Origin of the sequence: Nonomuraea corallina, assembly GCF_027620315.1 — a bacterium.
GTDB classification, from domain to species: Bacteria; Actinomycetota; Actinomycetes; order Streptosporangiales; family Streptosporangiaceae; genus Nonomuraea; species Nonomuraea corallina.
Map to the genome: position 1 here is coordinate 1 of NZ_JAPNNL010000019.1, position 53652 is coordinate 53652.

The following is a 53652-nucleotide window of genomic DNA, read 5'->3' on the forward strand; positions in this document are numbered from 1 at the left end:
CCCGGTCAGGCCGAGCAGCACGTGGCCGAGCAGCCCGCCGAGGCTCAGCGCCAGCCCCCAGCTGCCGGCCACGATCGCGCCGTCCCACCAGCCCTGCCAGCGCCGGCCCGGCAGCCGGCCGCGCAGCCACAGGCCCGTGTCCCGCGTCACCCAGGACAGCAGCAGCGCCACCACCAGCGGGTAGTTGCCGGCCAGCAGCTCCCCCTCCAGCATCGGGAAGAAACCGGCCAGCACGCCCCCGGTGACCACCAGCCACACCTCGTTGCCCAGGAAGAACGGCGCGATCGCGGCGATCACCTCGCGCCGCTCGTCCGGCGTGCGGCCCAGGTACGGCAGGGCCATGCCGACGCCGATGTCGGCCCCGCCCAGCACCAGGTAGCCGAGCGTGAAGAAAGCCAGAATGAAGATCTCCATGGTCGCTCCTCAGAAGGCGGGGACGGGCTCGGGCTTCTCGGCGGGCCGCGCGCCCAGGGCGACGGCCGCGGGGCCGCGCCGCGCGGCCCTGGCCAGCAGCCAGGAGTTGACCGCGACCAGGACGGCGAACACCGCGGTGAAGGCGATCAGTGAGAACCGCATCATCCCGTCGGACACCGGCGACAGCGCGTCCCGCGTCGTCAGCAGCCCGTACACCGCCCACGGCTGCCGCCCGACCTCGCGGAAGACCCACCCGGCGATCATCGCCCCGAACGGCAGCGGGATCGCCGCGACCAGCAGCACGTGCCAGGCCCGGAAGCCGTGCACCACCGGCCGGAAGAGCATCAGCAGGGCGTTCAGTCCCGACAGGAAGAACATGAGCGCGAACAGGATCAGCATCACCAGCGCCCCGCCCTGCACCCACTCCACCGGTGGCAGGTAGTCGCCCGGCCCGTGCAGGGCCGTCATCTCCGCCTGGACCTCTGCGGCCAGGTCGGGGTCGCGCGTCCAGGCGGCGAGCTTGCCCGGCTGCAGCGTCTCGAACCCCACCCCGCCGAACCCGGCCGTGACCACCGTGGCGGGCAGCGCCACCCCGGCCCCGATCCGCAGCGACTTGCGGAAGAAGTCCCGCTCAGGGGTACGCCGGAACAGATGGTAGGCGCTCACCCCGGCCATGAAGAAGCCGCCGGCCATCATCGCCGCGCCCAGGACGTGCCCGAGCGCCACCGTCGCCGACGGGTTGGCCATCATGGCGCCGAAGTCGGTGACGTGCAGCGCGTGGCCGTCGAACCGGTAGCCGACCGGGTTCTGCAGGAAGCCGTTGGACACCATGATCCAGTACGCCGAGGCGTACGCGGTGAGGGCGACGATCCAGATCAGCGCCAGGTGCGCCCACCGGTTCAGCTTGTCCCAGCCGAAGATCCACAGGCCGAGGAACGTCGACTCGATGAAGAAGGCGACCATCGTCTCCAGGGCGAGCGCGGAGCCGAACGCGTTCCCCGCGTACTCGGCCAGCCCGCTCCACGCCATGCCGAGCTGGAACTCCATGACGAGTCCGGTGACGATGCCCATCGCGTAGTTGATGACGTAGAGCTGGCCCCAGAACCTGGTCATGCCCAGATGGACCGGGCTGCGGCCGATCGTGGCCCGGGTCTGGATGACGGCCACCAGTGTGACCAGCCCGAGTGTCAGGGCGACGAAGAGGAAGTGCGCGCCCGCGGTGAGGGCGAACTGCAGGCGCGCGAGGTCGAGGGTGTCCATGCGGCCAGGGTCGGCTCACGGTCACGGTCCGCGCGTCAGCCGGCGGCGGTCAACCGCCGTACGACCTGGGGGTCATCCGCCACCGGAGGGTACTCCCCGGGTGGTAGGGCGCTCACCGCTGGCCGTCGGAGAGCCAGCCGGGCGTGATGACCCCGGCTTCGTAGGCGGTCACGACGAGCTGGGCGCGGTCACGTGCCCGCAGCTTGGTCATGATCCGGCTGACGTGGGTCTTGGCGGTGGCGGGGCTGAGCACCAGCTTGGCGGCGATCTCGTCGTTGGACAGCCCGCCCGCGACCAGCGTCAGCACCTCGCGCTCCCGCTCGGTGAGCGCGTTGAGCTCCGGGGCGGGGTCGGGCCTCTTGACCCGCCCGGCGAACTCGGAGATCAGCCGCCGGGTGATGGACGGCGCGATGAGCGCGTCGCCCCTGGCCACCACGCGCACGGCGTGGATCAGCTCGGCCGGCTCGGTGTCCTTGACCAGGAACCCGCCCGCGCCCGCGCGCAGCGCGCCGTAGACGTAGTCGTCGAGGTCGAACGTGGTCAGGATGATCACCTTGACCGCGTCGAGCCGCGGGTCGCCGGCGATCCGGCGGGTGGCCTCCAGGCCGTCGAGGCCGGGCATCCGGATGTCCATGAGCACCACGTCAGGCCGCAGCTCGCGGGCCAGGGTCACGGCCGCCGCGCCGTCGCCCGCCTCGCCCACCACGTCGAGGTCGTCCTCGTCGCTGAGGATGGACCGGAACCCGGCCCGTACCAGGGTCTGGTCGTCGGCCAGCAGCACGCGGATCATCGGGCTCCGTCCAGCGGTAAGGAGGCGTTCAGCGGTAAGGAGGCGAGGACGCGGAAGCCGCCGGTGGGGCGCGGGCCGGCCTCCAGGCTGCCGCCCAGCGCGGCGGCGCGCTCGCGCATGCCGCGCAGGCCGAAGCCGCTGCCTTCGGTGAACGTGGCTCCCGGGCCGTCGTCATCCACCCTGATCATGATATGTCCGTCACGGGCGGAGACGGCGAGGGTGGCCTCACCGGCGCCGGAATGGCGGGCGACGTTGGTCAGCGCCTCGCGGATGATGCGGGTCGCGGCCAGGTCGACCTCGACGGGCACCCGGTCGAGCGGGCCGGACAGCTCGGTGCGGACCGTCAGCCCGGACGCCTCGACCAGCGACTCCAGCCGCGACAGGCTGTCGGCGGGCGCGGTCGGCGCGTCCTCGTCGACCTGGCGCAGCACGCCCAGCGTGGTGCGCAGCTCGCGCAGCGTCTCCTTGCTCGTGTCCTTGATCGTGCGCAGCGCCCGTTCGGCGTCGTCGGGACGCTTCTTCAGGCCGTGGAGCGCCGCCGCCGCCTGCACGTTGATCAGGGAGATGTTGTGACCGAGCACGTCGTGCAGCTCCCTGGCGATGCGCAGCCGCTCCTCCCCGGCCCGCCGTCTGGCCTCCTCCTCCTTGCCGTGCTCGGCCTCGCGCACCCGGCGCTCGGCCTCCTGGAGGTAGGCGCGGCGGTTGCGGGTCACGCTGCCCGCCGCGATCGCGGCCACCACCCAGCCCGCGATCATGATCATCGCGCTGTCGTCCACGTGGCGCACCGTGCCGGTCTCGCCCAGCCCCATGGCCAGCAGCGCGAGCGAGCCGGTGGTGGCGGCGGCGATGAGGTGGCCGCGCTCGGCCGCGGTGTAGAGGACCACGAGCGGCAGGAAGATGAGCGGCCCGTCGAGCGAGGAGAAGGGGAAGTAGGTCATGGTCGCGGCGACCGTGACGACCAGCGCCACGACGGGGTAGCGCTCCCGGACGAGCACGCCGGCCAGCGCGACGGCGGGCAGCACCACGTCGAGCGGCCCGGGCTGCCGGTCGGCACGGATCACCCAGGCGACGGCGAGCGCCAGCACCGTCACCGCCACGACGGCGAGCGACACGATCGTGCTCGTGGGCAGCTTGCGCATGCCGTCATTCTCCCGCCCGCGCAGCGTACGGACCATACGCCTGAGGTCGTAAGCCGACCGGAGGCGGGTACAGCCCCGGGATGAGCATCGAAGACGAACTGCGGCAGCTCGACGAGGACATCGCGCGGCTGAAGCAGGAGAACCGCGAGCAGCGCGAGCAGATCAGCACCATGGGGGCGACCGACCAGACGGAGATCGCCGCCCTGATCAACCAGGCCGACGAGCAGGCCGGGGTCATCTCCGAGCTGGAGGAGCGCCGTGAGAGCCTGCGTCGCCGGCTGGGCGACGGATGAGCGCGCGGGGTCAGCGAAGCGCGGCCCCGACCTCGTGCAGGTGCCGCAGCGCCTGCCCGTACGAGCTGAACAGCCCGGTCTCCAGGTAGCTGACGCCGATCTCCTCGCAGTACTGCCGCACGATCGGCTGCGCCTTGCGCAGGTTGGGCGCCGGCATGTTCGGGAACAGGTGGTGTTCGATCTGGTAGTTGAGCTGGCCGAGCGCGACGTCGGTGACGAGGCCGCCCCGGACGTTGCGCGAGGTGAGCACCTGCTTGCGCAGGAAGTCGAGCTTGTCCGCGGCGGTCAGGACCGGCATGCCCTTGTGGTTCGGCGCGAACGAGCAGCCCAGGTAGATGCCGAAGATCCCCTGGTGGACGATCAGGAACAGCACGGCCTTGCCGAACGGCAGCACCGCGAAGACCGCGCCGAAGTACAGCGCGAAGTGCGTCAGCAGCAGCACAGCCTCGGTGCGGCGGTGCCGCGAGCCCGGCTTGAGCAGCGCCTTGACGCTGGCCACGTGCAGGTGCCAGGCCTCCAGCGTGAGCAGCGGGAAGAACCAGAACGCCTGCCGCTTGGCGATGAACCGGGGCAGGCCGCGGCTGTTGGCCACCTGGTCCTCCGACCAGACGATCACCGCGGGGGAGACGTCCGGGTCGTGGTCCTCGTGGTTGGGGTTGGCGTGGTGCTTGTTGTGCTTGGTGTTCCACCAGCCCCAGCCGAGGCCGATGCCCAGGTTGCCGACGAGCAGCCCGACGATGTCGCTGGTCCGGCGGGACCTGAACACCTGCCGGTGGCCGAGGTCGTGCGCGAGGAAGCCGACCTGGGTGAAGACCACGGCGAGGACGGCGGCGACGAGCAGCTGCAGCCACGAGTCACCCACCCAGGCGAACAGCGCCCAGCCGCCCGCGTAGGCCGCCGCGACGAGGGCGCCGCGGACGGCGTAGTAGACGGGACGCCGGTCGAGCAGACCGGCCTCATTGATCTTGTGAGCGAGTCTGGCGAAGTCGCTGCCCCGGGGCGCCAGTCTGACGGGCTCGGCCACAGGTCTCCTCGATGTCGAGTTGGACGGACACCCACAGCCTGACGTATCGGTCGTCCCCATGAAAGATTTCCTGCCCCGGGCGAGTCCGGCGGGGCTCCTCGGCCTCAGCCGGTGGACAGCCGGTCGAACAGCGCCAGCGCGGCCTCCCTGACCTCTTCGGGCGCGAGCCCGTCCAGCGTCTCCCTGGCCTGCGCCATGTCGCGGGTCGTCGCCAGGGTGATCGCCACGGACGACGCCGCCGCCCGGTCGACCGAGCCGGCGGGCGCGGCGTCGGCCAGCTCCTGGGCGTTCGCGGCGAGGTCGAGGTTGTCTCTCAACGGGCCTCCTCAGTACGGTGGTCGGCCCATTGGACCACTTGACGACGCCCCGTTTCCATCGCACGGTGAACGACGCCCCGAACGGACCGCGACGGGGGGCCGTGGGCGCCGGTCACGCGCCGGGGGCGGTCAGCCCCGACTCGTAGGCGGCGATCACGGCCTGTACGCGGTCGCGCAGGCCGAGCTTGGCCAGCAGGTTGCTGACGTGGGTCTTCACCGTGTGCTCGCTGACCACCATCGCCTCGGCGATCTCCGCGTTCGACAGGCCGCGGGCGATCAGCAGCAGTGTCTCCCGCTCCCTGGCCGTCAGCGCGTCCACCGCCGCGCCGGCGCCCCGTTTGGCGGGCCGGGAGGTGAACGCGCGGATCAGCCGGGTCGTCACCGACGGGGCCAGCAGCGACTCGCCGGCCGCCACCACCCGCACCGCGTTCACCAGGTCGTCGCGGCGCACGTCCTTCAGCAGGAACCCGCTGGCCCCGGCGCGCAGCGCGTCGTACACGTAGTCGTCCAGGTCGAACGTGGTCAGCATGAGCACCCGGCACCCGGTCTCCGCCCCCACGATCCCGGCGGCCTCGATGCCGTCCATCACGGGCATGCGGATGTCGAGCAGCAGCACGTCCGGCCGGTGCTCCCGGACGGCGGCCACGGCCGCGAGCCCGTCACCGGCCTCGGCCACGACGTCGATGTCCGGCTGCGCGTCCAGGATCATCGCGAAGCCGCTGCGCACCAGCTCCTGGTCGTCGGCCACCACCACCCGGATCGGGGCGTCCGGTTCGCCGGCGGCCGGGCCCCGCGCGGGGCCGGTCATGAGAGCGGGAGCCGGGCGGAGACGCGGAAGCCGGGCGCGTCCTGGCGGGGGCCGGCGGTGGCCGTGCCGCCGCAGGCCGCGGCGCGTTCCCTGATGCCGATGAGCCCGTGGCCGCCCGAGGGCAGGGCGCGCCCGCCGCCGTGGCCGTCGTCCATGACGTCGATCATGAGGCTGTCGTCCTCCCAGGTGAGCCGGACGCCCGCGCGGGTGGCGCCGGCGTGCTTGACGATGTTGGTGAGAGCCTCCTGCACGATCCGGTACGCGGCCACCGCGCAGCCGGCCGGCACCGGCCTGGGCTCGCCCGTCACCGCGAACGTCACCTCAGGGCCCGCGGCCGAGACCTGCGCGGCCAGCCCTGGGAGGTCGTCGATCGTGGGCTGGGGCGCGCGCGGCGCCTCCTGCTCCTTGAGCACGCCGAGCATGCGCCGGATCTGTTCCATCGCGTCGCGCCCGGCCCCGGCGATCGCGTCGAACGCCGCCTCCGCCCGCGCCGGATCCTTCCTGACGGCCACCGGCCCGGCCTCGGCCTGCACCACCATGAGGCTGACCGCGTGGGCGAGGATGTCGTGCATGTCGCGGGCGATCCTGGCCCGCTCGCGTTCGGCGGCGCGTTCGGCCTCCAGCTCGCGCTCCCTCTCCAGCCTGGCCGCCCGCTCCTCCAGCGCCGCCGCGTGCGCGCGGGAGCCGGCCGCCGCCCTGCCTGTCGCGTACGCGGCCACCAGCAGCATGCTGCTGCGCAGCGCGGTGTCGGCCGAGCCGGGCAGGAAGAGCATCCCGACCGCGGTGCAGCCGAGCAGCAGCATTCTGGTCCGGCGGGGCGACAGGGCGGCCACGGTGTAGTAGCCGACCAGGGTGCCGTACCAGACGGGCTGCTCGGCGACGTGGTCGGCCAGGTCGTACGAGAGGCTGACGACCAGCGACACCATCAGCGTGGTCAGCGGCGCCCTGCGGCGCCAGACCAGGGGTGCCGAGGCGGTGACCGCGACCGCGTACCCCCACCAGTCCCACGGCAGGCCGTCGGCCTGCCGGGTGGTCAGCAGCGGCCAGAGCTGCGCGCCGGTGATCAGCAGGGCGAGCGCGCCGTCGACCAGCAGGGGCGGCAGCGCTCGCGCGCGCCGCCGCAGGACGGTCACGAGGGGCGGCTCGGGCACGGCTCCCCCTCCTCCAGCGCCGTACGGTGGATGCTCCAGTGGTCTCACCGTACGGGCGGCGGACCGATCAGGCATGTGCCGGGACGGGCCGGTTCCTGGCCCGCAGGGCCAGCGGCAGGAACGCGATGACCGCGAGCGCGGAGCCCACCGGGATGAGGTCGAGCGAGACCAGCGGGAGCAGGACCTGGGCCAGGACGAGCGGCGGCATCCAGAACCGGACCCGCCGGTGGACGGCGAGCTGGACCGCGAAGGCGACCAGGGCGGCGTAGAACAGGATCGGCCCGGCCTGGTAGAGCACCAGCGGCACCCCCGGCACGGCCTGCACCCGGTCGAACAGCGGCCCCATGGCCTCGTGGTCGGTGGCCAGGAAGCCCACCACCACGTCGACCGCGAACTGGGCGAACGCGCAGGCGATCCCCGCGAGACCGGCGGCGTAGGTGACGGTGGCCGCCCGGCTGCGCCCGAGCAGCTCCCGCATGTCCCGCAACATCACCGCGAACAGCACCAGGGCCGCCATGAACGCCAGGTGTCCCAGGGTCCAGGCCGCTCCCGGACCCATGTCGCCGTCGAGCCCGTCGAGGATCCTGAGCACCCCGTAGGTCAGGGCGAGCGTCGGCGCGGCTATGTACGAGAAGGCCGCGAGAGTGGTGGGCGGCGGGACGGGAGGATCAGGCCGGACGGACATGGCGGCTCCTTCGAAGCGATTCGGGGTTGCCTACCCATCCTGAGATTTCCGGCCTTCCGGCGGATCGCCGCCACGGGCGATCCTCCGGCTCACTCTCAAGAGTGAGGAGCCGCCTCAGGCCTTGCCCGCGGCGAGATCGGCGACCGCGGCGGCGACCCGCCGCTGTCTGGTCTCGGCCTTCTTCGCGCCCTCGACCAGCAGTACGACCCGCCGCTGCCGGGAGTAGGACAGGCCGTCGAAGAACGCCCGCGCCTCCGGAGCCCGGTCGAGCGCCTCGGCCAGGTCGGCCGGCACGGTGACCGTGCGCGGCTCGGTGTCGAGCTCCAAGCAGACCTCGATCTCGTCGCCCGCGGCCACGCCCGCGGCCGCGCGGTTCTCGGCGGAGAGCGACACCAGGTAGCGGCCGCCCATCGGCGCCACCGTGCTGCGGTAGACGTATCCGTTGACGGTGACCCGGACGGGCGGTCGTCTGCCCGAGCCGAGCCCGGCCACCACCTCTGACGGCACCTCGAACCCGGTGGCGGTCTTGCGCTCCAGCTCGACGGTGGTACGGAAGATCATCGGAAGAACCCCTTCAGGACGGGCGCGAGCGCGGCGGGCTTGACGATGTGGTTCTCGCCGGGGAGCGTGCGGTGCTCGGCGTTCGGCAGCACCCTGGCCAGGTCGCGGGTGCCGTTGCGGATCCAGGCGGGGCTCTTGCTCCCGTCGACGACCAGGGCCGGCATCTTGACGTCGTCCCACCGGCCCTCGGGCAGCGGCTCGCCGTGCTCGAACTCGGTCACGAACGCCAGGTCGTAGGGCAGGGTGTGGGCCACCGCCTTCATGCCGGACCAGCCGGGCATGAGGGGCATCATGGCGACCACCGGGGCGGGCAGGTGGACGCCCCGGCGCATGAAGTAGCGGATCGCCGCGCCCGGCTTGCCCTGGGCGAGCATGGTCTCGATGCTGGTGGTGTAGTCGGCGGGGATGGGCGGGCGGGTGCCGTCGACCACGAACGGCGGCTCGAACACCGCGATCTTGCTGACCGGCAGCCCGCTCGCGGCGGCGGCCAGGGCCAGCGCCGCGCCGGACGAGATCCCGTACAGGAAGACCGGCCCGCCGATCATCTCGACGAGGGCCTCGATGTCCTCGATCTCACGCTCCGGGGCGTACGGCGCGGTGTCGCCGCTCTCGCCGCGCCCGCGCCGGTCGTAGGTGTAGACGGTGTAGTCGCCGGCCAGCTCCTCGGCGAGCCCGGTGTTGGGGCCCGAGGCGCGGTGGCACATGGCGCCGTCGACCAGCAGGAGCGCGGGGCCCTGGCCGATGCGGGTGTAAGCGATGGTGGTGCCGTCGAGGGACGTCACGGTGGTCATGTCGGCCTCCTTGGGGGGATGTGAGGATCATGTCACCGACAAAAAAAGTTGTCAAGACTCTCCGGGGCCGGTCGTGAGGCGGTCCGGCCCGTCCGGCAGGCTGGGGATGACGGCCGTCCGGCCGGAGCCCGCAGGAGGAGTCACCATGGAGATCATCGCCACCCCTGAGAGGCCGTCCGGCATCCGGCGTGCCCTGTTCCGGCTGCCGATCCACCTCTACCGCCTGCGACTGGGATGGCTGATGGGCGGCCGGTTCATGCTGGTCACCCACACCGGGCGGGTGTCCGGCCGGCCCCGCCAGGTCGTCCTGGAGATCGTCAACCACGACGCGGCCGACGGCAGCCGCGTCGCGGCCGCCGGGTTCGGCCGCCGCTCCGACTGGTACCGCAACGTGCTGAAGACGCCGGAGGTGACGGTGCAGGTCGGCACCCGGGCGGTGCCGATGGTCGCCCGGCCGCTCGACCCGGAGGAGGGCGCCGAGCTCATGGCCGGGTACGCGCGCCGCAACCCCGGCCTGGCCAAGCGGATGTCGAAGGCCATGGGATTCCTGGTCGACGGCTCCGAGTCCGACTACCGGGAACTGGGGAGAAGCCTGCCGTTCGTCCGGTTCGCCCCGCGCTGACGGGTCCGGACGTCAGCGGGTCGTCGCGAGTTCTCCAGGCTGACGGGCCGACGGGACGATCGGCTGGTCTCCCGCCGCGTTCCCGGGTCCGGCATCCGGGATGACCGGGGATCACCACCAAGGGTCAGGGGTAACGGCACGGCCACGAAGGGCGATTCATCACCTTAAAGGGGTCATAATCCTGTCCAGTGTCCGGCGGGGGGCCGGAACCGGAGGCGGGACGGGAGGGCCGATCACGGTGTTCGCCGGGAAGGCCACATGGACGGGCCCGCGCGTGGCGGCCCTCGTCATGGCGGTTGCCGCGCCGCTCCTCGAACTGGCCGCGATCCTCCGATGGGCGGGGCTTCCTCCGGAGTGGACGCCTCCGGCCACCGTGACTCCGCAGTCGGCCGTGGCGTTCACCTTCCCCGCCGTCGGCGCGTACCTCATCGCGCACCGCCCCCGGCTGAACATGGCCTGGATGATGTCCGTCGGCGGGCTCGCGGCGGGACTCAGCGACTTCTTCCAGTCGCTCATGTTCCGGGCCGCCGCCGACGGCAACCTGATGCTCGCCGGCCACCTGCGCTACACGTACGCCGTCTTCTGGGCGGTGTGCGGGTTCACGCTGACCGCGCTGCTGCCGCTGTACTCGCCCGACGGACGGCTGCCGTCGCCGCGCTGGCGCCTGGTGCTCGGGCTGAGCGCGCTCTCGCTCGGCGCCGAGACGGTGCGCAACATCACCCGCCCGACCCCGTCCCCGATCGGCTACCCCTTTCCCGAGATCGTCCCCAACCCGCTGGAGATCCCGGCCCTGGCCCCGTACCAGGACGTCATCACGACGGCGGCCTGGACCGGCATCTACCTCTCGCTGGTGCTCTCCGCGTTCTCCCTGGTCCTGCGGCTGCGGTGGGCCGACCCGGTGGGCAGGCGGCAGATCGGCTGGCCGCTGTTCGCGTTCGCCGGCTACGTCGTCTTCCTGATCGCCGGGGAGGCGCTGCCGGGCCTGAAATGGCTCGGGGTGCTGTGGTCCGCGCTCATCCCGATCGCGGTGGCCTTCGCGGTCATGCGCTACCGGCTGTACGGGATCGACACCGTCATCAGCCGCGCCTTCGTCGCCGCCGGGCTGATCGGTATGGTCAGCGCCGTCTACTTCGGCGTCGGCGCCGTGGCCAGCCTGGGCGTCTCCGGGTACGACCGCGTCGCCGGCCTGGCGTCGGCCCTGTTCGCCGGGGCGTTCTTCCAGCCGCTGCGGCGCATGCTGCAGCGGACCGTCGACCGCATGCTCTACGGGAAGGTCGGCGACCCGGCGCTGCTGGCCGGCCGGCTCACCCAGGCGATCCGGCGCGGCGATCCCGCCGAGGCGCTGACCTCGGTCGTCGGCGTGCTGCGTGACGGGCTGGCGGTCGAGGGCGTGGCCGTGGAGGTGGCCGACGGAGAGCCCCGGTACGTGGAGAACGGCCGGATCGGCGACCGGCCACGCGAGGTGCCGCTGGTCTGGCACGGCGAGCAGGTCGGCCGGCTGCTGGTGGGCGCCCCCGGCCCGCGTCGCTTCCCGGCGGCGCACGACGAGCGGGTGCTCGCCACCCTCGCCCCGTACGCGGCCGACGTCGCGCATGCCGTGCGGATGGCCGCTGACCTGCAACGTTCCAGGGAGCGCATCCTGACGACCCGGGAGGAGGAACGGCGGCGGCTGCGCCGCGACCTGCACGACGGGCTGGGGCAGAGCCTGGCCGGCATGGCCATGCTCATCAACATCGCCCGCAGCCGGTTGAAGGAGGCGCCGGACTCGGCCGACGCCCTGCTGCGCGAGCTGCGCACCGGGATGGACGCCGTCGCCGGCGACATCCGCGAGCTGGTGTACGGGCTGCGCCCGCCGGCCCTCGACGAGCTGGGCCTGGTGCGGGCCGTGCGCGAACTGGCCGACCAGGCGTCACCGGAGGTGGCGGTCGAGGTCACGGTCGAGGGGGAGCTGTCGGAGCTCCCCGCGGCCGTGGAGGTCGCCGTCTACCGCATCGTGCAGGAGGCGCTGACCAACGTGCGGCGGCACGCGCGGGCCGGGAAGGCCCGCATCCACCTGCAGCGGGAACGCGAGGTGCTGCGGGTGACCGTCGCCGACGACGGCCGCGGCCTGCCGGAGGGCCGCCGCTCCGGCGTCGGCCTGAGCTCGATGCGCGAGCGCGCGGCCGAGCTGGGCGGCATCTGCGTGATCAGCGGCCCTCCCGGCGAGGGCACCCGGGTCGAGGTCATGCTCCCCCTCCTGCCGCAGCCTGAGCCGGCCTCGCGTCCCGGGCGTCCCTGACCGTCAGACGCCACGCCTCGCGGTGATCGCCGCGCCCGGTGGGTCCAGGCATGCGGGCTTGTTGTTGCATGTGCGTAAAAGCATGCACGTACAAGTAAGCTGGTGTCGACCCGAGGAGCGCCGATGACCGCCGACACCGACCTGTGGGACCAGTTGCTCACCCTGCACGCCCACGTGGAGAGCCGCCTGGCCCAGGCCCTCCAGCGCGGGCACGGCCTGGGGCTGTCGGAGTTCCGCGCCCTCGGCCACCTCGCCGCCGCCCCCGACAGCGAGCTGCGCATGCAGGACCTCGCCGGCAGGCTCGGGCTCAACCAGAGCTCCGTCACCCGCCTGGTCGGCCGCCTCGACACCGCCGGACTCGCCTACCGCGACCTGTGCCCCGACGACAAGCGCGGCGTCTACGCCGTGCTGAAGGACGACGGCCGCGACCGGCTCGAAGCCGCCCGCGGCACGTACGAGCAGGTGCTCACCGCCGCCCTCGACGAGGCCGCCGAGCAGCACCCCGGCCTGCGCGGCCTGCTCGGGGCGCTACGCGCCTGAAACCGCTCCGCTCCTGCTCCCGCTGCTTGCGCCGCCGCCCCACGAACCAGCCGATCCCGAGTGCGACGAGCCCCAGCGGGGTACGCGCGAGCCACCGCGCCAGCACAACTTTGAAGAATCCTTTCATGGTCTTTGCCTCTGCCCCGGGCGGGCCGGGCCACACCGCCGCGCGAAACCGTCCCGTTTCATGAAGGCCATCAACGGTACGCATCGTTCAGCGGACTGAAACCGTAGTGTCAGCGGAGCTGCCTAAGATCCACGGCATGAGCGGAACCATCGGGACGGCGCACTTCGTTCATGTGGACCTCCACGTCCACTACCGCCAGGCCTACCTCGTCGACGACGAGGCCACCGGGCCCCACGGCCTGCCGGAGGACCACCCGGCCCATCCGGTGGGCATCATCAGGGTCGAGGAGGGGGCCGCCTTCCTGATCACCGGGGCCGACACCGGCACGGTCGGGTTCACGGTGGCGGTGGCCGACCGCGACCCGGGGCCCGAGGAGGAGTTCGAGGACATCGTGGAGGTGGGGTTCCGCTCGGTGGGCGGCCGGGTGGCGCTGCACGAATGGGGCGGGCCGGCCTATGAGCTGCCGCCCCTGCCCGCCGGGCCGGGGTGGTACCGCCTCCGCTACCACGCCAGGGGGATGGACGGCCCGGTCGACGACTACCTGCTGCAGATCTGGCCGGCCGAGTCGGGCGAGCCGCGCGTCCTCAAGAGCAGCAGCGCCACGCTGCGCTACTGGATGCACCCCAGCTGATCCGTTCCGGCCCCCGCCGTCCGCCTCCCGGCGGACGGGTCACAGCCAGCTCGCCCGGATGCTGTCGCCGCCCTCCGGCGGGGCGGTGCCGAGCCGGCCCGCGCGGACGTCGGCCAGTGCGCCCTCCACGCACGAGATGATCTCGTGGGCGCGCTCCCGCAGCGCGACCGCGTCCTGCGGGTACGTCTCGTCCACGTTCGCCTGCTTGAGCACGCCGTCCAGGTCCGACAGCCGCTCGGCCAGCCAGCCGAGGGGGTCGGCCGACAGGTCTCTGGCGAACACCCGGGGGCCGGGGTTCCAGTCGGTGAAGACCGGGTGGTGGTGGGTCCTGTCGAAGCTGCCGGGCCGCCCGTCGACGGATTCCAACAGGTCCACCCGCCAGATCGGCCGGCCCAGGCTGATGGGGCGGGCCGCGTAGACCGTGCCCTGGAGTTCGCCCTGGTCGAGCATCCGCAGTTCGACCCGGACGCCGTGCTCGGGGCCCTCCTGGCCCTTGTTCGGTTGCGGGTCGACGAAGTACAGGTCGCTGACGGCCACGCCGATCCGCTCGAAGCCGAAGACGTACAGCACAGGATGCCCCTCTCTGTTGGTCCCTCTCCGGAGTATGAGCATGGCTCGCCCAGGAGAAAAGCGTTCGGAAAGTGTCGGTGGTCACTGATACACAAAAGGTTCGATGTCTGCCGTCGATCGGTCAGGGGGCCGTTTCCGTGAGCAGCAGTTCGGAGTTCTCCGTCTCCGGGCCGGTCTACGACCGGCGGGGCCCGGTGCGCTGGCTCTGGTCCCATGTGCGCAGTCACCCGCTCCACCTGACGGGGTTCCTCGGCGGGTCGCTGGTCATGGTGGTGCTCAACGCCATGGTCCCGCAGCTCATCGGCTCGGCCTTCGACGCGGTGCTGGGCGAGCGGTCGGCGCTCGGCGCGATCGCGCTGGTCACGCTGGCGGTGGTGCTGGCCCGCGGCCTGTTCGACGTGGCGGCGCGGCTGTCGGGTGAGGTGCTGGCCAAGCGGCTGGAGCGTGACGCCCGCGACGAGCTCTACGTGAGCCTGCTGGGCAAGAGCCAGACCTTCCACAACCGCCAGCGGATCGGCGACCTGATGGCCCGGGCCGCCAACGACATCCGGCAGCTGTCCATCATGATCTCCCCGGGCGTCGACCTGATCGTCGACTCCGGACTGTCCGGCCTGGTGCCGCTGTTCTTCATCGCCATGATCGACCCCCGGCTGCTGCTCGTGCCGGGCGTGTTCGCGGTCCTGTTCGTGCTCGCGCTCTGGCACTACATGCGCCAGCTCAACCCGGTGGCGACCCGGATGCGCGAGCAGTTCGGCGATCTCAACGCCGGGCTCAACGAGGCCGTGCGCGGCATCGAGGTCATCAAGGTCACCGCGCAGGAGGCGCAGGAGCGCCGCCGCTTCCGCGCCCGGGCCCGCCTCTACCGCGACTCGTTCGTACGCAACGGCCTGGTGCAGGCCCGCTACCTGCCGACGCTGCTCTTCGCGGCCGCGATGGCCGGGGCGCTGTGGCACGCGCTCGCGCTGCAGGCGGCGGGCCAGATCACGATCGGCGACGTGGTGGCCTTCATGGGGCTGATGGGCATGCTCGGCTTCCCCACCCAGATGTCGATCTTCACGTTCTCGCTGGTGCAGCTCGGCATCGTGGCCGCCCGCCGGATCCTGGCCATCGTCAACGCCGAGACCGAGCTGGAGCAGCCGGCCGAGGGCCACGCCGCGCCCATCACCGGTGAGATCGTCTTCGACGACGTGACGTTCGGCTACGAGGGCGGCGACCCGGTGCTGCGCGGGGTGTCGTTCACCGTGCGGCCGGGCGAGACGGTCGCCGTCGTCGGCGAGACCGGCTCCGGCAAGAGCACGCTCACCAAGCTCGTCCCGCGCATCTACGACGTCACCTCCGGCCGCGTCCTCGTCGACGGCGTCGACGTGCGGGAGTGGGACCTCGACTCGCTGCGCTCCCAGATCTCCGCCATCGAGCAGGACATCGTGCTGTTCTCCCGCTCGGTGGCCGAGAACATCGGCTTCGGCCTGGGCCAGCGGGCCGGCCGCGACGACGTGGTGCGGGCCGCCGAAGACGCGCAGGCGGCCGAGTTCATCGGCGAGCTCGACGACGGCTACGACACCGTCATCGGCGAGCGCGGCGTCACCCTCTCCGGCGGCCAGCGCCAGCGGCTGGCCATCGCGCGGGCGCTGCTGACCGACCCGGCGATCCTCGTGCTCGACGACTCCACCAGCGCCGTCGACTCCGCCACCGAAGACCTGATCCAGCAGGCGATCGGCCGCCTGCTCGACGGCCGCACCACCCTGCTGATCACCCACCGGCTGTCCCAGATCAGATGGGCCGACAAGGTCCTGCTGCTCAAACGCGGCGAGCTGGTCGACTTCGGCACCCACGACGAGCTGCTCGGCCGCAGCCCCCTCTACCGCCGGATCTTCGCCCACTACGACGAGGCCCTGCCGGGCGAGGGCGACGCGCCCGTGCTGGCGGGCGAGCAGGGGAGGGCCTCCTGATGGGCTTCCTGATGGACGGCCTGGAGGCCGAGGACTACGACCGCACCTACAACGACCGCGAGCTGCTGCGCCGGATCCTGTCCTACTTCCGGCCCAAGTTCGGGGCGATGCTGGTGGTCGCCGCCATGATCGTGCTGGGGTCGCTGGGCCAGGCGGCGGTGCCGCTCGTGGTCAGCTGGGGCGTCGACGCCGTCCAGGACGGCACGATCGGCGACGCCGCCTGGCTGCTCTCCGGGGCGCTGCTGCTGGCCGGGGCCCTCGGCTGGGTGTTCAACTTCTTCCGCCAGTGGTTCAGCGCCCGGGTGACCGGTGACGTCGTGCTCCACCTGCGTGAGGACGCCTTCGACGCGGTGCTCCAGCGCGACCTGTCGTTCTATGACGAGACGCCCTCGGGCCGGATCGTCAGCCGGGTGACGTCCGACACCGACGACTTCGCCACCGTGTCCACGCTCACCATGGACCTCGTCAGCCAGGTGCTGATGGTCGGGTTCGTCACGGTCCTGCTGTTCCTGCGCAGCGTCGAGCTGGCCCTGCTGACGCTCCTCGTGGTGCCGGTGGTGATGGGCCTGGCCCTGCTGTTCCGGCGGCTCGCCCGCGCCACCACCCGCAGGGCGCAGCGCTCGCTCAGCCGGGTCAACGCCAACCTGCAGGAGACCATGGGCGGCATCGCGGTGGCCAAGAGCTTCCGCCAGGAGCGTCAGGTCCACGACGAGTTCCTGCCGATCAACCGGCAGAGCTACCAGGTGACGCTGCGCCAGGGCTTCGTCTTCTCGGCCATCTTCCCCGTGCTGTTCCTGGTCGCCGGGCTGGCCACGGTCGCGCTCGTGCAGCTCGGCGGCACGGCCGTGCTCGACGGGCGGCTCTCGGCCGGAGACTGGTACCTGTTCCTCCAGGGCGTAGCGCTGTTCTGGTTCCCGCTGACGTCCATCGCCGCGTTCTGGTCGCAGTTCCAGCAGGGCCTGTCGGCGGCGGAGCGGGTCTTCGCGCTGATCGACGCGCCGCTGCGGGTGGTGCAGACCGGCGCGGAGCCGGTCGGCAGGCTGGCCGGCCGCATCGAGTTCCAGGGCGTCACCTTCGGCTACGACCCGGCCAGCCCGGTGCTGCGCGACTTCGACCTGCGGATCGAGTCGGGCGAGACGGTCGCGCTCGTCGGCCACACCGGCGCCGGCAAGTCCACGCTCAGCAAGCTGATCACCCGCTTCTACGAGTTCCAGGAGGGCCGCCTGCTCGTCGACGGCCGCGACATCCGCGGCCTCGACCTGGGCGACTACCGCCGGCAGATCGGCGCGGTGCCGCAGGCGCCGTTCCTGTTCAGCGGCACGGTGGCCGACAACATCCGCTACCCCAGGCCCGACGCGACCGACGACGAGGTCCGCGCGGCGGCCGAGGCGGTCGGCGGCGGCGACTGGATCGACGCCCTGCCCCAGGGCCTGGCCACCGACGTCGGGGAGCACGGCCGGGCCCTGTCGATGGGCCAGCGCCAGCTCGTCGCGCTGGCCCGCCTGCTCGTCCAGGACCCGGCGATCGTGGTGCTCGACGAGGCCACGGCCAGCGTCGACCCGCTCACCGAGGCCCAGATCCAGGAGGGCCTCGACGTGGTGCTCGCCGACCGCACCTCCATCGTCATCGCCCACCGGCTGTCCACGATCGAGCACGTCGACCGCATCATCGTGCTCGACCACGGCCGCATCGTCGAGGAGGGCGACCATCTGACGCTGCTCGCCAGGGGCGGCCGCTACTGCCAGGTCTACAACACCTACTTCCGCCACCAGTCGCCCCACTACCGGGCGGGCAGCGGGTTCGTGCCCCTCGGCTCGTCCTGACCGGCATCCCCCGGCTCGTCCGCCCCGGGCCGGGGGTCACAGCGTGGTGAGCACCTCCTGCACCCGGGTCTTGCCCGTGCCGAACCGGCCGCTGGCCCGGCGGGGCTCGCCCGCGGCCGGGCGGCCTCTCAGCGCGTCCAGCTCACGCTGCCGGGCCTCCTGGAACGCCGCGCCCAGCGCGGCCAGCTCCTCCCCGGTCTTGCCGCGGGCCAGGATCGGGAGGATCGTCGTCTCCTCGTCGCAGAAGTGCGCCATCACCGACACGACGAGCTGGTGCAGCGCCTGGGTGAGCTCGGGCGTCCCGGCGTCGGCCCGCCGCAGCGCGTCCAGGTGGACCTCGGCCTCCTTGTGCTGGGCGAAGCCGTGGTGGGCGTTCAGGAGCGGGTAGAACACGTCCTCCTCGGCGCGGAAGTGCGCGGTCAGCAGGGCGTGCAGCGCGCTGACGGCGGGCCCGGGGTCCTGCTGGTTCAGCAGCAGCCGCTTGAACAGAACCTCGATCCGGCGGTGGTCGGCCTGGACGAGGGAGATGACGTCGTTCCGCACGGTCATGGGCTCGTGGCTACCCGGGCGGCGGGCCGTCAACCGTGCCGCCCGGTGAGGGACCCTTTCACCGCCCGCCGCGGCGGAGTATGAACGAATCACCCGCACTCCCCCGATCAGCCCGCCCGGAGGTGACGGCAGATGCGCCGTCCGAGCCTGGTTCTCTCCGCCCTCGCCCTGGCCGCCGCCCTGCTCGTGCCCGGCGCGGCGGAAGCCCGCACCGGCCCGCCCGGCCCTGGGGACGCCGGTGCTTCCGAGGCGGGGCGGCCGCGGCCGGGGGTGCCCGGCGACCAGCCGCTGCCCGGCTACACCATCGACAACCCGCCGCTCGCGCCCGCGATCGTGCGCGGCGAACCGGCCCGGGTCCTGCAAGGGGTGCACGGCCACGCCGCGTACCAGATCGAGGTGCCGCCGCGCTGGAACGGCGGCCTCGCGATGTGGGCCCACGGCTTCCGCGGCGCCACCCGGGTGCTCTCCGTCGACCCGCCCGGCTACGGCCTCCGGCAGCGGCTGCTCGACCAGGGGTACGCCTGGGCGGCCTCCTCGTACTACGCCAACGACTACGACGTGCGGGCCGGGGTGCTCAGCACCCGCGCGCTGGCCGGCCACTTCGCGCGGCTGGTCGGCAAGCCGAAGCGCACGTTCATCACCGGGGCGTCGATGGGCGGGCATGTCACGGTCCGGTCGCTGGAGGAGTACCCCGGCTTCTACGACGCCGCGCTGCCGATGTGCGGGGTGCTCGGCGACCACGAGCTGTTCGACTTCTTCCTCGACTTCCACCTGGTGGCCCAGGACCTGGCGGACGTGCCTGCGTACCCGTTCCCGGCCGACTACGCGACCTCGGCCGTGCCGAAGATCCAGGAGCGCCTCGGGCTGACCGGGCAGGAGCCGGGCAACACGCTCGGCGCGCAGCTGCGGGAGATCGTGATCAACCGGAGCGGCGGCGAGCGGCCCGGCGCGGACGCCGCGTTCGCGTACTGGAAGGACTTCCTGTTCGGGCTGGCCGGGCCGGACGAGGGCGGCACGCCGGCCCAGCAGCCCGGCCGGGTGGCCACGAACCTCGGCACCCGCTACGCGCCCTCCTCACCGGTGAACGTCAACGCGACCGTGCAGCGGGTGCCGCCCGCCGACCCGGCGACCCGGTTCAGCCGCGCGCTCACCGCCGTGCCGAGCGTGTCGGGGCGGATCGACGTGCCCGTGCTGTCGCTGCACGACCTGGGGGACCTCTTCGTGCCGTTCTCGATGGAGCAGGAGTACCGCACGGACGTGGCCCGGCACGGCCGGACGAAGCACCTGGTGCAGCGGGCGATCAGGGCCGTGGGCCACTGCGAGTTCAGCGACGCCGAGGCCGGCGCCGCCTGGGACGACCTCGTCCGATGGCAGCGCGGCGGCCCCCGGCCCGCGGGCGACGACGTGATCACGCCCTCCGTCGTGGCCGATCCGGACTACGGGTGCCGGTTCACCGACCCGTCGGCCTACGCGACCGGCACCCGCTCGCTGTTCGCCCCCTGCCCCTGACGTGATCAGTCGGCGACCAGGCGGGCCCGCGGGCCTTCCCGCTCGCGCTGGCGGCGCACCACGTACGCGCCGGGCGCGCAGCCCGTCGCCCCGTGCTCCGGGTGCAGCAGGTAGGCCGGGGCCGTGGTCTCGAACATGCCGATGGCCAGCCGTTCGGAGTCGGACGTCCACGGGGTCCACCGGCAGGCGAACGGTTCGGCGACGAGGGTGTGCGGGTTGCCCCCCGCCTCGCCGCGCAGCAGCTCGACGCCGTGTGGAGGCACGTGCTCCCAGCGCTCGGGTGCGCGAGAGCGGCGGACGGACCCGGCGATCATGGCCAGCGGGATGACGATCAGGTCGCCCTGGGCCTGGAGGCCGTCGACGACGGGGATGCGGACCGACCGCTCCAGGTGGTCGAGCGCGGTCAGCCCGGTCTGCGCTTCGAGGGTGGCGAGAGTGACGTTCATGGCATTCACCTCAGGTTCGGCGGAGAAGTCCGGCGTACTGGTCGGCGGACAGCCCGTAGGTCCAGCCGGCGGCGGCGATCGGGTCGTCGAAGTACCACGGCACGGTCAGCCCGTGACGGCGGCGGGTCCCGTCGCGCTCGACGGACCCGTTGACGGCGAGCAGCACCCTGGTGCCCGTGTGCACGTCGTAGAGCCGCAGCTCGGAGCCGGGGTTGCCGGGGTCGGGGGCGGCGGCGACCAACCGGAGCCCGGCCCGGTCGAGGTAGGCGCCCCAGCCGAGGCGCTCGATCGCGCACCGCCTGACCTCGACGTTGCGCTCCCGCGAGATGCGCTCGACGGACGGGTCGGTGATCACCCAGCACGGCACCCGGGTGCCGTGCCAGGCGTACACGTCCCAGCCGTCGGCGAACCGCACGGCCGGGCCGCCGCCGTGGTGCGGCCGCACCTCGCCGCGCTCGCCGCACACCTCGGTGCGCAGCTCGGCCGGGCGTTCCGAGAGCACGCACAGGTCCCGCCGAGGCCACCACCAGCCGCACGAGCGGGCCACCGCGGCCCACAGCCGGGCCTGCCGCTCCTGCGCCCGGCTGAACACCTCGACGCCGCCCAGCCGGCGCAGCGCGTCGTGCCGCGCCTGCCACGCGACGGTCGTGACGTCCTCGTACCAGCTGACGCGCCGGAGCGGACGGCCGTGCGCCGCCTCCAGCACCGGGACGAGCCGGCGCGCCGACCAGGCGAGGGGGTCGTGCACCTCGCGGCGGACCAGTTCGTGGAGCTCCCGGTGGGCGCCCCGGACCGCGGCGTCGATCCGTCCGCCCAGCTCGGCCGCAAGCCGGGACAGGCTCGTGACCACCGGCCAGTGCGGCACCCGGTCGGGGTCCTCGCCGGGGCGCGGCCGGACGCCCGGCGGCAGCGTGGCGAGAGCGGTCAAGGGCGACGACGCCCAGTGGAAGCGCGGCCGGTCGAACCCGGCCAGGAGGTAGAGCTCGGAGATGGCGGCCTCGGCCGCCTGACGGTCGCAGGGCCGCGTCGACAACGCCAGGCCCAGCCATTCTTCGCGGATGGTCGCGGCTTCCCGCCGCGTACGTGCGCTCACCGGCTCCGGGTGGCGCGATCCTTTCTGATCATGTCCGCGATGGTGACAGGCCGGGGCGTCATCTGTCCAGTGGCCGGGAGGAGCGGGGACGGTTGCGTGTGGCGTCCGTCACGCGCTATCTGTGCATTCCTCCACAGATGATCGCCGCAGGTCCCGCCGGAGGTGTGACGATCGGAGTCGTCGGCCCTCCGAGCGATAGGCGCGAGCATGACGAACCGTAAGGCACTGGTGGTGCGCGGCGGCTGGGAGGGGCATGCCCCGGTCGCCGCCACCGAACTCTTCATCCCCTTCCTCGAACGGCACGGCTTCGAGGTGCACCGGGCCGGCTCCCCGGCGCCGTACGCGGACGCCGCCTTCATGTCCGGCGTCGACCTGGTCGTGCAGTGCTACACGATGGGCACGATCGAGCCGGACGAGCTGGCCGGCCTGCGCGCCGCGATCGAGGCGGGCACCGGGATGGCGGGCTGGCACGGCGGCATCGCCGACTCCTTCCGGGCCTCCTCCGACTACCTGCACCTGATCGGCGGGCAGTTCGCCTGCCATCCCGGCAAGGACCCCGCCGAGCCGCACGAGAGCGCCGAGGCGCACAACTTCGTCCCGTACACCGTGAACCTGCTCCCCGAGGCGGGCGCCCACCCCATCACCGAGGGCCTGACGGACTTCGACCTCGTGACCGAGCAGTACTGGGTGCTGACCGACGACTACGTCGACGTGCTGGCCACGACCACGCAGAAGGTGCGCCCGTGGGACCCCTGGCACCGGGAGGTCACCTCGCCGGCGATCTGGACCCGGCACTGGGGGACCGGCCGGATCTTCGTGACCACGCCCGGCCACAGCCTTGACGTGTTGCGGGACGACACCGTACGCACCATCATCGAACGCGGCATGCTCTGGGCGTCCCGGTAGCCCCAAAGAACCTTGGTTCTCGGAACGATGTTCCGAATTGTCCGGCAAATCTCTTCGTATGCCCAGAATGCGTGATTGGTATTCCGCTCACCGCAATGACAGTCCGCCACGCGAAACAGCGTTGAGCCAGAGGGGCCTGCGATGCTCCGGTACGTCGGACGCAGGGTCGCCGGTCTCGCACTGGTCCTGCTGATCGTCCTGACGCTCGTCTTCTTCATGCTCAGAGCCGCCCCCGGCGGTTCCGCCGAGGCCTACCTCGGCATGAACCCCACGCCGGAGAAGGTGGCGGAAGTCGAGCGCAGGCTCGGGCTCGACCAGCCGATCTGGGTGCAGTACGGCACCTTCGTCGGCAACCTGCTGACCGGTGACTTCGGCCGCTCGCTGTTCAGCGACCGCCCGGTCATCGACATCATCGCCGAGCGGCTCCCCGTGACCCTCGAACTCAGCCTGATCGCCTTCGTGTTCTGGGTCGCCGTCGGCCTCTACGTCAAGGGAGTGCTGCCCTCAAGCGGATGGGTGCACTTCGGGGACGATCCGGTGGAGAACCTGCGCACCGTGATCCTGCCCGCCTTCGCCCTCGGCCTCGGCTCGGGCGCCATCATCGCCCGTACGCTGCCCGCCTCGATGATCGACATCGCGCAGGCCGACTACGTGTCGTTCGCCCGTGCGATGGGCATGCCCGAGCGGCACATCCTGCGCCGCATCACCGCACGCAACGCGATCATCCCGACGGCCACGGTCATCGGGCTCACGGCAACGCCCTCGCGGCGGCGGACAGCAAGTTCGAGAAGCTGATCGTCGCCCAGATCCCCATCGCCGCCTACCGCGCCAGGCACCGCCAGCCGGACATCCACTGGGACATGTACCGGCAGATCTTCGAGGGCTACCAGAGCCGCTTCGCGCCCAACCTGTTCACCCCGTACCAGCCGGAGAGCCTGGAGGACGCCGGCCGCTACCTCGACGGCGAGTCCCGCTGGCGCTGAAGCCCCAGCTCCTGGCGGATCCAGTCGACGTCCATGAGGACTCCGTTCCCGGCCTGCACGCTCCGATCGTTGTGCCACTCCATGTCGTCGAGCTGAGTCTCCAGATCCGCCAGGGCCCGGCCGCCCGCGCGCGCCGCCTCCCGCGGGCTCAGGCCCGAGCCGGGGACCGCGTCGATCCAGGACTCGGCCTGGGCGCGCGGCAGCGCCTGGCCGGCATCCCTCACCACGTAACTCTCCACAATCAACTCTCTGGCCCGAGGATGGGGCCCGCCGCCGAGCCGCTCCGCCTTCCTGCGCACCTCGACGGCGTCGGGCGCCACCTCGCGGACCATTCTCTCCAGCTCCGTGAGCCGCTCCACCGAGTTCGCCCGCACCACCCAGTGGTCGCCTTCGTCGGTGACCTGGCCGGCGCTGACGACCTTCCCGCCGACCTCTCGGTGCCACTCCAGGACATCGATGTCGATTTCCACCATCCGGTCGGCCAGCCGCGCCCAGGCCCGGCCGCCCCCGGTCACCTTCAGGACCGCTTCGGCGTCGACGTACTCGTGCCCGTCGCCGTTGCGGACGTACGGCTCGGGCCGAGGTCCGAAGAACTCGGCCAGCTGCTCGGCCGAGTGCTCGCCGGCGAGCAGGCCGGCCAGCTCGGCCCGCTGGTCGCGGGGGACCAGCGTGGGCAGCGCGAGCACGCGAGGCCGCTCGCCGTCGGGCAGGAGCCGGCCGCAGAACAGGTCCAGCCGACGCACCGAGCCGGAGAACTTCCGATCGGGCAGGAACACCGGCTCCCCGTCCGGCATCGGCCGCACGGTCACGCCGGTCCCCTTACGGACCTGGACGACCTCGTAGAGCCCGATCGGCACGTCCAGCCACGACTCGGCCAGCTCACGCTCGTCGGCCCTGAGCCACCCGCCGCGGGCCCGCAGGAACCGCTCGGCGAACCCGCAGTCGGTGAGCAGCAGGTCGAGGCAGAGGAACACGCTGGCGTCGTCGGCGCCGCTGCGGCTGATGAGCAGGCTGAGCGTTTCACGGGCGGGCGCGCGCTGGACGTACGTCGCGAGCAGCGCGTAGAGCAGCTTGGCCCGCTCGGTGATCGGGTGCACGGCGTTGTTCAGGCAGCACAGCTTGTGCTTGCGGCCGGACCCGCACGGGCACGGATGGTTGCGGCCGGTCTTGGTACGGGGCGGGACGAGCAGGTTCCGCATCGCCCTGCGCAACGAGTCGGCGGGCACCAGACCGCTGCGGCGCAGGTAGTCGTCGGCGGCGTGCAACTCGCCCCGGCAGGCGGCGTACTCGCCGGCGTCCGCCAGCGCCGGAACCAGCGCGGGCTGCGCGGCCAGCGCCTCGTGCACCAGGCGCTCCGCCTCGGCCGAGTCGCCGGACCCTTCGGCCGACCTCGCCAGGAGCAGCGTCACCGCCGCCCGCTCCGCCGGCGTCTTCGCGATCGCGCCGAGCTTGGCAAGCTGCTCGCCGAAACGGGCGCCTTCCGCGGCGCGTACCTCCACCTCGTCGGCGACGTAACCGATCACGCCCGGCGTGGCCGTCAGGTAGTCGCGCAGGAGAGTCGGCGCGTGCTCGGGATCCTCCTCGGCCCAGAGCACCAGCATGCCGACGGCCATCGCCCCCGCCACGACCTCCTCCCGGCGCAGTCCGCGTACCCTGCTGAGATCCCACGGCACCCCCGGCACGCCGACGCTGCCGCCGAAGGTCTCCATGCCCGCGCCGCGCAGCATCCGCGCCAGCGGAGGCAGCGGATCGGCGAGCAGTTCCGGGTCCGACCTCAGCAGCGAGACGAGCAACTCGTCAAAGGGCGCGATCGGGCTCTCGCGATCCTCCTCAAGGTAGATCCGCATCGCTTCCGTGGCCGCGAGCAGCATGAAGTCGCGCACCTGACGCGCGCGGCCGGTCTCCTCCGGCACTTCGGCCGCGGAGATCTCCAGGCCGCCGTCGCGGAGCCGCACCGAGAGCACGTCGCCGGGGGAGAACTCCGTCAGCCAGCCGTCCGGCCCCGTCAGCACCTGCCCGATGCCGCCGCGGCCGGGCGGCAGCCCGTTGCCGAAACCGGCCGGCAGGTCGAGGAACGTGGTCGCGCCCACCTGTCCGCCGCCCGCCAGGGGCAGCCCGTCCTGGGCGAACCGCGCCCAGAGCGCGAGATCGTCATCGGCCGCGAGCACTCCGGCCGCCACCTCGGCGGCGCTCAGCTCGTGCAGGAACGCCACCCCGTCGGCGAGCCGCAGCCCGCTCACCCAGTCGCCGCCGGAGTCGGGGCACAGGTAGGGATGCTCGTCCAGGAAGGTACGGAGGACGGAACGCGACACGTTCGCGCGCTCGGCCAGCTTCTCGAAAGGCACAGGCCCTTCGGCTGTGACGAACGCCGTGATCTCGTCGGCCCAATGAGGGGAGTCGCCGGTCATACAGAGAACCGTAGCGCCGCCGTCACAGGTTGATCAGGCCGACGCCGACCAGAGCCAGGCCGATCAGGGACGCCGCGGCCCTGACCGTGTTCCACAGGGTCCACCGCGGCGAGTACTCCTTCCACGGCATCGTCCCGGCGTCGACGGCGTTGTTCATCGGCACGTTGATCACCATGGTGACCAGGAAGGAGCCGACGGCGCTGACCCCGGCCGCGGCGAAGAACCAGATCGCCGCCGGGCCGCCGGCGAACAGCCCGGCCGCCAGCGCCGCGATCGGCGCGCCGAGGAACACGAGGAAGAGCCAGGGGTTGAGGATCTTCCTGTTGATGCTCCGCATCACCTCCTCGGCCCTGGCGGGCTCGACGGCGTCGAGCGCCGGCATGACGGACATGGAGAAGGCGTAGAAGAGGCCGGCGAGCGCGCCGTGCAGCACCAGGGCGATGAGAGGGAGTACGAGCATGGTCACCATGGTGGCCGGGCCGGGGGAAACCGGTCCATGTACAGCCCTCTCAATCACATGTGCGAGCGTCTCGTTCATGGTGGGATATGGCGAATGGATCGAGCAGGACAATTAGTGGGCGAGACGCTGCTTTTCTGCTTTCTCTTCGCCCTGATCACCGGAGGCTTCCTCGCCTTCCACTTCACCCCCGGCGACGGCCTCACCGTCTACGACGGCGCCTACGAGCCGCTGCGGGGCACCCCCATGAGCGACGCCTACGCCTCCATTCTGCGGATCAGCTTCGACGTGGACGGCGGCCTGCGCATGCGCCAGCTGCACCACAAGTCGCTGTTCGTCCTCATCCTGGGGGTCTGCGTCTGGGTCGTGCTCGCCCGGCACCGGTACGCGATCGCGGCGGTGGCGCTGTGCGTGGCCGGCGGGATCGCCGGCTACGCCAGCGCCGACGACGTGCTCAGCGCCTACGTCGCGGGCACGATCTGGTGGTACGCGCTGCACCTGGTGCTGGCGCTGGCCATGATCGCCGTCCTGGTGAAGGCCTCCCTGTGGGAGGCCGCCCGACAGCCGCGGACGCTCGGCCTCATGGCGCTGGCCCTCTGCATCGCCCTGCTGATGATCTGGTGGATCTGATCGCCGTTGCAGTCGGATCCAAGATCGTTACAAGTGGGGTGCGATGGAATCCTTCCCATGAGCATCGAGAAGAAGTCCGGCGCCTTCGCGCGCGCCGGCCGCCGCATCGCCGCCCTGACGGTGATCGCCGCGGCCTCCCTGTCCCTCGTCGCCGGCGCCGCCCAGGCCCGCCCGAATGACGGCTGGTACCAGTGCTGGGTCTCCGACCACGGCTGGATGTGGTGCAAGGACGTGTAGAACGTCCACGCGGCGCCGCGTCCGGAACCGTCGTTTCCATGGGGGGAGCGTGACGTCTCCGGCGCGGGGATGACGAACAGGCACGAACCTCGTCAGCGAGGTTCGTGCCTGTCGCGTTTGCGGGGTCATCCGATGTGCAGCGCCTCCTTCGCGAGCATGCGGTAGAGGTTCGGGGTGCCTTCGGTGGTGATGACCTCGACGACGGCCCGCGGGTTGCGGTCCTCGACGGCTTCCCGGATGAGCGCGTCCGCCAGGTCGCGGCGCGAGGTGAACCGGCCGACCATCTGCGGGGGGCCGACGGTGTAGTCGGTGACGCCGTCGCGGTCGAACAGCCCCGAGGGACGGACGACGGTCCAGTCGAGGTCGCTGCGCGCCACGATCTCCTCCGCGCGCGCCGCGTCCTCGTACAGCGGACGTCCCAGCTTGACCAGCCACGGCGCGATCACCTTGCGGTAGAAGAACGTCTCGCCGGGCGGGGGTTTCATCGGCACCCCGGTCGAGGTGACCATGACCAGCCGCCGGACCCCGTGGGCGGTCATGGCTCCTACGATGGCCCCGACGGCCTCGGTGGCCATGGTGGTGTCCGCCGAGCCGTACGGGACCCCGAGTGTCGAGATCACCGCGTCGTGCCCGGCCACGACCCGGTCCACGGCCGCGCCGTCCCGCACGTCCGCCTTCACCACGGTCAGCCGGGGATCTTCCAGGGGGAACTCCTCCGGACGCCGGGCCACCGCGGTGACGTCATGCCCCTCGGCGAGCGCCTGGGCGGTGGCGATCCGGCCGGTCCGGCCGTTGGCCCCGAAGATCACAAGTCTCACGTACGCACCTCCGCTAGCTTGGCCGTCGTGGCGTCTGTGTTATGACGCCACTGATATTGATTATAAGCACCGTAAAGCGAAGTGGAGGATCATGAGTGAGGAGCAGGGGCGGCGCCGCTACGAATCGTTGCGCCGCACCACCCAGGCGCTGGAAACCCGGGCCGAGATCGCCCGAGCCGCCCGTACCCTCTTCCTCACCCGGGGATGGGCCCAGACCACGGTGCGCGACGTGGCACGCGAAGCCGGAGTCTCCGTGCCGACCGTCTACTCCACGTACGGCAACAAGACCGGCCTGGCTCGCGCCCTCGCCGACGCCGCCGACCTGAGCGGGGACGTGCCGCACCTGCTGGCCGAACTCGAAGACCCCGCCGCGGACCCGGCGCGGCAACTCGCCGCGATGGCCGGCTTCGACCGCCGGCTCTACGAGCGCTCGGGCGACATCATCATGCTCGTACGGGAAGCGGCCCGCACGGAGCCGGACCTGGCCACCCTCTACAGCGACGGCCGCCGCCGCGCCGACGAGACCCGCGTCCAGGTGTTCTCCTCCTGGCCGGACGGCGTCCTGCGGTCCGGCCTGGACGTGGCGACCGCCGTCGACGTCTACGCCGCCATCTGCAACATCGACGTCTACGCCGTGCTCACCGGCGAACGCGGCTGGTCACCCGACCGCGTCGAAAACTGGTGGGGCGACGTCCTGGCCCGCGAACTGCTGGTGAAGAGCGGGCCGTGAGTCACCCCATGTCGCGGTAACGGAGGGCGGCGGCCAGCGCGGTGCGCAGCTCGTCGGCCCCGGCGGGGGAGCCCGGGTCATCCGCGGAGATCCCGGCGCCCTGCGGCGCGTGCGCGTACGGCACCACGTACGCGGCGGTGTCCCGCTGGAACCGCCACCCCTCCGCCAGCGGCCCGACGTCGACCACGTCGAACCCGAGCGTGTCCAGCAGCTCGGTCGCGGCGGCCTTGGCGCCGGCGTCGTCCCCCGCGATCGGCAGCGCCGTCCGGTCGGCGGCGCCCGCCGGGCGGGGGAGCGAGGCCAGGTGCTTGAAGTAGATGTTGTTGAAGGCCTTGACCACCTTGGCCCCGGGCAACCGCCGCTGGAGCAGCTCGCTGGTCGTGGTCTCCTCCGCGTCGAGCTCCGGGATCTGCCCGTCGCGCTGCGGATAGTAGTTGCCGGTGTCCAGCACGACCTTCCCTGCCAGTGGCTCCGCCGGCACCTGGCCGATGCTGCGCAGCGGGATCGTCACCACCACCCAGTCGCCGGCGGCCGCGGCCTCGGCCGGCGTGGCGGCGCGGGCGCGCGGGCCGAGCTCCTCGACGAGCGAGGCCAGGGTCTCCGGGCCGCGGGAGTTGCTCAGGACGACGTCGAGCCCGGCGTCCACGGCCAGGCGGGCGAGTGTGCCGCCGATGTTGCCACTGCCGATCAATCCAAGAGTTGCCATGCCCGCGACAACCCCGCCCGCGCGAGGCCTGTTCCCTACCATGCAGGAGGGTTACTGCTCGTTTACCTATCGCGTAAGGAAGCCGGCCAGCGTGCTCCGGTTGCGCTGGAGGTCGTCGATGCGCTCGTCCATGGACGCCAGCTCCCCGTTGAGGATGTCCCACAGCTCCGCGCACCAGTCGAACTCCGGCCGCTCGCCCCGCGCGCACGGCAGCACCGTACGGATCACCTCGGTGGACAGACCCGCCTTCAACAGCGCGCGCACCTGCCGCACGGTGACGACGGCATCCTCGCCGTAACGGCGGTAGCCGTTGGCGGCGCGGCTGACGTCGAGCAGCCCCTGCTCCTCGTAGTAGCGCAGCATCCTCGGGCGCACCCCTGTCAGCCGGGACAGCTCCCCGATCAGCATGAGTTGACCTTTCCATCGGTGTGAAGCCATAACGTCGCCTCGTCGAACGGGCATTCCGGCCCGCGTCATCACCGCTGGAGCAAGCCATGTCCTCTTTCGTCGCCCACCGTGACGGCCGCCCGGCGACCGCCGCAGAACTCGCGCCGCTCGCCTTCGCGGGCTACGCCCACTTCACCGCCATGCAGGTCAGGGGAGGTCGCGTACGAGGTCTCGACCTTCACCTGGAGAGGCTGCGATCCGCCTCCATAGAGCTGTTCGGCCGGGCGCTTCCCGATGATCAGGTTCGGGCCCGGCTGCGGTCGGCCCTCCTGGCAGGCCCGGCCGACGTCTCGCTGACGGCCACCGTGTACTCCCCGGCGGGCGAGTTCACCGCGACCGACCTGGAGCCTTCGCTATTGGTACGCACCGGCCCGCCCGCGTCCGGCCCCCCGGGACCGCTTTCGCTGGCGGCGGTCGAGCACGAACGGGTCCTGCCCGCCGTGAAACACGTCGGCGAGGTGGCCAAGACGTACTTCCTGCGCCAGGCCGTCGCCCGCGGCTTCGACGACGCCGCCTTCGTCGACCGCCGGGGCCGCCTCAGCGAAGGGTCCATCTGGAACCTGGCCTTCTGGGACGGGGCGGCGGTGGTGTGGCCCGAGGCCGAGATGCTGGGCGGCACCACGATGGCCATCGTCCGCCGCCAACTGGACCGCCTCGACGTCCCCCAGCGGGTCCAGGAGATCAGGCTCACCGATCTGCCGGAGCTGGCAGGGGCCGTGGTCATGAACTCGTGGACGCCGGGGGTGCCTGTGCAGCAGATCGCCTCGACCACTCTGCCTGAAGCGCCGTTTTTCGTACGAATGCTGCACGAGGCGTACGAAGGTGAGCCGCTCAGTGCTCCTTAGGCCGTCCGCGCGTCCTTACGTTGGTCTTCCGCTTCGTCGAACAAGTCGTCGAGGGTCTGGGCAGTGACCGCGCGGATGATCCAGGTTTCGAGTCGGTCCAGGTCGGTGCAGGCGGTGATGCGGGCCCGAGTGTCGTCGGGAAGCGTGAAGCCACGGGTTTCGAGCACGAGCATCACCAACCGAGCGGCTTCTTCCACCCTGCCCTCTGCTTCGACCAGGGCTAGGCCGTCTTTGAAGCCGCGGCCGTAATGTTCGCGTGCGAAGGGACTGTAGACGGGCCAGGCGGTGGACTTCATGCCGTGGGCCTTGACCGACAGGGCCGAGAGGGCGGGCTGAGCCGACGCTTCACGCGGATCCGTGATGACCGGGATGTCGTCCAGCACCAGCACGTGGGGGTGCAGGCGGTAGCCGGGCAACCCGGAATCGACCGGCGTGGCGTAGTGGGCGGCGACCCCTCGGTCGGGGCAGATGACCAGGACGGTGACGTCGCAGCGCAGCAGCAGCCACAGGGCGACGGCATAGCGGGCGAGCTGTCTCGGGTCCTTGGACTCGTCGTGCTGGATCTCCACGACGATGGCGTGCGCGGGCTCGTCGGGTGGTCCTAGGACGACGACCACATCAGCTTCGAGATCACCTGAGGGGAGGTTGTTGAACGCGCTGTCCGCGACGCGGATCAGCGGAGTGGTGGGCATCTCCACTCCCTTGAGGTCGCGCAAGATCTCCACCGCCAGCTCGGGCCGGTCTTTGACCAGCTGGATGAGGGCGTCATGTCGGGGGGACGGCATGACACTCATTGTGACACTTCAATTACTTTAAGTGTTCATCGGGTCGCGTCCTTGACCGCCGGAGCGGGCTCCGACGCCCGCCCGTGGCTGATCGACCCGAACGAACCTCCGGCCCAACCCGTCATATCCGGATATGAAGCGATTCGCTATGGCGAGTGCGTGGCTGGCAGGGTTCCTCCTGGTCATGCCGACGGCGGGTCTGGCCGTGGCGGCCTCGTCGCTTGCACGAGCCCGCGGCTTTCCTGGGCTGGTACCTGGCGCTGCTGGCCCTGGCCTACATCCTGGGCCTGATCCTCCTCGCGCTGATCGGCCTCTCGCCCGCCTGGCTGCGGGCGCTCGTCACAGCGGTGCTGATGTACGTGATCGCGCTCGCAACGCCGCTCACCAGCGCCATGGCGAGCTTCCCGATCCACGTGATCAGGTGCGGAGGGCTGCCGCTCGTCGCCACGAACTTCGCCGCCGGCTATACCTACCGGATGCCCGGCAGCGACTTCTACGTAGTGACCCCGCTGGACAGCCGCTTCTTCTGCACCGAGGACGAGGCCCACGCCGCCAGATACCACCTATGGCCAGAGCCTTGACCGCATCCGTTGGAAAGCGGCTGTGGTCGACGCATCAGACGGGCGAGAAGTGAGCGGAACTGCCGCTTCAGGGCCAGCCAGCTACACGCAGCGTTACGATGAGCGTCGTTCAACCAGGACGGACGCGCGCTCGGCGATGCAGCCCTGGCCGCCCTCTGATCGCAGTCGGGAGTGCGAAGATGGTCGTCATGAGCATGAAACGGCAGGGCGAAGTCTTGAACGAACTGGCCGAGGCCATCAGGCGCATGCGCATTCCAGACTCTCCCCGCATCCAGCAGGCTTCGGTCGAGCCGTATCTTGACGCCGATGGCGAGGCGGCACTCAAAGCCCTCATCATTGTCGACGACTCGGGCGACGAGCAAGGATGGTCGGCCGAATTCACTCATGCGCTGCGAAGGCAAGTGAACAGACTTGCCGCCGAGCGGCACATCGATGAGCACGTGTACGTCACACTGTTCACTCGAGAAGAGTTCGAAGCCCGGGAAGACGTGGACGAGTCGGTGGAAGGCAACAGCACGAGCACCATTGACCAGACCCTGATCCGGGACCAACAGGACAGGCCGTGAGGTGAGATTTCAAGGCAGACGACTATCTCCATCTAGCCGATACCCTCGCGGGTCGTACCGCAGGGCGCGGCCGTCCTCGGACCGCCTACCTGAGGCGTGCCACCTCAACTGCCTACTACGCGCTCTTCCATGAGCTTGTCCAGCATGGCGCACGACGCGCGGCGAGGAACGGGCCGATCGAGCATCAGCAGGCCATCGGCCGCTGGTACGCCCACGGCAACTTCAAGAAAGCCGCCCGATGGGTGGAGGACATTGCGGCAGGCCGCACGCCACCCAACCCTGTCCGGCTCCTTCTGATCGATCCGCTCACCGGGAGCGTGCCAGCGGATTTGGAAGTGCTGGCCAGCGCGTTCAACGAGCTTCTGGAAGCTCGACACGGTGCGGATTACGACCCTGCCTTCGACGCAACCCGTCTGGGTACTCTCGGTCACATCAACACGGCTCGTTCCGGCATCGAGGCCATTAGGCGAATGGACAAGGCCGACCTTCATCAGTTCGACATGTTCCTCCTGCTCGCTCTCGGTGGCGACCGCATGATCAAGAACAGTTAGGCAAGCAAGATCCGGAGCCTTCGGTGTCATAAGGCGCGAAACTCCAGGGCCATAAAGATGTCAGGCTGCGACCCGGGTGAGAAAGTCTCGCAGCTCAGGGTCCACCGCGTGGATCACCGTGCCGCGACGTCGTCATCGGCGACTGGGCGCGACCGTGGAACGTCAAGAACGACCGCGCCGTGGGTGACTGCCCGCCCCGGATGTACTGGGCCAGCGACCCGAACGGGTTCGGGCAGGTGGGCTGCGTCTACACCGCCCAGGGCTTCGAGTACGACTGGAACGGCGTCATCCTGGGCCCGGACCTCACGGTCAGGGACGGGCGGCTGGTCACGGTGCGGGAAGCGAACAAGGACCCGGCGTTCAAGAGCCGCAAGCGCGAACCTCCACCAACCGCTTCACCCCCGCGGCCAAGCGCACCGGCCGCAGTCAGCTCGACGAGCTGATGTCCGCGGCGCGGGTGCCGGTCTTCCTCCTCGACGACCACCAGGTGGCCCGATGGCGTGGGACGACGAGGACTTCGAGCTGCGGCTCGCCGGCTCTCCGCACGAGCTCGAAGGGTTCCTCGGCGCGCAGCCGGGCACCGCCCGCATGACCGCCGGCTTCTGCTGGGTTGCGTGGCGGCAGCGCCGGTTCGGCCCGTGGCGCGGCCTCGTTCGTGCGCGAGCAGATCGGCGCCGCTGGCTCCGACGCCCGCCCGTGGCTGATCGACCCGAACGAACCGTCGGCCTGACCCGTCATATCCAGATATGAAGCGATTCGCTGTGGCGAGTGCGTGGCTGGCAGCGTTCCTCTTGGTCATCCCGACGGCGGGTCTGGCCGTGGCGGCCTCGTCGCTGCACGAGCCCGCGGCTTTCCTGGGCTGGTACCTGGCACTGCTGGCACTGGCCTACGTCCTGGGCCTGATCCCCCTCGCACTGATCGGGCTCTCGCCCGACTGGCTGCGGGCGCTCGTCACAGCGATGGTGATGTACGTGATCGCGCTCGTCACACCGCTCACCAGCGCCATGGCGAGCTTCCCGATCCACGTGATCAGGTGCGGCGGGCTGCCGCTCGTCGCCACGGACTTCGCCGCAGCCAAGAGCTACACCGTGCCCAGCAGCGAGTACTACCTGGTGACCCCCCTGGACAGCCGCTTCTTCTGCACCGAGGACGAGGCCCGCGCCGCCCGCTACCACCGATGGCCGGTGCCTTAGCTGCCCTGGGTGAAGATGATCTTCGACTTCGAGCACGACCCGGTGGGCTGCTTGGCGGTGCCCCGGCAGACCTGGACCTTGATCTGCAGCACGTACCCGTAGGTCCTGCGGAAAGTGCCGACGCCGGGCTTGCAGTAGTAGAAGCCGTGAGTCTTCCAGCGGCCGTTCTTCGCGCTCTGGGCGCGGAGGATCACCCAGGAACAGGCCTTGCCGGGGACGTCCCGCACGTTGCCGGAGACGACGAAACCGGACTGGCCCACCGTCACCCTGCCCCAGGCGCCGGCCTTGGCGTCAGCGGAGTACACGGTCCCCCACTTCCAGGACGTGGGGTCGGCCGCGGCCGGGGAGGCCAGAGTGAGGGGGAGGGCCAGGGCGGCGAGGAAGGCGAGCAGGCGCATGAGAGAACTCCGGGACGATACGTAACGTGATCACCTCTAGAGATAGGCTGCGCGCCTTGCGATCCGCTTGAAGCCGGCTGTGATCAGCGAACCGGACCGACGAGCAAGCCCTCTGAGGACCGGAAGATCGCCCTACACTGACGATCGTGGACTGGATCGAGCGGGTCGCCGAGATCCGGCGCTGGACCAGAGGCGGCGAGCGCGCGCCGCACAAGCCGCTCCTCCTCCTGTACGCCCTGGGCCGGTTCCAGCGTCACGGCAACCGGCCGATCCCGTTCAGCGCCGCCGAGGCCGAGCTCAAGACCCTGCTCAAGGAGTACGGCCCGCCCCGCGACACCAGCCCCGGCTACCCGTTCCACCACCTGACCAGCGACGGTCTCTGGCTGGTCGAGACCCTGCACGGCCCGGGCAGCCCCGGCCCCGAGCTGGGCCGGTTGCGCGACAGCCAGGCCACCGGCCGCCTCCACCCCGACCTGGCCCGCGCCCTGTCGGAGGAACCCGGACTGCTGGGACGGATCGCCCGCTACCTCCTCGACGCCAACTTCGCCCCGTCCCTGCACACCGACCTCTGCATGCTGGCCGGCCTGGACCTGGAGACGGCGGAGACCAGCGGCGAGGTCAGGAAGCCGCCGCCCGTCCGCCGCGGCCCGGCGTTCCGCGACCAGGTTCTGATGGCGTACGAGTACTGCTGCGCGTTCTGCTCGTACGACGGCTGGCTGGACGGCGCGGCGGTGGGCCTCGACGCGGCGCACGTCCGCTGGTGGGCCTTCGACGGCCCGGACGACCTGGCCAACGGGCTGTGCCTGTGCGCGATCCACCACAAGCTGTTCGACAAGGGCGTCCTCGGGCTGACCCAGGAACGGACCATCACCGTCTCGGCCAGGTTCGTGGGCCGGTCCCCGGCATCCCGCGACCTGGTCCTCTCCCTGGCCGGACGCCCGGCACGGGAGCCGCAACGAGGCATGGACGCGGTCGAGCCGGACCACATCGGCTGGCACGTCCGCCAGGTCTTCCGCACACCCGCCCGCAGTTGATCGTCCGAACGAACGGTCGGCTCGACCCGTCAAATCCGGAGATGAAGCGATTCGCTGTGGCAGGTGTGTGGCTGGATCGGAAACGATCACCATGTTGCCGTATTGGCGTGTCTGCAGGCTGATTGGACGACCTGGCCATGTTCGACGTGGGGTCCGTTGATCGTCAGATGTGGCCGAGTTACCGCTTTGGATGAATGAATCGTGGCTCTACTGAGAGCCCGGGTCCTCCGGATTACGAAGCGCGTAGTTTGATACTACATCTATGAAATAGGTTCAGAATGTCTGATTTCTAGTACGTATCATATAATTGAGACAGATCCGATATCTGGTCATGCGGCTGACCGGATTCCTGCTTCGCCTTCGGGCCCCCTCGCGGCTGCCTTCGTTTCTAATGCCGGATGAGATGTAGCGGCTTCCAGTGTGTCGTTTCGTCAGCCTAGGGCTGGCATGCTATGGGTGCACCCTGGTCGGCGCGTGTGTATACGCGCGAGGTTCTGGATCTGCGGAACGGGTGCGCTGCTCTGATTTTCCTTGAGGTCGAGACGTGGCAGTACTTGGAGCATGAGCGCCTTCCTCGATGATGAGTGTTGAGTGGTTCGCACCCGCTGTCGGGCCCCAGGTATCCGCTGGCACTTGAACCCCCTCGCGGCGCCAGGGGATCGATGTGCCGGTCTGCAGTTGAGGCACTGATGCCACCACTCGCCGTGCGGGGCGGACGCTGTGATCTAGGCAGGTCACGCTGTCCATAGGGAGTCGACTGGACGATGTCCGAGGACCTGCGTGTTGGTGTGCGGCTGTACGTTGGTGGACCGATATTCATCCAAAGGCTGGCGCCAAAAGGAGTGAAGGTAATGTTTTGAACCTTACGTGACAGGCTGCGGCCAGTTATATAGGCTCAAAGCCATGCCGGAATCCGATTCGTCCTACGTGCGAAGCCGTGTTTGCCGTGAGGCTGAGAAGCCCTGGCTCTGCATAGCGGACGAAAAGGTGCTCACTCAGTTCTCCCGGAATGAGAACAAGTATCTGGATGAGCCGCGATATGATCGGGAGCGCGAATTGTCCCTTTTGACTGGGAAGCTCATGGTCGAGCAAGCGGCTCGCTACGTACTTCGTTCCGTAATTGCTAGAGATATCGAGCGTGCCAGCGTAAGGTACACGACGGCGGGGGAGCTACGGAAGGTGGGGTTTGCCGTCCTGCATACCCCAGGTCGCATTTCCGCAGGTTGCGACGGCGATCTGAGCCACGTCTCAGTGATCTGGCCGGCTGATGATCCCATCCAAAGACAGGACATCCCTTGGGATCCCGACGTGACGGAAAGCTTCATCCGATGCTTCAATGGGTATGGAGACGAGCGGAGGTAGGGGCGGTGAACCTAGACTATCTGATCAAGAGGGGTCTTCCTCCTTGGCGCCCGCGACCCGAAGCATCCGATCTAGACGTGTGGCATGAGTACGAGATCCCGCTAACGGGCACGTTTCATCTCAACGGAGATCTCATCCTCTTTACGCAAGTAGCTGCTGCGACCGAAGAGCGAAGCGCGTGGGCGTACGTGTGCATCGACCCAGTTGATGCTGACTCCGTAGAGAACGCCGTTTTCGCCTCGCTGGATGAGATGGACGCGTTTGTTGAAGACAGGTTCGCCGGCCGAGAGGTAGTGATCGCCCTTGCGGACAGCGACGAGCTCATCGGCCTCTGGACGAGAGAGATCATCAACTCCGGTGGCCTGCCGCAGGCGCTTGAGAGTGCGCTGAATACGGTGATCAAGAGCGTAAACAGTGTGGATGGGCAAGAGCGTCGCATCCGGGTGAAGCTGGCAGGGGTTGAGGCGGCGAAAGCAGAACTCGACGTGCTGTCGGCTTGAAAGAAGAGGACATAGGCGCCGCTCTCTCCCTGGAGAGGGCGGCGATTTCGTGTGAGGCACAGCGTCAGACGGCGTCCACCTCCGGGGCGCCGACCTCGACCAGGGCTTGTGGCAGACGGTGAGCGCGGAGGACGCGTACGCCTTCGTGTCGCTGCTCCAGGAACAGAACCACCTGGCGGTGATGCCGTGAGCCGTCCGCCCCTGGACCCTGAGTGCCTCGGCCTCCACGTGCCCACACATATCTCGCGTTCGAGCTCTGCACAGCCTTCGGCCTGTGGTTCGTCCGACGCCTCCCCGTCAAGGACCTCGGGGACATCGTGGACAGCACCTGGACGTCCCGCGCGGCCGAGAAACTGTGGCTGCAGATCGTGACCGGCCGCGCTCGGTGACGCAAACAGGCCGACGAACCCCCACAACCAGAAACCCCGGCGGTGGTTGCTGAAAGTTTGCCGCCCTGTACGTGGCAGCAGAGACAGCACGAGGGACGCTCAAGGACGAGGTCAAAAAGCAACTCAGCCCAGGAAGCCGTCCTGTCTTAACCGGCAGCCGCGAGGCCAAGGGCACAGGGGAAAGGTCGGGCATGAAGATCGTCGTAGTAGGCGGGACCGGTCTGATCGGGTCGAAGCTCGTGGCCAATCTCCGCGACCAGGGCCACGAGACGGTGGCCGCGTCCCCGCGCACCGGCATCAACACCCTCACTGGCGAAGGCCTGAGCGAAGCACTGGACGGCGCGTCCGTGGTGGTCGACGTGTCGAACTCGCCCTCCTTCGAGGAGTCCGCCGTACGGGAGTTCTTCGAGACCTCCACCCGCAACCTGCTCGCCGCCGAGGCGAAGGCCGGCGTCGGCCATCATGTCGCGCTGTCGATCGTGGGCACGGAGCGTCCGCCAGGCAACCCGTACTTCCGGGCAAAAGCCGCCCAGGAGAAGCTGATCGAGGAGTCGTCGATTCCGTTCTCGCTCGTCCACGCCACCCAGTTCTTCGAGTTCGTCCCGAGCATCGCCGACGAGGCCACCGACGGCGGCAAAGTGCGGATGGCGCCTGTGCTCTTCCAGCCCATCGCGGGTGACGACGTCGCGCGGGCGGTCGGCCGGGTCTCGGTGGGGGAGCCGTTGAACGGCAGGGTCGAAACAGCCGGGCCCGAGCAGTTCCGGATGGACGAGTTCTTCCGGGAGGCGCTCGCCTCCTGGGATGACCCGCGCGACGTGGTCACTGACCCACACGCGCGCTACTTCGGCTCCGAGCTGCGCGAGCGGTCGCTGGTGCCGGATGACGGCGCCGCCCTCGGCGAGATCCGTTACCGGGACTGGAGGTAGGTCCTATGTCAGAGGCCGCCTGGCAGACGGCGCTCACCACATTGCAGGAGGTCGAGCCGCCCTTCATCCCGGAGGGGGCGCACGTGATGACCGTGCTCATCGAGTTCCCGCCCGGTGACCCCGGCACGCCGCCGCACCGGCACACCGGTCCGGCGTTCGGGTACGTCCTGGAAGGCGAGATGCTGTTCGAGCTGGAAGGCGAGCCGGAGCGGGTGGTACGGGCCGGTGAGGTGTTCTGGGAGCCGGGCGGCGATGTCATCCACTACCAGGACGGCAACCACCGCGACGACATCCGGCTCCGCTTCACCGTCACCATGCTGTGTGAACCCGGCAAGCCGATGCTCACGCTGGTGGACGACGAAGAGCTCGCCCAGCGCCAGGACCGCCGCGCCCCACGCCCGTCCTGAGTTCAGCGGGCCGGAGGCACGAATTCGGGCTGGTCGAGCACCCGCAGCCAGCTCCCGTCAGCCTGACGCCGGACCACCTGCGCGCGAGCACCGGAGCCGTCCTTCGGTGGCGTCGAGGTCAGGGCGAGGTCGCCGCTGATCAACGTGGGCAACGGCTCCTCCGGCTTGAAGCGGGGACGTCCGGCCAGCACCTTCGACCACAGTTCGCGGATCGCCTCCCGTCCCACCGTCTGGCTTCCCGGCGGGTATGCCAGCACCGCGTCCTCCTCGTACAGCTCGGCGACCCCGGCCGCGTCGCCGGCGTTGGACCGCTCGACGAACAGGCGGGTGATGTCCTCAGGTCGCATGGCCTTCTCATATTCGCTCATGCCTTCAGCATCCCCACCTCTCTTGCCAGAAGTCCAACAGCTGGTTCTCATCGAAACTAAAATCAGCAGTTATGGAACTGCGGCAGCTGGAGTACTTCGTCGCCGTCGCCGAGGAGCGGAACTTCACCCGCGCCGCCGAGCGGGTCCACATCAGCCAGTCCGGCGTCAGCGCCCAGATCCGCCAGCTCGAACGCGAGCTCGGAGCCGACCTGTTCGACCGCCAGACCCGGACGGTCACCCTCACCGTCGCCGGCAAGGCCGCGCTCGAACACGCCCGCGCCGCGCTCGCCGCCGCCTCCGCCGTGAAGCAGGCGGTGGGCGAGGTGACCGGCCTGATCCGGGGGAGGCTCACGGTCGGCATGGTGATCGGCTGCACCGTCACGCCGCTGTTCGACGCCCTCGCCGCCTTCCACCGGGCGCATCCGGGAGTGGAGATCTCGCTGCTGGAGGGCAACTCCGACCGGCTCGCCGAGAACGTACGAACCGGGACGATCGACCTGGCCCTCATCGGGACGGGGACAGGCGAGCATGACGGGCTCCACACGATGACGATCATCAGTGAACGCCTCGTCGCGGCGGTGCCGCCCGGCCATCCCCTCGCGGACCGGGAACGGGTCACCCTGGACGAGCTGACCGCGTACCCGACCGTCTGCATGCCGGAGGGCACCGGCCTGCGCGCCGTGTTCGACCGGGCCTGCGCCGCGAGAGACCGTCGGCCGGTGATCGCGTTCCAGGCCAGTGCCGGGGACGCCGTCGCCGACCTGGCCGCGCGGGGGCTCGGCGTCGGCATCCTCAGCGAGTCGATGGCCGCGCACCACCGCGACCGGCTCGCCGCCCGCGTCATCGACGACGTCGAGGCTCCCGCCCGGCTCGCCCTCGTCTGGAAGAACACCCACAGCCCGGCCGTACGGGAGGCGCTGGCGCACAGCCGGAAGGCCTTCACGCCGGCATGACGCCGGGCCGGTCCAGGCCGGCGGCGAGTTCGGCGATCACCGCGTCGACCTGCCGGCCCAGCACCGCCGCGTCCGGCTCCCGTCCCGGCTCCATCCACTGGTTCACCACGATGCGCAGCGCCGCCAGCACGGCGGACGCGCAGACCGCCGGATACACCGAGTCCCCGGGCGGGCCGACCCGTTCGGCGATCGCTGAAGCCAGCGCCTTCTCCTGGGCGGCGAGCACGGCCAGCTGGTGCGGCACCAGCGACGGTGTCCGCTGGATCAGCCGCACCACGGCGAGGTAGTCGCGGTTCGCGGCGTCGCTCTCGTTCAGGATCACCAGCACCGCCTCACGGAAGGCCCGCAGCACGGACTCCGTACGGGGCCGCGCCCGGAACTCGGCGATGAGCGCCTCGGCGGCCGAGGACACGGTGGCCACCACCGCTTCTTCCTTGCTGGAGAAGTAGTTGAAGAAGGTGCGCAGCGCGATGTCGGCCTCGCCGGCGATCCGCTCGACGGTGATGTTCTCGACGCCGTCCCGGATGGACAGGCGTAGCGCGGCCTCCCGCAGGGCGGCGAGGGTGGCCTGCTTCTTCCGCTCGCGCCGTCCCAGAAGCGCCGTCATGACCAGGTCACCGGCAGCGAGTGGACCCCGAAGATCAGCATCTCGTTCCGTACCGGGATCTTCTCGGCCGGGACGGCCAGGCGCAGGCCCGGCAGGCGGGTGATCAGCTCGCGCAGGCCGATCTGCATCTCCACGCGGGCGAGCTGCTGGCCCAGGCACTGGTGGACGCCGTGGCCGAAGGCGAGGTGGGAGGTGCGGGGGCGGCGCACGTCGAGCTGGTCGGGCTCGGGCCAGTGCTGGGCGTCGCGGTTGACCTCCGGGGTGGCGACGACGACTGTGGCGCCGGGCGGGAGGTCGACGCCGCCCAGCGTGACGGCCTCGGTCGTGACGCGGCTGACGCCGAGCTGGATGATGCTCAGGTAGCGGAGCAGCTCCTCGACCGCGTTGTCGATCAGCGCGGGGTCCTCGCGCAGCGCGGCGAGCTGGGTGGGGTTCTCCAGCAGCGCGAACATGCTCAGGCTCAGCTGGTTGGCGGTCGTCTCATGGCCCGCGCCGAGCAGGACGAGCGCGACGGAGGTGTGCTCCTGGAACTCGGCCCGGTCGGCGTAGTCGACGCCGAGCAGCTCGCAGATGACCAGCGACGGCAGCGGCAGCGCGAACGCCGGCACCAGGTCGGCCTCGTCGCCGGCCGCCTTCATCGCCTCGATGTGCTCGACGGCGATCTCGGTGACCCGCGACTCCAGCGCCTTCATCCGCCGCACGGTGAACTGACTCGTCAGCAGCCGTCGCAGGCGGGTGTGCTCGGGCGGGTCCATCAGATCTAGCGAGGGGACTGCCGGGTTCACCCGGCAGGGGAATCGCTTCCCTGTTATAGTTTCTTTGTTCGAAACGGGCAGGGCTTGTCCGTCGCCTACCCTCAGCAGGGGAAAGCGAGAAGCCGCTTCCTTGAGGAAGCGGAGGAGTCACGAAGACGAAGAACCCGTCCTCGCGGGTCGCCGTCGGCTCGGGGGTGGTGGACGCGTCCACCTCGTGCGGCTGCATCGAGGTGGCGTCGCGGTGGCGCATCTTGTCGGCGCTGAACCGCGGTCGGACAGTACGGTGCGCGCCTCCTCGAAGCCGGTCACCAGCCACGCCTGCGCGCCGTTGCGCAGCGGCAGCGGCTGCACGGCTCCCTGGCCGCGCCGCCCCCGCAGGCCCGGCGGCGGGTCGAACGGGCACTGCCCACGCTCCAGCAGGTCCGCGGGGATGATCTGGCGCATCGCCGTGGGGTTGGAACGAGGTGAGTCCGTCGTGGCCTGCGGGGTGTCGTCGCTCATCGGCACATCCTGTTCACGGGCGAGCCGGGGCCGCTCGTCGTGGAGGGGACCTTACGCCGACAAACATACACAACGCGCATCAATGCGCGACATGCATGATCACTGTTCGTTGACCAGGACCCGCACCTCTGCCAGCAGCTCCACCTGCGCCCGCCAGTCGCCTCCCGCGATCCCGACGATCGCGTGCCGCGCCCCGGCCTCGCGGTAGGCGGCCAGCTTCTCGGCGGCCTCCTTCGGCTGCCCGGTCAGCGGGATGTCGGCGACCTCTTCGACCGGACGCCCGTAGGCGCTGCCGACGCCTCGGGCGAGCTCCTCGCGGGAGGGGACTCCCGTGCCCAGGGCGCCGGTGGCCCCGATGGCGATGACCGGGGCAGGCCTGTCGTGCTCCGCGGCCAGTTCGGCGAGCCGCGCGCCGCCTTCGGCCACCTCGCGCGGGGAGATCAGGGACGGGAACCAGCCGTCCCCCAGCCGGGCGGCCCGCCGGATCGCCGCCATGGACGCGTTCCCCACCCAGACCGGAGGCATCGGCACCGGCGGCGCGTCCATCAGCTCGGTCCGCTCGCCCGCCAGCAGGCGGGGGAGGAGCTCCAGCGCCGTGTCGGTACGGGGCCCGCGCTCGGCATAAGGCACCCCGGCGGCGGCCCACTGCCCGGCACCGCCTCCAGACCCGACCCCGAGCACCAGCCTCCCACCGGACACGTACTGGAGGGTCGCGACCTGCTTGGCGGCCCAGACGACCGGGCGGATCGCCGGGACGAGCACGCTCGCGCCGATCCTGACCCGGGTCGTGGCCGCGGCGGCGGTGGCCAGGGCGATCGGGGCGTCCAGAGTGGGGGCGCCGACGGCGAGGTGGTCACCGTGCCACACGCCGTCCAGCCCCGCGTCCTCCGCGTGCCGCGCCGCCTCCCGCAGGTCGATGCCCTGGTCGTGTTGCACGCCGACCCCGGGCAGAATGACGCCGATCTCGAAGCTGTTCATGCTCGTACGGTGCAACCTGAAGTCCGGTTGACGTCAAGTATCGCCCGACGCTTCCTCGATGGTCTCCGGCACCCCTCATAAGCGTACTTATGATAAGTGCACTTATGAAAAATTCCTTCGCATGGATAGGAGGAGCTGGCCATAGATTTCAGGGCGGCAAGTGGGGATCATGTGAGGTGCCACCCGACCGCCTGGAGCCCGCCGTGCCGCACCTGTCCCGTCGCCAGGTTCTCTCCCTGATTCCCGCCGCCGGCCTGCTCGCCGCGGCGCCGCCCGCGCGCGCCGCCGCCTCGGGGGCCGACCACGCCCGGCTGATCGCCAACACCGTGGCCATGCTCGCCGGCACTCCCGACAGCAACACGCGGCCCGAGGTCGCCGCCAAGCTCGCCGCCATCCTCAGGACCGCCAGGCAGCGTCTCACCGCCATGGACCGGGCAGGTGACGGCGAGCTGTTCGCCGGCCTCACCCTCGGCGCCGACGACGCCGCACTCCGCCAGGCTTTCCAGTACCTGTACGAGATCGCGCTCGCCACCCGCACCCCCGGCGGCGAACTCGACGGCGACGCCACCGTCCAGCGGCGCGTTGTCGAGGGACTCCAATGGCTGCACGAACGTCACTTCGGCGACCAGACGACGGGCTACTACGGCAACTGGCACACCTGGGAGATCGGCATCCCCACCCACGCCGGCCGCACCCTCGTGCTGCTCGCCGACCGCTTACGCGAGGAACACCCGGACCTGATCCCGACGTACGTCACCACCATGGACGGCTACCTGCGCAACGGCGAGAACGGCGACGTCGACCTCGACTCCCGCTTCCACACCGGCGCCAACCTCGCCGACATCACCGCCAACCGCATCCTCCAGGGCGCCCTCACCGCCGACGACGCCCGCGTCGCCAAGGCCATCGCCGACCAGGCCACCGTCTTCGCCACCATCGACCCGTACCGGCTCAGGCACGGCGTCACCGACGGCTACTACGAGGACGGCTCGTTCATCCAGCACCACTCCGTCGCCTACACCGGCTCCTACGGGCGCATCCTGCTCACCCGCGTCGTCCAGACCCTCAAGACGCTCGACGGCGTGACCACCGGGTCGGGGCTGGGCGAGGTGGTCTACCGGTGGATCACCGACGGCTTCGCCCCGCTCATCTTCGAGGGCTGGATGATGGAGATCGTCAAGGGCCGCGCGGTCTCCCGCACCACCACCGGGTACGCCGACGTGGGGGTGATCGTGGAGGCCATCGCGGACCTGGCCGACCACGTCGGCGACGACAGGGCCCTCGCGCTGCGCAAGTACGTCAAGCACCTGCCCGCCGCCGACACCGGCGCGTTCGTCTCCCCGGTCAGCGTCGCCCGCTACGAGGAGATCCGCGCCGATCCCGCCATCCCCGCCGAAGACCTGAACCCGCCCGCGCGGTCCGTGGCCTTCAACGCCATGGACCGGGCTGTGCACCGGCGGCCCGGGTACGCGTTCGCGCTGGCCCGCAGCTCGGAGCGGATCAGCAAGTACGAGTACATGAACGGGGAGAACCTCATGCCCTGGTTCCAGGGTGACGGGGCCTCCTACCTCTACCTGGCGGGTGAGGACCAGCGGGAGGCGTTCGGGGTCGACTACGTCACCGTCGTGTCGCCGTACCGGCTGGCGGGGGTCACCGCGCCGGTGGAGGAGCGGCGGACGGTGCCCGAGCTGTACGGGCGGTTCTGGTACGAGAACCCGGGGCATCCGCTGGCCTTCACCTCGTCGTCGGAGTCGCAGAACACGTACGTGTACTTCCCGCGCGGGCGCAACGCGTTCTCCGGCGGGGCGACGCTAGGGGCGTACGGGGTGGCGGGGTTCGTCCAGTCCGATGACGTGGCCTTCGCCGCCAAGCGGGAAGGGCTGCTGCCGGACGACTTCGTGACGTACCGCAACGCCCTGGCCACCAAGTCGTGGTTCATGCTGGACGACGAGATCGTGGTGCTCGTGGCGGGGGTCTCGGGGCAGGACGGGCGGGCGGCGGTGACCACGGTCGACAGCCGCATCGCCGCTCCCGGGGAGGCGGTCGCCGTGACCGGGGAGCGCTGGGACGGGCGTGCCTGGGAGCCGGGCGACACGGGCGCGCCCCGCTGGCTGCGTTACGCCAACGACACCCGCGGCACCGCCGTCGGGTACGCCTTCCTCACCCGGCAGCCGGTCACCGCGGGGGTGGAGACGGTGACCCGCAGCCGCAGAGTCGTGCGTACCGGCAATCCCGACACTCCGGTAACCAAGCACGTCTTCACCGCGTCGGTCACCCATCCCGCGGGCGGTCACGTTGCCGACCTCGCCTACGCTCTGGTGCCCGGCGCGACCGAGGCCGGGCTGCGCGGGTACACGCGCGGGACGTTGCGGGTGCTGGCCAACGACCGGCACGTCCAGGCGATCCAGCACCAAGGGCTCGGGATCGTGGCGGCCAACGTCTTCTCGGACGGGCCGCGTCTCGCCGGTCGGATGCTGGTCGACGGGCCCGCTTCGGTCATCGTGCGGTCGGGTGAGCGTACGGTGGTCGCGCTGTCGGACCCGACGATGAAGCGGGACCGGGTCAGCGTCGTGCTGCACGGGCCGCGTCTGCGGGCCGACTCGGCGGACGAGGGGGTGAAGGTGCGGCGGGTGCCGGGCGGGACGCTGATCCAGGCGACGACCCGCCACGCCCACGGCCGCACCTTCATCGCCACCCTGCGCTGACCGGCCGGGATCAGATGCGGAGAATCTGCCCACCGTCCAGGACGTACGTGTGCCCGCAGGCGAAATCGGTGTGCACGAGGTGCACGATGACTGTCGCGACCTCGTCGACGGTGCCCAGCCGGCCGACCGGTGTGGTGCGCACAGCCCAGTCCACGACTTCCTGTCCCGCCGCGCGGGTCATGTCGGTGTCTATGTTGCCCGGGGCGACGGCGTTGACCAGAACGCCTTGCGAGCCGAGCTCCGCCGCCATGGCGGTGGTAACGGCGTTCACCCCCGCCTTGGCCGCGGTGTAGGCGAGCACCGCGGCGCCGCCGTTGAACGAGTACGTCGAGGTCAAGTTGACGATGCGGCCCCATCCACGGTCCACCATCGAGGGCGCGAAGACGCGGATGCCGTGGATGACGGACAACAGGTTGACCTGGATCGTGCGATGGAGATCCTCGTCGCTCTGCTGGGACCAATCAGCCGGCCTGGAGATGGCTCCGGCGTTGTTGATCAGGATGTCGACCGGGCCGAGGTCTCGCTCGATCTCGACGCGCGCGGCGCGGACCTGCTCGGGGGAGGCGGCGTCGCACCGCATCGCACGGGCGGTCGCCCCGAGGTCTTTCAACTCTCGCAACGACTCTTCCGCCGCCGCGGCGTTCTCACGATAGGTGATCACCACGTCGGCGCCCTGCTGGGCGAGTAGGCGGGCCGTCGCGCGGCCGATTCCGCGCGATCCCCCGGTGACCAGGGCGGTTCTGCCAGCGAGCTTCATTGACGTTCCTGTCGCGTACGAGGGATAGGGAGTCACGCGGCTCGGAAGATATCACTCGTCGATTATCTCGTCGTCGAGATTGAAAGCCGGGCTGTAGAGGATGGCGATTCTCGCCGCCTCGCCGACCAGCTCCACCCACGTGCCAGGATCTATCATCGCCGCGCCCAGTGGCCCGATCTCATGTTCGGTGCCGTCGGATTTGATCCGGATGTTGCCGCTGAGTACGAAATAGAGCTTGACGCTGCGCCGGTTCATGCGGCGGGAGTGCAGGCCGTTGAGATCGGCGGTCACCAGGCTGGCATGCGGGCTGTCGGACTCGGAAAAATATTGATAAATGGTCATTGAATGATCTATTGGGGCAACTCCGGCATTTGCGCCTGAGACAATTCTAACTCCCATAGGGATTGCCATCCTTTGTCGGGTCTGGGAACCGATGACCGATCAGCGCGGTGGGTGCACTGAGCAGCGAAAATATCTTTTCTGACAGCTCGCCGACGGTGAACTGTCTCACCTTGACCATCGGCTGATCCGGAAGCGGGACTCCGCTCAGCAGATCGCAGGCCGGGCTGAGCGACGCTCCCTGGAGTATGAGAGTGGCGGTCAGCGACCGACCGTGGACGAGGATGCGATGCAGCATGGTCTCACCCAGCCAGTAGCTCGATCCAGGACCGACCGTTTCGGCGAAGACGGTCTGGACTTCGACGCTGTCCTGCCAGTCCCGGACGAAGTGCGTCCCACCGGGCGGGTGGGAATATCGATAGCGCTGCATCGGCCGGCCGCCTGGCGTGAGGGCGAAGAACTCCATCTCCAGCTCGCCTGCGAGGATGACGGACGCGAAAGTCCACCGATGATTGTGGATGTGCTCGCTGTGCCGGTCCCGATTCGGCCACCAGATGTGCAGGCGCAGTTTGTAGCGATTGTCCGGCCCTGCTACCAGAACGATCTTGTCGAACCCGTTGTTGTGCCTATATGAGTCGGCCGCGACCCGGGCCAGGTAAGCCTCGTCCCTGAGTGCCGATTGAAGGAGCGCCGGGAGTTCACCGCTCGAAATGATATCGCGGAGCAGTTGCCGGGCCTGAATCCCCGCGTTCGGCGCCGACGCGTCGAATGATGTGTTGAGCAGGTCAATCAACTCACGCATCGTCTCCATGCGATCGCTCCATCGAGCTTCAGGGACCTGACGACCGTTCAGTTCTACGCGCGCAGGCGACGAGAATGCTGCCGAGTCCGGGGAAGAGCCGAGCGAGTGATCTCGACTGAAGGCGATCGCCGGATTTCTTCCGCCATACGACGAAATTGGACTCGAGATCGATTGTTTCGAAGCCCGTCGCCTCCAAGGTATCTCTCAACGAAGTTGCGGTGAAGGGCCTGATGTGGAGCCACAGATACCGGTGCAGGGGATTCACATGCCGAGGGGAGCGGCCCTCGATGAACCGAACCCGATCCTGAAGGGCCGCGAGGTTGGGAGTCGTGAGCACCACCACACCGCCCGGGGTCAGGATCCGGTGACACTCTTCCAGCAGACGGCGGGTGTCATAAATGTGCTCGATCAGCTCTCCCAGGACCACGGCACAGACCGTGGCGTCGCGGAAGGGCAGCGTGGCCGCGGCGTCCGAACAGACTCGGCGGTGCTGCTGGAGTTTGACCGGGCCTAGAGCGGCCGGATCGAAATCCACATAGACCACCCGTCGTGGCCCGAGAACGCTCAGGAGCCTGTCTCCCCCCACGATCCGTCCGCCGCCCGCACCGAGCTCGACGACGGGTGCGCCGGCCGGGAAATCGGCCTTCTCCAAGGCCCTTCCCAGCTGTTTGCGAGCCAGCAGCACGCGCACCGCGTGATAGCGCTCGGTGAAGTAGCCGCGTACCTCCTCGCCTCCGGCGTACAACGCCAGGTTGGCGTTCCGGCCGTCGCGTACGGCACTGATCCTGAATCGCTGTTCACGCTCATCCATCTATTGCCGTCCCGCCGTCTCCGATGAGGCTGAGGATCTCGCGGAGTTCTTCGATCTCGGGCCAGCCGGCGGACTCGGGATTGTGCTCGAACGCGTCCAGGACCATCGACAGTTCCGGCGCGCACTCCCGCATCGTGATGACATAGCGTTCCCGTGACACCGGGCGATGCCGCCACAGCTCCACCAAGGTCAGGAGGTCGAGCCGCCAGCATTCCTGGTCCGTCTCCGTGCCGACCAGGTAGGTGATCCTTCTGATGGTGCCCTCGCAGTTCTCCAGGCCCTGGTCGACCTCGGGGTGAAGGTGATCGGTGGGTTGATCGCCGAAGAACGTCAGGGTGTAACCCAGGTTGACGTCGTTCTCCGCGCTATTTCGTCCGGTGACGCGGTTGTCGCGCAGTCTGTCGACGTACTCCTCCAAGGGCCGTGCGGTTCCTCCGAACGCCAGGCCCAGGATGATCCCGCGCTGGATCCACAAGTCCGGCTCGTTCAGCAGGGCCTCCTCCAGGAACTGCACGACGCGGGCCGACCGCAGGTTGCCCAGGTAGTATGCGAGCTGCTGCCGGGCCACGCGAGCCCGCGCGTCGTCGGCCCTGTTGGCCAAGTAGGCGTCGATGCATACGTCGCACACACGCGCCAGGATCCGGCTGTTGACGTTGGCGCGGTCGAGATACTCCTTGACGAACTCCGAGACCTCGGCGGAGATGAATCTGCGGAACGCGGTCGCGGCCGCGGTCGCGTCCGTCTGCATGCATCCGAAAAGATGACGGGCCACGAAATATTCGTGGAAGGACTTGTGCGCGAACCGCACGACAGTGGGCTCGAAGAGATCGAACTGATCGCTGTCTATGGCGAGGAGCGAACGGGACACGAGGTCCTCGACTATCGCGTGCGCGTCATCCTCCGGGGTTCGCAGGTCGACGCAGATGAAATCATGCAGCTCGCGCAGCGTGAACAAGCGTGCCCCCTGACTGCGGGCCTCCCCTTCGTCGTAGAAGTGCCAGGCGATCCGAGTCAGGAGGTCCAGCTTCTGCTCGATGCCCAAGGTGCTGCCGATCTTCGCCGACTCTATCTGGAGCAACTGCGCGACATAGGCGTGATACAGGCCCAGCGTGTCGTTGATGACGGGATTCTCCAGATCCCCTTTGAACATGAGTTCCAGTGCCATGTTGATGCGCAACGGCGTCTGGCACAGATCGCGCACCGGTCTGGACTCGATGCGCAGGCGAACCTTCCTCGTCTCCTGCTCCTGGTATTCGGGGAAGCAGTAGCTGACGTACGCGTGCACATACCGTCTGCGTTCCTGCTCCCCCCACGGCATGAGTTCGATCTGTTCGAGATCGTCGGCGAAGGGGGAGTGGGCCAGGAACCTGTTGAAATACTGGGTCCGGCAGCAGGAAAGGGCCGCGTACCCGAAGATGAACTTGTTCAGTTCGTTCAGCATGCGCGGGTAGGCCAGCCGAGAGAGATGTTCATCGAGGGAGTCGAGGATCAGGACGGGTCGTAACGGAATTCCGTCACGATCTTCCACTCCGACCCAGGAGATCGGTTCGCACCCGAGAGCCGAACGATCCAAATAGCGTGCCAGCCATTCCGCCGATCCGAAGTCTTCGTCGATGGCGTGCGTCGCGACAGCTCGCAGGTCGATGCGCACCGGGAAGGTGTCCTTCCGGACTCCGGCGGACCACGTCCGCAGCAGCTCCGAATATAGGCAGTAGGTCAGCGTGGTCTTCCCGATGCCGGGGTCGGAGAGCAGGAGCACCCGACGTGGTGATGGGGTGTCGTCCGTCACCTGCTCACGGACTCTTCCGACGAGCTCGGTGACGAGCCCTCCGCGTTCCGCGTCTCGACCACTCACCCGCCATGGGGCCGGCACGAGAAGCTCTGAGCGGGTGAGCAGGTCACCGACTGTTATCCGCGACGATCCGGGCACGCCACGAGCGAGAAGCCTCCGCTGTTCCCGGAGTTTCCTCTCCCAGACCGCCTCCAAAGCGGGTGTGGAGTGGAACGAGAGTGCTCTCGACTCTGGAGTGATCCCGGCGGGTCCCAGGGCATCCGACTGGGGCACCAGCCCGGGAAACTCCGACAAGACCGTCCGGACGGGAATGGCTCTGCCGCCGAGGTCGCTGTTCCGGTCTCTGGTCGCCACGAGGATGCCGCACACGGCGCCGGTGCGGATGTTGAGCACGCCCGCGCCGCTCATCCCTGGCCTCACCTGGCCATCCTTGAGCTTCAGCAGGGGCCGGTCGGCCCGCGTCAAGCCTTCGTACGAGGCGGTGAGAGAGTCTCCCTCACCGTAGATATCTGTATAGCCGTAGGCATACGTACGATCACCCAGCTCGACTTCATGGTGCAGCTCGATGACCGGATGATTGCGCAATCCGATACCGAGCAGAGCGAGATCGGGATACGGCTGGTCGCGGATACTGACAATTCGAGCAGGATACTCCTTATGCTGCCAGACGACAGTTATCTCGGCTTCGGGGGAAAGGCATCCCTCCAGTACGTGAGCGCACGTCAGGACGAGTCCGGTGCCCACGAAGAGGCCCGTTCCGAACTGCTGCGCTCCGGGCACGACTTTGACGGTGGCGACCCGTAGTTGTGCGTCATCCATCGTGATCGAGCTGCGATCGCCCGCCGTTGGGGTCAGGCGTCGCGGCGGGTAGCGCGATCTCGGGCGTACCGGCCGCGGTGGGATGTTCGGCACGGCGCCATTCGAACGTGACCTTGAGATTGGCCTTTCCTGTGCCCTTCGCCAGGATGGCGGTGAGCCCACCCGACTCGACGCCTATCTCGAACCCCAGTTCCACCGTCGCCACATCGGGGGCGGCGGCTCTGATGGCGTCGCCCACTTCTTCGGTGATCGCGGAGATTTTCCCGACGACATCACCGAAATTGAACAATCGGCTGGCCACCAATTCCTCGCCCATGGACATTTCGACATGGACGACGCTGCCATCACGCAAAGCCACGGGTACGGCATGAGATCTGTCGTGCACTTTTCCTCCCAGCGGAGCCGGTCCGGGCGAACGGCGGAAGCGCCAGGTCGGCCTGAATGCCCATCAGGCGGAGGGATTTCCCTCATGATACCCGGCGGCGCCTGCACGACAAGGAATCATTACCTGTCGTGATACCGGTCAAGCCGGGCGCTGATTCGTCAACGAAAAAGCGGTGAAAGGGGCAGGCCTTTTCGCGCGGGATCATCGGGATGGCCGGCGAACGTTCTACTCCTCGGTGAGGGGCGTGATCAGCGAAGTGATGAAAATTTCAAGCATGTGCCGGGCGTGGTCGGGGTGTTCCGCCATGTGAGGCGGTTGCCGACGTCCGGCGGAAATCTGCCATGGGAGGGGTGGTGTTGACGGGCTGGTACGGCACCCGAGAGCCTCTTGGGAGCGCTCCCAAAGCGTCCCGGAGAACGGCACCGCCCCCCTCGTCGAAAGGACACCTCTGTGGAATCGCTGGTCAAAGATCAAGGGTTCTTCCTGGCTCTGTACCGGATCGTGATCGGGCTGCTGTTCGCCTGTCACGGCGTGGCGACGCTCTTCGACGTGCTGGGCGGCCCCCACGGCGCGGTGCCCGGCTTCGCGCAGTGGCCCGACTGGTGGGCCGCGGTCATCCAGCTGGTCGGCGGCGTCCTGGTCATGCTCGGCCTGGCCACCCGCGCCGCCGCCGTCATCTGCTCGGGGACGATGGCCTACGCCTACTTCGTCGTCCACCAGCCGCAGGCGCTGTTCCCGATCGAGAACGGCGGGGAGAAGGCCGCGCTGTTCTGCTGGGGCTTCCTGCTCATCGCCGCGCTCGGGCCGGGCCGCTGGGCGCTGTCGGCGTTGCTCTCTTCCGCGCGGACCGCGCGGACCTCGCGGACCCTCGCGCACGAGACAAGTTAGCCGCCCGCGCCTCAAGTCCGCATCGCCGGAGCCCTGAGACGCGACGGCCAGGAAAGGCGCCCATGGGGACATCGCCGACCGCGATGGACGAGGTCAGGCACCGCGACGCCACTCCGCTGACGGGCGAGGCCATGACATGCAGAGGGTGACCGAGTGTCATGGCTTCGGAAATTCTTCCCCACCGGGTCGATTCCCGCCGCGCTTCGGACGACGTACGGGTGAGGGGGCGGGCGGCCGGGCACCACCGGCCACCCGCCCGGCGAGCCCGATCCGACGTAGGGAGATGTGATGGGCACCGTGGTGATGCACTGCGTGGTTTCGGTGGACGGCTTCATCGCCGACGCGAACGACGAGGTCGGTCCCCTGTTCGACTGGTACTTCAACGGCGACGTCCCGCTCGGTGAGGGCGGCGGCATCAGGATCTCGGAGGTCTCGGCGGGCTACGTGCGGCCCTTCTGGGACGGCATCGGGGCGATGGTGATCGGCCGTCGCCTGTTCGACATCACCAACGGCTGGGAGGGGAGGCCGCCGACCGGCGAGCACGTGGTCGTGGTGTCGCACCGGCCCAAGCCCGAGGGCTGGCACCCCGAGGCGTCCTACCAGTTCGTCGGCGACGTGGACCAGGCGGTCGCGCGCGCCAAGGAGCTCGCCGGGGAGCGGCTGGTGGCCGTGGCGGCGGGCGAGGTGGGCGGGCAGGCGTTCGCCCGCGGGCTGGTGGACGAGGTCGCGATGGACGTCGTGCCGGTGGTCTTCGGCTCGGGCAGGCGCTACTTCGGGTCGGCGGACGGCCCGCGTCTGCTCGAAGACCCGCACGTGGTGATCCAGGGTGACCGGGTGCTGCACCTGCTCCACCGGGTTCGCCGATAGCCGGCGCGCGGTTCCTGTCGTATCCGGGCCGTCGCCGATCGTCTGATGGGTAAGAGGGCGATGAGCACGCCCCAGGGCAGGGAACCCAGGAGGATG

General features: G+C 69.9%; 61 protein-coding genes and 1 pseudogene. 28 read left to right on the forward strand and 34 right to left on the reverse strand.

All coding sequences use genetic code 11. The features are described from left to right. The 4 genes from OUY22_RS07495 to OUY22_RS07510 form a co-directional block, all read right to left on the reverse strand. A partial coding sequence (locus OUY22_RS07495) for a cytochrome d ubiquinol oxidase subunit II (protein WP_270154063.1) occupies positions 1 to 414 on the reverse strand: 414 nt, incomplete at its 3' end. 9 nt (positions 415 to 423) lie between these two features. Next, on the reverse strand, positions 424 to 1674 hold the full coding sequence (locus OUY22_RS07500; protein ID WP_270154064.1) for a cytochrome ubiquinol oxidase subunit I: 1251 nt from the start codon (positions 1672 to 1674) through the stop codon (positions 424 to 426). A gap of 112 nt (positions 1675 to 1786) precedes the next feature. Beyond that, positions 1787 to 2464, reverse strand: a complete 678-nt coding sequence (locus OUY22_RS07505) for a response regulator (protein ID WP_270154065.1) — start codon at positions 2462 to 2464, stop codon at positions 1787 to 1789. Further along, positions 2461 to 3603 (reverse strand): sensor histidine kinase, encoded by a 1143-nt coding sequence (locus tag OUY22_RS07510; RefSeq protein WP_270154066.1) that lies wholly within the window; start codon positions 3601 to 3603, stop codon positions 2461 to 2463. Before OUY22_RS07510 ends, OUY22_RS07505 begins: the two co-directional genes overlap by 4 nt. A gap of 80 nt (positions 3604 to 3683) precedes the next feature. On the opposite strand from OUY22_RS07510, the gene OUY22_RS07515 reads away from it, so the two are divergent. Continuing rightward, the gene (locus OUY22_RS07515) at positions 3684 to 3896 is read left to right on the forward strand and encodes a hypothetical protein (RefSeq protein ID WP_270154067.1); all 213 of its coding nucleotides are present in this window, start codon (positions 3684 to 3686) and stop codon (positions 3894 to 3896) included. Positions 3897 to 3906: 10 nt separating this feature from the next. On the opposite strand, the gene OUY22_RS07520 is transcribed toward OUY22_RS07515, so the two are convergent. From OUY22_RS07520 to OUY22_RS07550, 7 genes are all read right to left on the reverse strand, one after another. Beyond that, entirely contained in the window at positions 3907 to 4920 is a 1014-nt protein-coding gene (locus tag OUY22_RS07520) for a fatty acid desaturase family protein (protein WP_270154068.1), read from the reverse strand. A gap of 104 nt (positions 4921 to 5024) precedes the next feature. Further along, positions 5025 to 5237, reverse strand: a complete 213-nt coding sequence (locus OUY22_RS07525; RefSeq protein WP_270154069.1) for a hypothetical protein — start codon at positions 5235 to 5237, stop codon at positions 5025 to 5027. A 112-nt stretch (positions 5238 to 5349) separates the two neighbouring features. Continuing rightward, on the reverse strand, positions 5350 to 6045 hold the full coding sequence (locus OUY22_RS07530) for a response regulator (protein ID WP_270154070.1): 696 nt from the start codon (positions 6043 to 6045) through the stop codon (positions 5350 to 5352). Further along, positions 6042 to 7196, reverse strand: coding sequence for a sensor histidine kinase (locus OUY22_RS07535; protein WP_270154071.1), 1155 nt, complete (start codon positions 7194 to 7196; stop codon positions 6042 to 6044). The genes OUY22_RS07530 and OUY22_RS07535 overlap by 4 nt, the downstream gene beginning before the upstream one ends. Positions 7197 to 7263: 67 nt before the next feature. After that, on the reverse strand, positions 7264 to 7881 hold the full coding sequence (locus OUY22_RS07540; protein WP_270154072.1) for a hypothetical protein: 618 nt from the start codon (positions 7879 to 7881) through the stop codon (positions 7264 to 7266). A 114-nt stretch (positions 7882 to 7995) separates the two neighbouring features. Continuing rightward, complete coding sequence (locus OUY22_RS07545) at positions 7996 to 8442, reverse strand: YdeI/OmpD-associated family protein (protein WP_270154073.1); 447 nt, start codon at positions 8440 to 8442, stop codon at positions 7996 to 7998. Continuing rightward, positions 8439 to 9233: an alpha/beta fold hydrolase gene (locus OUY22_RS07550; protein ID WP_270154074.1), complete on the reverse strand. Its 795-nt coding sequence runs from the start codon at positions 9231 to 9233 to the stop codon at positions 8439 to 8441. Before OUY22_RS07550 ends, OUY22_RS07545 begins: the two co-directional genes overlap by 4 nt. A gap of 145 nt (positions 9234 to 9378) precedes the next feature. On the opposite strand from OUY22_RS07550, the gene OUY22_RS07555 reads away from it, so the two are divergent. The 3 genes from OUY22_RS07555 to OUY22_RS07565 all read left to right on the forward strand — a co-directional run bounded on the left by OUY22_RS07555 (position 9379) and on the right by OUY22_RS07565 (position 12673). Continuing rightward, positions 9379 to 9855, forward strand: a complete 477-nt coding sequence (locus tag OUY22_RS07555; RefSeq protein WP_270154075.1) for a nitroreductase family deazaflavin-dependent oxidoreductase — start codon at positions 9379 to 9381, stop codon at positions 9853 to 9855. Between the two features lie 274 nt (positions 9856 to 10129). Then, positions 10130 to 12133 (forward strand): sensor histidine kinase, encoded by a 2004-nt coding sequence (locus tag OUY22_RS07560; RefSeq protein ID WP_270154076.1) that lies wholly within the window; start codon positions 10130 to 10132, stop codon positions 12131 to 12133. Between the two features lie 123 nt (positions 12134 to 12256). Next, positions 12257 to 12673, forward strand: a complete 417-nt coding sequence (locus tag OUY22_RS07565) for a MarR family winged helix-turn-helix transcriptional regulator (protein WP_270154077.1) — start codon at positions 12257 to 12259, stop codon at positions 12671 to 12673. Here the strand turns inward: OUY22_RS07565 and OUY22_RS36870 are convergent. Next, on the reverse strand, positions 12600 to 12884 hold the full coding sequence (locus OUY22_RS36870; RefSeq protein WP_408638123.1) for a DUF6203 family protein: 285 nt from the start codon (positions 12882 to 12884) through the stop codon (positions 12600 to 12602). The genes OUY22_RS07565 and OUY22_RS36870 overlap by 74 nt on opposite strands. Positions 12885 to 12936: 52 nt before the next feature. On the opposite strand from OUY22_RS36870, the gene OUY22_RS07570 reads away from it, so the two are divergent. Continuing rightward, positions 12937 to 13431, forward strand: a complete 495-nt coding sequence (locus OUY22_RS07570; RefSeq protein ID WP_270154078.1) for a hypothetical protein — start codon at positions 12937 to 12939, stop codon at positions 13429 to 13431. Between the two features lie 39 nt (positions 13432 to 13470). Here OUY22_RS07570 and OUY22_RS07575 read toward each other — a convergent pair whose 3' ends face one another. Further along, positions 13471 to 14001, reverse strand: a complete 531-nt coding sequence (locus OUY22_RS07575) for a hypothetical protein (RefSeq protein WP_270154079.1) — start codon at positions 13999 to 14001, stop codon at positions 13471 to 13473. Positions 14002 to 14138: 137 nt separating this feature from the next. On the opposite strand from OUY22_RS07575, the gene OUY22_RS07580 reads away from it, so the two are divergent. Together OUY22_RS07580 and OUY22_RS07585 are read left to right on the forward strand one after the other, a co-directional pair. After that, complete coding sequence (locus OUY22_RS07580; protein WP_270154080.1) at positions 14139 to 15950, forward strand: ABC transporter ATP-binding protein; 1812 nt, start codon at positions 14139 to 14141, stop codon at positions 15948 to 15950. Next, complete coding sequence (locus OUY22_RS07585) at positions 15950 to 17773, forward strand: ABC transporter ATP-binding protein (RefSeq protein WP_270154081.1); 1824 nt, start codon at positions 15950 to 15952, stop codon at positions 17771 to 17773. Before OUY22_RS07580 ends, OUY22_RS07585 begins: the two co-directional genes overlap by 1 nt. A 36-nt stretch (positions 17774 to 17809) precedes the next feature. On the opposite strand, the gene OUY22_RS07590 is transcribed toward OUY22_RS07585, so the two are convergent. Then, positions 17810 to 18322 (reverse strand): hemerythrin domain-containing protein, encoded by a 513-nt coding sequence (locus OUY22_RS07590; RefSeq protein WP_270154082.1) that lies wholly within the window; start codon positions 18320 to 18322, stop codon positions 17810 to 17812. Between the two features lie 132 nt (positions 18323 to 18454). Between OUY22_RS07590 and OUY22_RS07595 the strand changes: the two genes are divergently transcribed. Next, positions 18455 to 19831 (forward strand): alpha/beta hydrolase family protein, encoded by a 1377-nt coding sequence (locus tag OUY22_RS07595; protein WP_270154083.1) that lies wholly within the window; start codon positions 18455 to 18457, stop codon positions 19829 to 19831. A 5-nt stretch (positions 19832 to 19836) separates the two neighbouring features. Here the strand turns inward: OUY22_RS07595 and OUY22_RS07600 are convergent, their stop codons facing one another. Both OUY22_RS07600 and OUY22_RS07605 read right to left on the reverse strand, forming a co-directional pair. After that, the gene (locus tag OUY22_RS07600) at positions 19837 to 20277 is read right to left on the reverse strand and encodes a hypothetical protein (protein ID WP_270154084.1); all 441 of its coding nucleotides are present in this window, start codon (positions 20275 to 20277) and stop codon (positions 19837 to 19839) included. A 10-nt stretch (positions 20278 to 20287) separates the two neighbouring features. After that, a complete protein-coding gene (locus OUY22_RS07605; protein WP_270154085.1) occupies positions 20288 to 21370 on the reverse strand; it encodes a DUF6745 domain-containing protein in 1083 nt (360 codons plus the stop codon). A 207-nt stretch (positions 21371 to 21577) separates the two neighbouring features. Between OUY22_RS07605 and OUY22_RS07610 the strand changes: the two genes are divergently transcribed. The 3 genes from OUY22_RS07610 to OUY22_RS07620 all read left to right on the forward strand — a co-directional run bounded on the left by OUY22_RS07610 (position 21578) and on the right by OUY22_RS07620 (position 23259). Continuing rightward, the gene (locus OUY22_RS07610; protein WP_270154086.1) at positions 21578 to 22276 is read left to right on the forward strand and encodes a ThuA domain-containing protein; all 699 of its coding nucleotides are present in this window, start codon (positions 21578 to 21580) and stop codon (positions 22274 to 22276) included. A gap of 141 nt (positions 22277 to 22417) precedes the next feature. Then, positions 22418 to 23071 (forward strand): ABC transporter permease, encoded by a 654-nt coding sequence (locus OUY22_RS07615; protein ID WP_270154087.1) that lies wholly within the window; start codon positions 22418 to 22420, stop codon positions 23069 to 23071. Between the two features lie 65 nt (positions 23072 to 23136). Continuing rightward, a complete protein-coding gene (locus OUY22_RS07620) occupies positions 23137 to 23259 on the forward strand; it encodes a hypothetical protein (RefSeq protein WP_270154088.1) in 123 nt (40 codons plus the stop codon). On the opposite strand, the gene OUY22_RS07625 is transcribed toward OUY22_RS07620, so the two are convergent. Both OUY22_RS07625 and OUY22_RS07630 read right to left on the reverse strand, forming a co-directional pair. Continuing rightward, positions 23229 to 25667, reverse strand: coding sequence for a YecA family protein (locus OUY22_RS07625; protein WP_270154089.1), 2439 nt, complete (start codon positions 25665 to 25667; stop codon positions 23229 to 23231). The two genes, OUY22_RS07620 and OUY22_RS07625, sit on opposite strands and share 31 nt — an antisense overlap. Positions 25668 to 25689: 22 nt before the next feature. Next, positions 25690 to 26127, reverse strand: coding sequence for an anthrone oxygenase family protein (locus tag OUY22_RS07630; RefSeq protein ID WP_270154090.1), 438 nt, complete (start codon positions 26125 to 26127; stop codon positions 25690 to 25692). A gap of 114 nt (positions 26128 to 26241) precedes the next feature. Between OUY22_RS07630 and OUY22_RS07635 the strand changes: the two genes are divergently transcribed. Both OUY22_RS07635 and OUY22_RS07640 read left to right on the forward strand, forming a co-directional pair. Beyond that, positions 26242 to 26754, forward strand: coding sequence for a hypothetical protein (locus OUY22_RS07635; RefSeq protein WP_270154091.1), 513 nt, complete (start codon positions 26242 to 26244; stop codon positions 26752 to 26754). A 57-nt stretch (positions 26755 to 26811) separates the two neighbouring features. Continuing rightward, positions 26812 to 26991: a hypothetical protein gene (locus OUY22_RS07640; protein WP_270154092.1), complete on the forward strand. Its 180-nt coding sequence runs from the start codon at positions 26812 to 26814 to the stop codon at positions 26989 to 26991. Between the two features lie 125 nt (positions 26992 to 27116). On the opposite strand, the gene OUY22_RS07645 is transcribed toward OUY22_RS07640, so the two are convergent. Further along, positions 27117 to 27809: an NAD(P)-dependent oxidoreductase gene (locus OUY22_RS07645; protein WP_270154093.1), complete on the reverse strand. Its 693-nt coding sequence runs from the start codon at positions 27807 to 27809 to the stop codon at positions 27117 to 27119. Between the two features lie 91 nt (positions 27810 to 27900). On the opposite strand from OUY22_RS07645, the gene OUY22_RS07650 reads away from it, so the two are divergent. Continuing rightward, a complete protein-coding gene (locus OUY22_RS07650; protein ID WP_270154094.1) occupies positions 27901 to 28539 on the forward strand; it encodes a TetR/AcrR family transcriptional regulator in 639 nt (212 codons plus the stop codon). 1 nt (position 28540) lies between these two features. On the opposite strand, the gene OUY22_RS07655 is transcribed toward OUY22_RS07650, so the two are convergent. Together OUY22_RS07655 and OUY22_RS07660 are read right to left on the reverse strand one after the other, a co-directional pair. Beyond that, complete coding sequence (locus tag OUY22_RS07655) at positions 28541 to 29245, reverse strand: NADPH-dependent F420 reductase (RefSeq protein WP_270154095.1); 705 nt, start codon at positions 29243 to 29245, stop codon at positions 28541 to 28543. Positions 29246 to 29311: 66 nt separating this feature from the next. Next, positions 29312 to 29653, reverse strand: coding sequence for a MerR family transcriptional regulator (locus OUY22_RS07660; RefSeq protein ID WP_270154096.1), 342 nt, complete (start codon positions 29651 to 29653; stop codon positions 29312 to 29314). 86 nt (positions 29654 to 29739) lie between these two features. On the opposite strand from OUY22_RS07660, the gene OUY22_RS07665 reads away from it, so the two are divergent. After that, positions 29740 to 30537 (forward strand): aminotransferase class IV family protein, encoded by a 798-nt coding sequence (locus OUY22_RS07665; protein WP_270154097.1) that lies wholly within the window; start codon positions 29740 to 29742, stop codon positions 30535 to 30537. Here OUY22_RS07665 and OUY22_RS07670 read toward each other — a convergent pair. Beyond that, complete coding sequence (locus OUY22_RS07670) at positions 30534 to 31322, reverse strand: hypothetical protein (RefSeq protein ID WP_270154098.1); 789 nt, start codon at positions 31320 to 31322, stop codon at positions 30534 to 30536. The genes OUY22_RS07665 and OUY22_RS07670 overlap by 4 nt on opposite strands. Positions 31323 to 31543: 221 nt before the next feature. Between OUY22_RS07670 and OUY22_RS07675 the strand changes: the two genes are divergently transcribed. Continuing rightward, complete coding sequence (locus OUY22_RS07675) at positions 31544 to 31903, forward strand: hypothetical protein (RefSeq protein WP_270154099.1); 360 nt, start codon at positions 31544 to 31546, stop codon at positions 31901 to 31903. 188 nt (positions 31904 to 32091) lie between these two features. Beyond that, on the forward strand, positions 32092 to 32469 hold the full coding sequence (locus OUY22_RS07680; RefSeq protein WP_270154100.1) for a hypothetical protein: 378 nt from the start codon (positions 32092 to 32094) through the stop codon (positions 32467 to 32469). 104 nt (positions 32470 to 32573) lie between these two features. On the opposite strand, the gene OUY22_RS07685 is transcribed toward OUY22_RS07680, so the two are convergent. Beyond that, positions 32574 to 33050 carry a hypothetical protein gene (locus OUY22_RS07685; RefSeq protein ID WP_270154101.1) on the reverse strand — a complete coding sequence of 159 codons (477 nt, stop codon included), beginning with the start codon at positions 33048 to 33050 and terminating at the stop codon, positions 32574 to 32576. Between the two features lie 95 nt (positions 33051 to 33145). Here OUY22_RS07685 and OUY22_RS07690 point away from each other — a divergent pair. The 3 genes and pseudogenes from OUY22_RS07690 to OUY22_RS07700 form a co-directional block, all read left to right on the forward strand. Beyond that, a pseudogene (locus tag OUY22_RS07690) lies at positions 33146 to 33463 on the forward strand (DNA/RNA helicase domain-containing protein); the annotation flags it as partial. A gap of 52 nt (positions 33464 to 33515) precedes the next feature. Next, positions 33516 to 33770 (forward strand): hypothetical protein, encoded by a 255-nt coding sequence (locus tag OUY22_RS07695; protein WP_270154102.1) that lies wholly within the window; start codon positions 33516 to 33518, stop codon positions 33768 to 33770. Continuing rightward, positions 33767 to 34213, forward strand: a complete 447-nt coding sequence (locus OUY22_RS07700) for a hypothetical protein (RefSeq protein WP_270154103.1) — start codon at positions 33767 to 33769, stop codon at positions 34211 to 34213. The genes OUY22_RS07695 and OUY22_RS07700 overlap by 4 nt, the downstream gene beginning before the upstream one ends. On the opposite strand, the gene OUY22_RS07705 is transcribed toward OUY22_RS07700, so the two are convergent. Next, positions 34210 to 34611 carry a hypothetical protein gene (locus OUY22_RS07705; protein WP_270154104.1) on the reverse strand — a complete coding sequence of 134 codons (402 nt, stop codon included), beginning with the start codon at positions 34609 to 34611 and terminating at the stop codon, positions 34210 to 34212. The two genes, OUY22_RS07700 and OUY22_RS07705, sit on opposite strands and share 4 nt — an antisense overlap. Positions 34612 to 34757: 146 nt before the next feature. Here OUY22_RS07705 and OUY22_RS07710 point away from each other — a divergent pair, with 146 nt between their 5' ends. The 4 genes from OUY22_RS07710 to OUY22_RS07725 all read left to right on the forward strand — a co-directional run bounded on the left by OUY22_RS07710 (position 34758) and on the right by OUY22_RS07725 (position 39229). Continuing rightward, positions 34758 to 35645 carry a phosphorothioated DNA-binding restriction endonuclease gene (locus OUY22_RS07710; RefSeq protein ID WP_270154105.1) on the forward strand — a complete coding sequence of 296 codons (888 nt, stop codon included), beginning with the start codon at positions 34758 to 34760 and terminating at the stop codon, positions 35643 to 35645. A 1367-nt stretch (positions 35646 to 37012) separates the two neighbouring features. Further along, on the forward strand, positions 37013 to 37507 hold the full coding sequence (locus tag OUY22_RS07715) for a hypothetical protein (RefSeq protein WP_270154106.1): 495 nt from the start codon (positions 37013 to 37015) through the stop codon (positions 37505 to 37507). A gap of 580 nt (positions 37508 to 38087) precedes the next feature. Then, positions 38088 to 38822, forward strand: coding sequence for an SDR family oxidoreductase (locus OUY22_RS07720; protein ID WP_270154107.1), 735 nt, complete (start codon positions 38088 to 38090; stop codon positions 38820 to 38822). A 5-nt stretch (positions 38823 to 38827) separates the two neighbouring features. Then, positions 38828 to 39229, forward strand: a complete 402-nt coding sequence (locus OUY22_RS07725) for a cupin domain-containing protein (RefSeq protein ID WP_270154108.1) — start codon at positions 38828 to 38830, stop codon at positions 39227 to 39229. A gap of 2 nt (positions 39230 to 39231) precedes the next feature. On the opposite strand, the gene OUY22_RS07730 is transcribed toward OUY22_RS07725, so the two are convergent. Next, entirely contained in the window at positions 39232 to 39597 is a 366-nt protein-coding gene (locus tag OUY22_RS07730) for a YybH family protein (RefSeq protein WP_270154109.1), read from the reverse strand. 71 nt (positions 39598 to 39668) lie between these two features. Here OUY22_RS07730 and OUY22_RS07735 point away from each other — a divergent pair, with 71 nt between their 5' ends. After that, positions 39669 to 40550: a LysR family transcriptional regulator gene (locus tag OUY22_RS07735; protein ID WP_270154110.1), complete on the forward strand. Its 882-nt coding sequence runs from the start codon at positions 39669 to 39671 to the stop codon at positions 40548 to 40550. Here OUY22_RS07735 and OUY22_RS07740 read toward each other — a convergent pair. From OUY22_RS07740 to OUY22_RS07750, 3 genes are all read right to left on the reverse strand, one after another. Then, a complete protein-coding gene (locus OUY22_RS07740) occupies positions 40537 to 41157 on the reverse strand; it encodes a TetR/AcrR family transcriptional regulator (RefSeq protein ID WP_270154111.1) in 621 nt (206 codons plus the stop codon). The two genes, OUY22_RS07735 and OUY22_RS07740, sit on opposite strands and share 14 nt — an antisense overlap. After that, positions 41154 to 41912, reverse strand: a complete 759-nt coding sequence (locus tag OUY22_RS07745; RefSeq protein WP_270154112.1) for a cytochrome P450 — start codon at positions 41910 to 41912, stop codon at positions 41154 to 41156. The genes OUY22_RS07740 and OUY22_RS07745 overlap by 4 nt, the downstream gene beginning before the upstream one ends. 600 nt (positions 41913 to 42512) lie before the next feature. Further along, positions 42513 to 43391 carry an LLM class flavin-dependent oxidoreductase gene (locus OUY22_RS07750; protein WP_270154113.1) on the reverse strand — a complete coding sequence of 293 codons (879 nt, stop codon included), beginning with the start codon at positions 43389 to 43391 and terminating at the stop codon, positions 42513 to 42515. Between the two features lie 176 nt (positions 43392 to 43567). Between OUY22_RS07750 and OUY22_RS07755 the strand changes: the two genes are divergently transcribed. Further along, complete coding sequence (locus OUY22_RS07755) at positions 43568 to 46096, forward strand: polysaccharide lyase family 8 super-sandwich domain-containing protein (protein ID WP_270154114.1); 2529 nt, start codon at positions 43568 to 43570, stop codon at positions 46094 to 46096. A gap of 10 nt (positions 46097 to 46106) precedes the next feature. On the opposite strand, the gene OUY22_RS07760 is transcribed toward OUY22_RS07755, so the two are convergent. Genes OUY22_RS07760 through OUY22_RS07785 form a run of 6 tightly spaced genes read right to left on the reverse strand, consistent with a single transcriptional unit; the run spans position 46107 to position 51774 of the window. Further along, the gene (locus tag OUY22_RS07760) at positions 46107 to 46853 is read right to left on the reverse strand and encodes an SDR family NAD(P)-dependent oxidoreductase (protein WP_270154115.1); all 747 of its coding nucleotides are present in this window, start codon (positions 46851 to 46853) and stop codon (positions 46107 to 46109) included. Between the two features lie 51 nt (positions 46854 to 46904). Next, complete coding sequence (locus OUY22_RS07765; RefSeq protein WP_270154116.1) at positions 46905 to 47195, reverse strand: cupin domain-containing protein; 291 nt, start codon at positions 47193 to 47195, stop codon at positions 46905 to 46907. Positions 47196 to 47241: 46 nt separating this feature from the next. Continuing rightward, positions 47242 to 48003 (reverse strand): hypothetical protein, encoded by a 762-nt coding sequence (locus OUY22_RS07770; protein WP_270154117.1) that lies wholly within the window; start codon positions 48001 to 48003, stop codon positions 47242 to 47244. Positions 48004 to 48022: 19 nt separating this feature from the next. Continuing rightward, positions 48023 to 48805: a class I SAM-dependent methyltransferase gene (locus OUY22_RS07775; RefSeq protein ID WP_270154118.1), complete on the reverse strand. Its 783-nt coding sequence runs from the start codon at positions 48803 to 48805 to the stop codon at positions 48023 to 48025. Then, positions 48798 to 51416, reverse strand: a complete 2619-nt coding sequence (locus OUY22_RS07780) for a serine protease (RefSeq protein WP_270154120.1) — start codon at positions 51414 to 51416, stop codon at positions 48798 to 48800. The genes OUY22_RS07775 and OUY22_RS07780 overlap by 8 nt, the downstream gene beginning before the upstream one ends. After that, the gene (locus OUY22_RS07785) at positions 51409 to 51774 is read right to left on the reverse strand and encodes a CU044_2847 family protein (protein WP_270154121.1); all 366 of its coding nucleotides are present in this window, start codon (positions 51772 to 51774) and stop codon (positions 51409 to 51411) included. The genes OUY22_RS07780 and OUY22_RS07785 overlap by 8 nt, the downstream gene beginning before the upstream one ends. 477 nt (positions 51775 to 52251) lie before the next feature. On the opposite strand from OUY22_RS07785, the gene OUY22_RS07790 reads away from it, so the two are divergent. Together OUY22_RS07790 and OUY22_RS07795 are read left to right on the forward strand one after the other, a co-directional pair. Beyond that, complete coding sequence (locus OUY22_RS07790) at positions 52252 to 52689, forward strand: DoxX family protein (protein ID WP_270154122.1); 438 nt, start codon at positions 52252 to 52254, stop codon at positions 52687 to 52689. 288 nt (positions 52690 to 52977) lie between these two features. Then, the gene (locus OUY22_RS07795) at positions 52978 to 53556 is read left to right on the forward strand and encodes a dihydrofolate reductase family protein (RefSeq protein WP_270154123.1); all 579 of its coding nucleotides are present in this window, start codon (positions 52978 to 52980) and stop codon (positions 53554 to 53556) included. Positions 53557 to 53652: the final 96 nt, after the last annotated feature.

Bases quoted from the DNA above. Each gene is read 5' to 3' on its own strand.
- OUY22_RS07505 (WP_270154065.1), bottom strand. From the start codon at position 2,464: ATGATCCGCGTGCTGCTGGCCGACGACCAGACCCTGGTACGGGCCGGG.
- OUY22_RS07515 (WP_270154067.1), top strand. From the start codon at position 3,684: ATGAGCATCGAAGACGAACTGCGGCAGCTCGACGAGGACATCGCGCGG.
- OUY22_RS07750 (WP_270154113.1), bottom strand. From the start codon at position 43,391: ATGAACAGCTTCGAGATCGGCGTCATTCTGCCCGGGGTCGGCGTGCAA.
- OUY22_RS07625 (WP_270154089.1), bottom strand. From the start codon at position 25,667: ATGACCGGCGACTCCCCTCATTGGGCCGACGAGATCACGGCGTTCGTC.
- OUY22_RS07555 (WP_270154075.1), top strand. From the start codon at position 9,379: ATGGAGATCATCGCCACCCCTGAGAGGCCGTCCGGCATCCGGCGTGCC.
- OUY22_RS07725 (WP_270154108.1), top strand. From the start codon at position 38,828: ATGTCAGAGGCCGCCTGGCAGACGGCGCTCACCACATTGCAGGAGGTC.
- OUY22_RS36870 (WP_408638123.1), bottom strand. From the start codon at position 12,884: ATGCGTACCGTTGATGGCCTTCATGAAACGGGACGGTTTCGCGCGGCG.
- OUY22_RS07660 (WP_270154096.1), bottom strand. From the start codon at position 29,653: ATGCTGATCGGGGAGCTGTCCCGGCTGACAGGGGTGCGCCCGAGGATG.
- OUY22_RS07760 (WP_270154115.1), bottom strand. From the start codon at position 46,853: ATGAAGCTCGCTGGCAGAACCGCCCTGGTCACCGGGGGATCGCGCGGA.
- OUY22_RS07540 (WP_270154072.1), bottom strand. From the start codon at position 7,881: ATGTCCGTCCGGCCTGATCCTCCCGTCCCGCCGCCCACCACTCTCGCG.
- OUY22_RS07610 (WP_270154086.1), top strand. From the start codon at position 21,578: ATGACGAACCGTAAGGCACTGGTGGTGCGCGGCGGCTGGGAGGGGCAT.
- OUY22_RS07640 (WP_270154092.1), top strand. From the start codon at position 26,812: ATGAGCATCGAGAAGAAGTCCGGCGCCTTCGCGCGCGCCGGCCGCCGC.
- OUY22_RS07745 (WP_270154112.1), bottom strand. From the start codon at position 41,912: ATGGACCCGCCCGAGCACACCCGCCTGCGACGGCTGCTGACGAGTCAG.
- OUY22_RS07655 (WP_270154095.1), bottom strand. From the start codon at position 29,245: ATGGCAACTCTTGGATTGATCGGCAGTGGCAACATCGGCGGCACACTC.
- OUY22_RS07740 (WP_270154111.1), bottom strand. From the start codon at position 41,157: ATGACGGCGCTTCTGGGACGGCGCGAGCGGAAGAAGCAGGCCACCCTC.
- OUY22_RS07765 (WP_270154116.1), bottom strand. From the start codon at position 47,195: ATGACCATTTATCAATATTTTTCCGAGTCCGACAGCCCGCATGCCAGC.
- OUY22_RS07680 (WP_270154100.1), top strand. From the start codon at position 32,092: ATGAGCATGAAACGGCAGGGCGAAGTCTTGAACGAACTGGCCGAGGCC.
- OUY22_RS07570 (WP_270154078.1), top strand. From the start codon at position 12,937: ATGAGCGGAACCATCGGGACGGCGCACTTCGTTCATGTGGACCTCCAC.
- OUY22_RS07500 (WP_270154064.1), bottom strand. From the start codon at position 1,674: ATGGACACCCTCGACCTCGCGCGCCTGCAGTTCGCCCTCACCGCGGGC.
- OUY22_RS07700 (WP_270154103.1), top strand. From the start codon at position 33,767: ATGAAGCGATTCGCTGTGGCGAGTGCGTGGCTGGCAGCGTTCCTCTTG.
- OUY22_RS07565 (WP_270154077.1), top strand. From the start codon at position 12,257: ATGACCGCCGACACCGACCTGTGGGACCAGTTGCTCACCCTGCACGCC.
- OUY22_RS07530 (WP_270154070.1), bottom strand. From the start codon at position 6,045: ATGACCGGCCCCGCGCGGGGCCCGGCCGCCGGCGAACCGGACGCCCCG.
- OUY22_RS07615 (WP_270154087.1), top strand. From the start codon at position 22,418: ATGCTCCGGTACGTCGGACGCAGGGTCGCCGGTCTCGCACTGGTCCTG.
- OUY22_RS07630 (WP_270154090.1), bottom strand. From the start codon at position 26,127: ATGCTCGTACTCCCTCTCATCGCCCTGGTGCTGCACGGCGCGCTCGCC.
- OUY22_RS07780 (WP_270154120.1), bottom strand. From the start codon at position 51,416: ATGGATGACGCACAACTACGGGTCGCCACCGTCAAAGTCGTGCCCGGA.
- OUY22_RS07670 (WP_270154098.1), bottom strand. From the start codon at position 31,322: ATGCCGTCCCCCCGACATGACGCCCTCATCCAGCTGGTCAAAGACCGG.
- OUY22_RS07510 (WP_270154066.1), bottom strand. From the start codon at position 3,603: ATGCGCAAGCTGCCCACGAGCACGATCGTGTCGCTCGCCGTCGTGGCG.
- OUY22_RS07620 (WP_270154088.1), top strand. From the start codon at position 23,137: ATGTACCGGCAGATCTTCGAGGGCTACCAGAGCCGCTTCGCGCCCAAC.
- OUY22_RS07550 (WP_270154074.1), bottom strand. From the start codon at position 9,233: ATGACCACCGTGACGTCCCTCGACGGCACCACCATCGCTTACACCCGC.
- OUY22_RS07775 (WP_270154118.1), bottom strand. From the start codon at position 48,805: ATGGATGAGCGTGAACAGCGATTCAGGATCAGTGCCGTACGCGACGGC.
- OUY22_RS07650 (WP_270154094.1), top strand. From the start codon at position 27,901: ATGAGTGAGGAGCAGGGGCGGCGCCGCTACGAATCGTTGCGCCGCACC.
- OUY22_RS07665 (WP_270154097.1), top strand. From the start codon at position 29,740: ATGTCCTCTTTCGTCGCCCACCGTGACGGCCGCCCGGCGACCGCCGCA.
- OUY22_RS07585 (WP_270154081.1), top strand. From the start codon at position 15,950: ATGGGCTTCCTGATGGACGGCCTGGAGGCCGAGGACTACGACCGCACC.
- OUY22_RS07600 (WP_270154084.1), bottom strand. From the start codon at position 20,277: ATGAACGTCACTCTCGCCACCCTCGAAGCGCAGACCGGGCTGACCGCG.
- OUY22_RS07695 (WP_270154102.1), top strand. From the start codon at position 33,516: ATGGCGTGGGACGACGAGGACTTCGAGCTGCGGCTCGCCGGCTCTCCG.
- OUY22_RS07735 (WP_270154110.1), top strand. From the start codon at position 39,669: ATGGAACTGCGGCAGCTGGAGTACTTCGTCGCCGTCGCCGAGGAGCGG.
- OUY22_RS07545 (WP_270154073.1), bottom strand. From the start codon at position 8,442: ATGATCTTCCGTACCACCGTCGAGCTGGAGCGCAAGACCGCCACCGGG.
- OUY22_RS07720 (WP_270154107.1), top strand. From the start codon at position 38,088: ATGAAGATCGTCGTAGTAGGCGGGACCGGTCTGATCGGGTCGAAGCTC.
- OUY22_RS07705 (WP_270154104.1), bottom strand. From the start codon at position 34,611: ATGCGCCTGCTCGCCTTCCTCGCCGCCCTGGCCCTCCCCCTCACTCTG.
- OUY22_RS07590 (WP_270154082.1), bottom strand. From the start codon at position 18,322: ATGACCGTGCGGAACGACGTCATCTCCCTCGTCCAGGCCGACCACCGC.
- OUY22_RS07595 (WP_270154083.1), top strand. From the start codon at position 18,455: ATGCGCCGTCCGAGCCTGGTTCTCTCCGCCCTCGCCCTGGCCGCCGCC.
- OUY22_RS07685 (WP_270154101.1), bottom strand. From the start codon at position 33,050: ATGACACCGAAGGCTCCGGATCTTGCTTGCCTAACTGTTCTTGATCAT.
- OUY22_RS07730 (WP_270154109.1), bottom strand. From the start codon at position 39,597: ATGAGCGAATATGAGAAGGCCATGCGACCTGAGGACATCACCCGCCTG.
- OUY22_RS07770 (WP_270154117.1), bottom strand. From the start codon at position 48,003: ATGGAGACGATGCGTGAGTTGATTGACCTGCTCAACACATCATTCGAC.
- OUY22_RS07795 (WP_270154123.1), top strand. From the start codon at position 52,978: ATGGGCACCGTGGTGATGCACTGCGTGGTTTCGGTGGACGGCTTCATC.